We start from the raw sequence: 56,456 nt of genomic DNA on the forward strand, positions 1-56,456 counted from the left end.
CTATTATTTTAAAACAAACATCTCGACTTAAAAGAGCTCACAAATTAGCCTTCTACTAGTTCAAACATATTTCCACTTACACAACTAATGAATAGTTCATTATTAACTTTCTCTGCATAATGTTTCACATGAAACTATCAACATTCCGAATTACCTTTCTACTATTTTCGACTGGTTTCAAACGTGGGCATCTTATGAAAATTTAGTGGAAATAAATATACATTCCATTACTCCGGTACTAGCTGTCGTTCCAATATTAGAAGAAAAAGCGTTTCTACTTCTTACTTGTTTTTCTTTCTACAAATTAAAACAGTACGAACAAGCTAATCGCTATTTACAGCAATATTTACATTGCGCCGTGCATCTGAATACCGAGGAAAAAGAGCCCGTATTCTTTCATGAAATTGATATGTATATAAAAAAACTAGTAGAAAGTGCAATGTAATTTCACATTGTTCTTTCTACTAGTCCTTTATCACAATTTTATATCCTATCCTACAACTCCCAAGTAATATTCATTTCTGCAAATGACTCCTTGCTAGCTTCCAATCCTTCGCTATCTTCCGTTCCAATCATTTCTACTTCTTCTTTAGACAACTTAATTTCCTCATTTGGCCTTTGGATTTTTTTCTCATACACGAGTTGTAAAAGCTCTATTTGTTCCTCTGTCAGTTCATACTCTTCTTCCAGTCTTTCCATTGCTGATTCTGTATCAAGTAATGGAATTTCTAATAAGAATCCACCGTGCTCTTCCATCTCTTCAAATGAATCAATTGAATACGCACCACTATCCTCAATCCAAAATGCAGTTGTAATAAAAGGAACTGTTTCGCCTTCTACTTCTTCTAATACGTATTGAAGTGCTTCTTCTTTCGCAATATCTATTACTTCCGAAGGTGCCCCTTCAAAATAACTTTTCGCATCAATCCACTCATCCATTCTCTCACTATTCACATCTTGAAGACATACAATCGTGTAATTCGGATGAAACGTAATTACCCCTTGTCCGCCTTGGCTATCTTGCATACTATAGTTAAATCCATCCCATGAACTTTCATGTGAGAAATCTGGACAATGCGCTACATTAATTGCATGGGCAATCGAATTTAAAACGCATCCTTTCCATAATTGTTCTCCATCTATATGTAATTTATATTTACTCATCATCTTCCCCCATGCACATATTTTTTCTATTATCTTTCCTCTACACAATACTTGTAAATACTTTTCTATCTACTACAAAATAAAAAAGACAATACACCCCACTGTATTGTCCATTTTCTTCCCTACCATTTCTCTCTACACATCTCAATTAAATGTAGTAAGTACCTCTTCGTCATATCTGCCCTTCTCCACCTTGAGAGCATTCGCTTTTCTTTTGGATTCTGCCGTATTCTCGCTACTTCTTTTAATAAAAGCTCCCATTCTTCCGCTGAACGTTCTGACAAGTATTGCAAGCCTCTATCTTTTGAAACGATTGTTTTATGATCTAGTGTATATAAAATACGTCCCATCGTAACGACAGCTGATTCTACCCACTCTTCTATAAAAAATAAATATGGCTTCTTCGCCTTTTCACTCCAGTACTGTTCTACGTTGTATTTCATCGTATTTACTACATCATTCCATTGTATTTGCAGCGGAAGATCTTCTGCTTCTTTTCCTGTAACTGTAATGCCTTGATTTTTCAACGTCCACCATGTGACCGCATTAATGTCCCAATGACCAACATTAGCTTTACCATCTGCACAATACACGTACTCGTTCATTTCATCATTGTATTTCCCTAAGTCAGCAAGCGGAATATACATACCGTCCATTCTTTTACCTAGCATATTATCACTAAGTTTCTTATGTAGTTCCACAAGCTGCTGTTTTTCAGCTTCATTCACGGAATCATTTATCACTGTAACAAAATCAACATCGCTCGTTTCCTTATGAAATGCACCTAGTGCGATGGATCCGTAAATATATACCCCGACTATTTTTTCATCCAAAAAAATTTCTTTTAATTCTACTGTGTACCGCTCCATTAACTGCTCTACTTCCGTTGGTAACGCATGCTTCACTCCATTTTTCATATCTATCCCTCCAATAAAAAAAGCCTTTGCAAATTCGCAAAGACTTCTTGTTTTATAAATATTTCTCGATTTCTTCGTAAACATCCTTCAAACGAGGATTTCCTTCTCCAACAATTTCTCCATTTACAAGAACGACCGGATAAAATAAATCTTCTTCCACTACGCGCTCTGCGAATGCTTTTTTATCCGCATCTTCTTGTTCTTCTTGGAAATCAATATACTCGAAATTAAATTTATTTTCTTGTCCTTCATATTTACGACCAATTGCCGCTTGTAACCACTCAAACGTTTCTGTTGAAGATGGCATTCCAACGCAGCTCGCACAAATTACTTTCGTCCCATACACTTGAACATTAACCATTTCTTCTCCCCCACTTCTTGTCCCAACAGTATATTCAGATGTCTTATTACATAAGCACATCATTTTACAAACTTATTCCATACCCCTATACTGAAAAAACACGATACAAAATTTCGACAATAAAACAAGAAGAGAAAAAATAGATTTTCCCCTCTATCTTGATTATAATAAAACTGATGAAAGGAGTCGATAAAAATGGAAAACCCACATATGCAAGAACAAGTATTAGAAGTATTAGATAAATTACGTCCATTCTTACTTCGCGATGGCGGAGACGTTGAATTAGTAGACATTGAAGAAGGTATCGTAAAACTACGCCTTATGGGTGCATGCGGAAGCTGCCCAAGTTCTACAATTACACTAAAAGCTGGTATCGAGCGCGCGTTACTTGAAGAAGTACCAGGCGTTATCGAAGTAGAACAAGTATTTTAATTAAAAGCGGAAGCGGCTCGTTCAGAACAGGAGGTCATTGGAGCTCCTGACGAAGAGGCGCTTTTTGCCTCACAGGAAGAAGCGAAGCCACCGAACATTTTAGCCGCTGGAGCTGGATATTATCTAGCGGCTCGTTCAAAGTCACTTGCTAAAAGGAGACCAAATTTGGTCTCCTTTTTTATTCAAATCACATTTATCCGTTAACATCATAAAACAAAATTGGAAATCCCTCTCAAAAAATGCGATAATTAATACTATATAGTGAATCGTTCACACATATAAAGTAAAAAACATAGGGGGACGACAGATGCCAAAAATGGGGAACACTTTTTTAACAATTCAAGAACTAGAAAAGAAAAAAGAATATTTATTAGGCCTTTCATCCGTTATACCAACATGGAATACAAGCTATCAATTTTTATTTAAAGAAATTCAGCAAGAATTATTGGGTAAAGTAAATGAAAAACTCGAAGGGCATCAATTCGTTTTAAATATATGTGCAGATCAACAGGTAGGGGCATAATGTATTACATAAAATTGTGGTATATAAAAAAGAGACCTTACTCGGTCTCTTTTTTATATTTTTAAGATAACCAATCTAATTTTCTAATCCCGAGCTTATCTACTGGTAAACGAAGTGAACCATAAAAATGCTTCATAAATTGCTCTGAGCGGTTCACATCGTGTAAAATGGCTTCTAAGCGATCTCTATATATGCTTTTTTGTTCTTCGTTTCCAGTTTGGTAATATCGTTCGACCGTTTCAAAATAGTGCAGCGGGAACAGGAGCCTTGCAAATAATAAGCGCCAGCCAAATGAGGATAGCGAATAATTCCGTTCATAATCCGTAACAAATTGAACGATTGTTTGCTCCCAGTCTTTCTTTTTTTCTATCGTCATATGGCGGATCCATTCTGCAATATCTCGACTCGGGTGATCATACACCCAATCAAAAGGAAGTTTGAGACGCTTCGTTTGATGCCATAATAAAGGTGTGAATCGTTCTTGGCAAATTGTTGCTGCATCCGTTAGTTGCGGCGTATCATCCATTTCTGTATCGACAACATATTGAATGGCATTTTCTGCAACTCCTAAGTAATACGGGAAGGATTCAATAAACAATTGATCGAATACATCTGAAGGGTGGTTCATCACTTGTGATTGCCAAAACTTTTCTAATTGATCGAGCCTTTTTTCCCATAACGCTTTCCATTCACCAATTCGGCTTAATTGCTCAATTTCTTCTGGAAAGAATGCACCTCGTTTATGGAATATAGAAAGCTCACTTCCTAATGACATAGCATGTCGTTCTAACGTGCGCATACCTTTTAATAAGCAGTAATTTTGTTCTTCTATCTCACTTACATAGTAGCCGTGTATAGTCGGAACGAAAGTCGCTACAGTTATATCCCCTTGCTGGTTCATATAATCACTGAGCTTTTTCATCTCTACAAGTACTTCTTCCTCCATTTCTCCAATTGGAACAAGTACATAAATTTTGTTGCGAATCCAAAAGCTTTTATAGGGGCCAAGGGGGATTAATTCTTTAACATGCATGTGATAATGCTCATAAATATGCTGAATCATCGCAGTCGCCACCTATGGTTTTTCTTTATATATATGAGCTTGTGCTCGCCTTTCATTCCTATGCACATGATAAAGCAACGAAACGTATACAAATACTAAAAAGAAAAAAAGGTGATAAACATGAAAGAATCAAATCAACTACAAGAAAGAGCATTAAAACTATTACAAGAACGCGGTGTAACAATTGACGATATTGCTGAACTTGTTCATTTTCTTCAAAAAAAATATCATCCAAATTTAGAGATGTCAGAATGCCGTTACAATGTAGAACGTGTACTATCAAAACGTGAAGTACAAAACGCACTGATTACTGGTATCGAGCTTGATGTCCTTGCTGAAAAGGGAATGCTAAGTGAACCGTTACAAGATATTGTAAAACGTGACGAAGGCTTATACGGAATTGATGAAGTTATCGCACTTTCTATCGTGAATGTGTACGGCTCTATCGGTTTCACGAACTTTGGATATATTGATAAATTAAAACCTGGTATTTTAGAATACTTAAATGATAAATCAACTGGAAAGGTGCACACGTTCCTTGATGATATCGTTGGCGGAATCGCTGCCGCTGCTTCAAGCCGTTTAGCGCACCGAGCTGAGCACTCAGAATAATAGTGTTTTCTAGGCCGTCAGGTTCATGCTGACGGTCTTTCATATTCCATCAGCATAAATTCTCTTCCGCGACTCAAAAAAATAGGCCCTTGCTTAAATCCGATATTTTTATATAACGTAATCGCTCTTGTATTAAATGTCGCTACGCTTAATCGAAACATTTTTGCATTAAACTCTTTCGTGGCAAACGCTATTCCAGCTTGGAAGAATTCTTTCCCCATTCCTTTCCCGGTTAACGCCGGCTTCATGCCAAGTCCGGTATCAATCACATCTTCTCCACCATATAAATGAGCATCTCTTCCACCTGGTACTTGTGCATTTGCTCCAAAACAAAAATAACCGATGAAGTCTCCTTGATCATCACAACAGCCATAATACGTTCCATCTAATAGCTCTTCCATTACTTCTTTCTCGCCTGAAAAACTATATAAATTATATGGTTCCTCGTACGTCCAAGTATTTATCTCATTTGCTTCTTCCTCTGTTAATTTATGTATATCCACTTTCTCTTTCCCCCTATTATATTTCTATTAACAATATTCGATATTCATCTTATAATTCATCTTTCTCAATATATTTTTTTAATTTCTTGTTTCATTTTTATGGAAGATTTTTCTTATTATGTTACGATTAAACAGAATCATTATAAATAAGGTGGTGACAATTTGAATTACTTTTCTTATCTCCCCTCAGAAGAACGGCAAATTTTTTTCTATAAAGAACCTCTTAATTTTTCAAAAAATATAGGGAAAGAACAACTAGCTTACGCACTAGGCGCTACACTATATACTCCTGGCACGAAAGAAACGATTGCGGAAGATATAATTAGCAGGAAACATGTGGATGCTATCTCAATTATTCTTTGTCTAGAGGACGCTATCAGCGATGAGGAAGTAAAACTTGCAGAGCAAAACATCGTCGTTCAAATACAGCAAATCGCTAACTTAGTCAGTGCCAACATACTAAATCAAGCAGACATCCCACTTCTTTTTATTAGAGTTCGACAGCCAAGTCAAATGAAGAAAATTGTTACTGAATTAGGTAGTGCCGTTCATTGTTTATGTGGTTTTGTCTTTCCAAAATTCACACCGATTAACGGAAAGACTTATATCGATCAGCTTGCATATATAAACGAGTTATACTCATTATCGTTATATGGCATGCCGATTTTAGAATCACCCGAAATTATGTATAAGGAAACACGGGCAGAATCATTATTACAAATAAAGGATTTACTAGATTCTTATCACGATTACATCTTAAATGTACGTATTGGTGCTACTGATTTTTCAAGTATATTTAGTATTCGGCGTAATAAATACACACCTATCTATCATATTACTGTTGTCCGTGATTGTATTTCAGACATTATTAACGTTTTCTCAAGGGCAACAAATGAATATATTATTTCAGGATGTGTATGGGAATATTTTTCTAATGATTATGAAGAAGGGCTTATTCAAGAGGTATCACTTGACCATGCAAATGGCTTAATCGGAAAGACAGTTATTCACCCATCTCATATTAAAGTTGTACAGGCAATGCACATTGTCACAATGGAAGATTATTTAGATGCGAGATTAATTTTACAAAATGCAGATACGTATAATGGAGTGCTAAAAAGCAGTTTTTCTAACAAAATGAATGAAGTAAAACCTCATTATGGGTGGGCTCGCAAAACCATTTTAAAATCTAATATTTACGGGGTGCTACATGAAAACAAACAATTCACCGATCTCCTTATTACAAACGCAAAGCAACACGTATAACGTTTTAAATAATATACAAGTTCATGTAGAAGTACGTGATAATCCATATAATTTAGCGCTAGACAATCTTTTTCAAATGGCTGCGAGAATAAATAAGAAACGTAGTTTTTTATTTGTGAGTACAATCCTTGGAAAGCATCTTCCTATTAAACCTGCAGTCTCTCTATCAAGTGGAGTTGCTCTCGCTGCAAGATATATGGAAATACTACATAATATTTCTCATCCATTTCAAAAAGAAATTTTAAATCTCATTTCATTAGAAATTGATGAAATCCCAGAGGAAGTATTTCGTTATCAATATCCTCTGCAAGAAGAAGTTTTGTTCATCGGATTCGCTGAAACAGCGACATCACTTGGTCATTCTATGTTTCAATGCTTTCAAAATGCAAAGTATGTACATACAACTAGGGAATCGATACCCCACCTAGAATCTGTCATTACATTTGAGGAAGAACATTCTCATGCAACATCACACCGTTGTTATGTAGATGAAAGCTTTTTTCAAAACAACAATCCAATTGTTCTCGTAGATGATGAGATGACAACAGGAAAAACAGCATTAAATATTATTAGATCTATTCAAAATAAATTCCCACGAGAAGAATATATAATTGCTTCTTTGTTAGACTGGCGTTCTCATACTAATAGAAAACAATTTAAACAATTAGAAGAAGAACTTCAAATTAAGGTTCATGTTATTTCTTTATTAGAAGGCAGTATTCATACAACTGGCCAACCATTAAATATTGCAAAAAAAGAGATTCAAATTGAAGAAACAAAACCTAATTTCAAAAAACATACCCTTACCTGCCTAAAATCACCCTATACATCAAATTATATAAAATATACTGGGCGATTTGGCATTTCAGCATATGAACAAAAGCACATTCATTCTTTCGCCCAAGAAGCAGGAAAAACTTTAAAAAGAGAAAGAATGGGAAAACGAACACTCTGTCTCGGAACGGGTGAATTTATGTATATCCCAATGAAAATTGCTGCTGAAATGGGTGAAAATATTTTATATCAATCTACAACAAGAAGCCCTATCCATCCTGTTTCAAATGATGTGAACTACGCCATTCATAATCATTTCTCATATCCAAGTCCTGAAGATCCTACTATAACAAATTACTTTTATAATATTTCACCTCATGATTACGATGAAGCATTTGTTTTCATTGAGCGTGATTTAGGGGAAGAAGCCCTATCTCCTCTTCTACAGCAGTTACAAACAGTTATTCCTTTTATTCATATCGTCTCATTTTCAAATAGCATAGAAAAGGAAGGTTGATAATTATGGTAAAAGTAAATTCTCATATTAGTAGTTACAATCCAAATGATGCTATTTTTCTATTAAAAGATATTAGTGATTTAATGAAAGAAAGTTCCACGGAAACTAGAGAACAAGCAATTCAAGCTGGCACACATTATTCCGAAATGTTACCAATGGAATATAAACCCTCTAAAGCGTATATGGATTTATTCTTTTCTTCCCTGCAACAATACAAACACAAACTAGCCATCGCTGTTGGAGTTGTCGCCGAACAGATTATACAAACTAAAGGAACTAACCTTGTCCTCGTTTCATTAGCTCGTGCTGGTACACCTATTGGCATTCTTATCAAACGCTACATACGCTATCAATACAACCTTGATGTACCTCACTATTGTATTTCTATTGTTCGCGGACGCGGTATTGATGAAAATGCACTCCATTATATTTTGGAACATCACCCTAAAGAAACAATTCAATTCATTGATGGGTGGACTGGAAAAGGTGCAATAAAAAAAGAATTAGAATATGCAGTACACACATTTAACGAACGAAATAATACACACATTTCTCATTGTATGGCTGTGCTTGCTGATCCCGGTTACTGTACTTCAATTTACGGTACACGTGAAGATTTTCTTATTCCTAGCGCTTGCTTAAATGCAACAGTCTCTGGACTAATTAGCCGCACTATACTAAATGACACCTATATCGGTCCAAATGATTTTCATGGTGTTAAATATTATAAAGAGCTAGAGCAAGAAGACTTATCAAATTTCTTCGTTGATGAGGTAACAGATTTATTCCCTTCTGTTCATTCTCATATAGATAATCAATTACGTTATATTACTTCAACTTACACTGATCCCTCTTGGCAAGGATTAAAAGATATACAGTCTATCCAAAATCACTTTGAAATTGACGATATTAACTTAATTAAACCAGGAATCGGTGAAACAACTCGCGTATTACTCCGGAGAATACCGTGGAAAATTTTAATACGTAAGCAAAACAATCCCGATTTAAAGCATATTTTACTTCTTGCTAAAGAAAAGAATGTCCCTATTGAAATCTATGAGAATATGGCTTATTCATGTTGCGGGCTCATTAAGCCTCTTAAGAGGGAAACGATATGATTTTCGCCAGTGATCTTGATCAGACGCTTATTTATTCCCGGAAATCGTTTCGTGCCCCTATAGAAGATGAATCAATTCAACTCATTGAAACTTTAGATGGGAAAGAAATTTCTTTCATATCACATAAAACCATTTCACTACTAAAAAAATTGCAACTGCACTCACATTTCATCCCAGTTACAACAAGAACTATTGAGCAGTTTCAGCGTATTTCTTTATTCCAAGACGAAATCATTCCCGAATACGCCATTACAAGTAACGGCGGTAATATTCTTCATAACGGTAAACAAGATGGTACTTGGAACAGGATAGTAAAAGAAAGACTATCGTTTGAATGTATAGAGGGAAACGACATACTAAAGGAATTTGGACAAATAGCTCATAAAGATTGGGTTATATCACAAAAAACAGCTGATGATCTATTCCATTATTGCATTATTAAACGGGAGAACATTCCTTATGATGAATTATCATCTTTCACTTCCTGGTTAGACAAACAAGGCTGGAATCATTCACTTCAAGGTAGAAAGCTATACTTTGTACCAAAACCAATTAACAAATGGGACGCCGTGCAATATATAAAAGAAATTTTGCAAATAGATACGATTATTACAGCTGGGGATTCTTTACTTGATTTATGCATGCTTGAAAAGGCGAACCATGCCTTCGCACCACTTCATGGTGAGTTAGGGGCAATGCATGATAACTTACAACCTCATATTTTAAAAACAGACGCAATCGGCATATATGCCGCAGAAGAAATCGTAAATAAATCACTTCAAATTATTCACAGTTCATTACCTACCCCATGATCATAATATGCACAATTGCATACGCACCGCGATTAAACAAGTGGTACAATTTATTTGAATCGCTGTTGCTACACTTCTTGATTAAAGAAAAGGCGTTAACACGGAAATTAGCGTCTTATCAACCTCAAGCAATTGGCACATTTTGTCATCTTAAAAGACACTCCACGAGTGTCTTTTTTTCTATATCCAACAAGGACTTACTCATTTCAAAGTATAAATACATAAAATAATGTAAATCATTACACGCATGAATCACTTTCTAAAAGTTATAAAGTAGATTCAAAATAAAAAAGCACTCTTAACTAGAGTGCTTTTTACTTTCAAACAAGGAGGCTACATATATGGATAGTACTCTCGTATTTAACTTCGGCATTGGTATTGTCATTATTTTATTTGTTTTCTTTGTTCTTTGTATGAGCGGGGTGTAGTAATCTTTTATGCTGATAACTCCTTTAAAGTATCACTTAATTTGAACTTTCTTAATTGTAATGAAGCAATCATTGCTGCCCCTGCTCCAAGCATCACGCTAGCTAGGGCCAATATGACAACTTGATTATACGGAATGATAATCACTGTTAGCTCTAAGCTCGATAACACAATATAACTAAACAAAATCCCGCCAAAAATCCCTATACAACCAGCTATCGCTCCAAGTAAAGTTCCCTCTAATAAAACGATCCGTCTCATTTGCTTTGGGATAGCCCCTACCGCACGAATCATACTAATTTCAGCACGTCTTTCATGTAAACTTGCGACTATCGCATTCATTAATCCTATACCAGAAATAATGAAAACAATTACAACTAACAAGCGAATTAACATCATCATTTGCGATAATAACTGCTCTTGTTCTTTCAATAAATCATAACTGTTTATAACTTCTACATTCTCTTTATTATTTGTAATTTCTTTTACTTGCTTCTTAATCACTTCAAATGATTGATTAGAATTTGTCATAATTTGAATCGCTTCATATCCTTGTACGCGAAACTTATCCCGAGCCCATTGTTCATTTACGAAAATATCCAAACTCCTTAACCTTAATCCTTGCTCAATAATCGAAACGACTTTAATTGTTTGTTTTTCTTTCCCTTTTCCTTGTACGTCAACCGTATCATGCAACTGAAGCCCTAAATTTTTAGCAACTTCCTTCGTAACGACTCCCTCACCATCTTGTAATGGCTTATTTAAAGCTTGTCCTGCAATCACTTTCGCCTTTGTTACTTTCTGGTACGCTACAATATCGTTACCTACAACTTCCATTGAATCATAGTTCAAGTTATTTTTTTTCATAAATTCATACCATTCTTGATTCGCTTTTTTAAAGTCATAATTCACAAGCTTTGCAGTAAAGTCAGTAGCATTCCCAACACTCGATTCCACACCATCAATTTTTCTAACCTTCTCCATCCAACTAAACGGTAATGTTTCTATTCCTTGCGATTCTACTGGAATTCTTACTACTAAGTCCGCTGGTAAATGTTTTTGTAATCCTTTTTTCATACCTTCATACATAGAATTTACATACATCGTTCCAACAAGTGCTAACATAAAACCAAATGCTAATATAGCAACCGACACAGCTGCCTTGTTTCGATAACGAATGACATTCCGGCTACTAATCGTCGTTTCAATTCGTAATATCATTTGAAACGGTTTTGCAATCACTGGTGCTATCATACGAATAAATAACGGAATCGCTAATAACAAACCGACCGCAAATAAAAATGCTCCTATCGCACTTGGATTAAAACCGATATACTGCTCTAATACGCTACCCGTGAGTCCAATAACGGTACCAATGATTAAAATGCTAAGGCTAAAAGCACTCCATCTTTTTTCTTTTTTTTCATTACTAGGAAGACCAGGCCGAAGTGCTTGAACTGGTGGAATCTTTCTAACCATGAAAGCTGGTATAATGGCCCCTATGATAGACATAACAATCCCTAGTAAAAACGTAATGAGTAAAATCTCACCTGAAATCGAGAATGATGCTTTCCCTGCGCCCTCAATATTCACCCATTTATTAATGAATGATGCAGCGATTGTTTGCGTACCTGCTCCAAGAATAACTCCTGCTAGCGATCCGATTGCTCCGATGCATAAAGCCTCTAATAAAACGACGACTATAATTTGATTTGTGTTACTACCAAGCGCACGTAATAATGCCCACTGCTTAAATCGACTTCTAACAGATAAGAAGAAACTTCCCATTATTAACAGAGCTACAACAAATAAAGCAATACCACCTAAACTAAAAATTAAAGGCTTCATTACATTTAGTCGTTCAAACGCCTTATCAACATAAGTACGTTGATCCACCTTTATATTTTCTATCTTCTTATTTACATCAAGAGCAATTGCTCTTTTCACATTTACATCGACTGTTTTAACTTGAACGAGGTTAAATTGATTTGGTAGATTTAATTCTTTTTGAAGCCAATGAATTGGAAAATACGCACTATGCCCCATTGCTGCCATTAGCGGCGGATTTAAAATGCCGACGACTTTCACATTCTTTTCTCCATGTTGCGGGAATGGCAAAGGAATCGTATCTCCTACCCGTATATTTTCACGATCTGTATATCCTTTTGTCAGTGCTACTTCAGCCCCTTCTTTCGGATATCGACCTTCTAATATTTTATAAGAATGCATTTCTGGAGAATCTTGCTCCACACCCCAATAGGACGGTTTTCCCGATAACTCTTTATAATTTGGAAAAGGATATGGTATAAGTACTTTTGATATTTTTTCAGCATTTTCTAAGCCATCTATTCCTTTTAAACTTTCATTATTTAAATACATATCATTTTTTATATAACCAAATTGTAAATTATAATCCCCATACCGGCTTACTACTTGTTCTTTCACACTTTTCTCTACTGATTGATTGCCTAATAATAACATCGTCGCTAACATAACACCTAAAGCTGCACCGAGAGCAATCAACATATTTCGCAGCCAATTTTGTTTCATCGATTTTACTGCATACTTAATTACCCATCGCATCACCTTTACCCCCTACTTTAAAGTGACGATTCATAATCTCTTGAATGTGAGTAACTTGTTGCGGGATATTTCGAAACTTCCACCCTTTACTTTCAGCATGTTCATGTATCACTTCACCATCTAATAAAAAAACAACTTTATCCGCATGGGCCGCTACGAACGGGTCGTGCGTTACAATGACAGCTGTTTGCCCTAACTCATCACACGCATTGCGAAGTGCCGCAATTATGTTTTTACTATTTTCCGAATCTAGTGCCCCTGTTGGTTCATCTGCTAATATAATAGCCGGCTCATTTGCAAAAGCTCTTGCGATCGCAACCCTTTGCTGTTGCCCACCTGATAACTGTGCTGGTAAATGTTTTTCTTTTCCCTTCAATCCGACAAGTTCTAATAATCGCGTTGCTGTCACCGTTGCCTTCTTTTGCGAGACATTATCTAACAGTAAAGGTAATCCTACATTTTCCTCCGCACTAAACACTGGAATCAAATTAAACTGCTGAAAAATAAAACCGATTTTATGCCTTCTAAATAAAGCGAGCTCTTTTTCTTTTAATGTTGAAATCTCTGTACCATCAACTCGAATACTACCTACCGATGGAATATCTAATCCACCTAATAGCTGCAATAAAGTCGTTTTCCCTGAACCACTTGCCCCCATAATACAAACAAAATCTCCTTTTTGAATTTGAAGATTAATGCCTTTTAATATCCTGACTTTACTATCCCCAATATCAAATGATTTTTCTAACCTTTCAATTTCAATAATATTCATCCCCATATCCCCTTCTCTCTCTATTTACCAATTTATATATTCTATCCAGAATGCAAAATCCCTACTTTTTTGTATTTTTTTGTCACATACTAACATGTATCCCATGTTAGCCAATTACGTTTTCACTTTTTTCTCACGTCAGAAAAGTTGACTCTCACAACAGAAGTAACCATAATGGTTACATAAATAAAAAAACTATTCACATATCCACAAATAGGAGGAAGAAAAATGAAACATGTAATCGTTTATGCACACCCAAATACAGAAAGCTTCAACCATGCGATTTTAGAAACAGTAAAAAGTGAATTAGAAGGAAAAGATCACGAAGTTCGCGTTCGCGATCTATACGAATTAAACTTTAATCCAGTATTAGGCGCTTCCGATTTCATCTCATTTTCTCAAGGAAACACACCAGAAGATATTAAAGAAGAACAAGAGCATATCTCTTGGGCTGACAGCATTACATTTATTTATCCAGTTTGGTGGGCGGGACTTCCTGCTATTTTAAAAGGATACGTTGACCGTGTGTTTAGCCATGGATTTGCTTATGCTTACGGTGAAAACGGCATTGAAAAGTTATTAAGCGGTAAAAAAGGATTGTTATTATCTACAATGGGTAATACGAAAGAGGCATACACAGCAGGCGGCATGTTTGATGCAATGAAGAAAACAGCGGATGTTGGTATTTTTGAATTTACAGGCATTGAAACAATTGAGCATACATTCTATACAAGTGTTCCTTCTGTGGATAACAGTGTGCGTAAGCAATATCTTGAAGAGGTTAAAGACGTTGTGAATCGTGCGTTCTAATAAAATTATATCAGTGATTTTCTAAATATATCAGCGCAACTCAGATTATATCAGCGATTTTCTAAATATATCGGCGCAACTCAGATTATATCGGCGATTTTTCAAATATATCAACTTACCGACAAAAATCGACACTAGTCACAACCGAATGTTAGCCCACACCAATCGGGCTGCCCGCAAATATTAGAAAAAAAGCTGTTCCAAAGTTTGGAACAGCTTTCTTCATTACATCTTCTCAATCCACTCCGTCAAGTTATGCACAACTTGCGTTGGTTGTACTTCGTATTCTGTTAACTTCTCCACAGTTGTGACTCCAGTGTGGACAAGAAGGGTATGCATGCCAGCATTTATTCCTGCTAAAATGTCTGTATCGTAGTTATCCCCAACCATTAATGCTTCATTTTTTTCTATGCCAAGTACTTTTAAAGCTTGTTCCATAATAATTGATTCTGGTTTTCCGATAAAGATTGGATCCACACCTGTTGATACTGCTACAACTGATGTTAATGAGCCGTTACCTGGTAATAATCCGCGCTCAGTCGGAATGGCAATGTCTCCATTTGTGGAAATAAACGTTGCGCCGTTACGCACAGCAAGACACGCTTTTGCTAACTTTTCATATGTGATGTCACGATCTAAACCAACAACAACGAAATCAGGATTTTCATCCACAAGTTCAAATCCTTTTTCCACAAGTGCATCGTGTAAGCCTTCTTCACCAATCATATATACAGTTGCGTCTTGTTTACGTTCATAAATGAAGTTCGCAGTCGCCATACTCGTTGTGAATACTTGCTCTGCTTTCGCTGGAATATCGAAACGAACAAGTTTTTCTGCCACTTGTTCTGGTTTACGCGTTGAGTTATTCGTAACGAATAAATAAGGAATGCCGCGCTCTCCTAATGCTTTTACGAAGTCGCTTGCCTCTTCAATTTGTTCTTCCCCGCGATACATCGTACCGTCTAAGTCAATTAAGTAACCTTTATACATCGATTATGTCTCTCCTTCTATGCTAACGTTCTCACCTTATCATACCACTCTTATATTACCCGCTTTTTCCAAAGAAAAAAACGCTTTACCTAAAAGCGCCCCATAACGTTCATTTTTTCTCTTTTACTTGGTAAGAACAACTACAATCGCCCTCACACATATTTGCTAACGTCTTTACATCTGCTCCTGCAAATAAACGCTTATACATCTCTTTTTCATCTTTACATACTTGCGGGAATCTCTCTGCAATTTCCTTTAACGGACAGTTTTGTTTTTCAATTACGAAAGAATTCTCTCCATCTCTCTTTATTTGAACCATATAACCGTTTTTCTCTTGCATAGCTGCTATCTCTTGCACTTTATATGCTAAATTCTTTTGATTACTCACTCTCTTTTGTAACTGTTCTTCCATTCGCTTCGTTCTCTCTTTTAAAACGTAACGAAGTATTTTTTCATCACCCATTCGAGCTAAATCTTCTAGCATATCAATCGCAAATTGCTTATACTCTTTCGGGAATGTATCTTCTCCCTTTTCACTTAATCCATACAAATAAGTTGGTCTTCCGACATGTTGCCTTACCATCTTAGAATAAATAAGTCCGTCTTTCTCAAGATTACTTAAATGTCTTCGGATCGCCATTTCTGTAATCTCTAAAACGTCAGCTAGTTCCGCTACCGTGTGCTCTCCCTTTACTTTCAACAATTGTACAATTTCGTCTTTCGTAGTACGTGCTTCCCCCATACTTCACCCTTCTCCCTTTTCTTTCTCACATACAATATAAGATCCCCAAAAGGCATTCTCTGGGGATCTTATATTGTATAATTATTCTGGTACAAATGCAGATACAGGTCCTAATTCCTTTTCTAAATAACTGCGAACATTTGCTGGGTATTTCTCTACCACTGCAATATGTTTTTGAATCGTCTTATATAATTCATCATGATTCATTTGAATATAGTCTTGCGTAAGCATTTTTCGAAGAAGGATAATTTCTTTCATCCCTTGTCCATCTTCTTCACTTATCACTCGCTCGTCCATTAAAATATCAATAATATCTTCATAGCTTCCTGGATCGCGCATAATAAATCCATCAATCATCGCATTCCCGGCATCTAATACACAATCAATAATAAGATGGGCTATGCGCTCTAATGCGTAAAATTCAAACTCGGTTTCATATATCTTTTTCTCTTGAAATGTACTTGTTGCTCGTTCTAAACATACTAGCATTTGTTCTATTTTCTTTCTGTCTACAAAATACATGAATGTCACCTACCTGGAAATTAAAGCATTTACATTTTAATTGTAACGCTTTCTTCTGAAAAAATCGACAATTTTTCGAATTCACCTTTTCTCCGTTATTTGTTATAGTTATATTTGTATGATTTTTGAAATTGGAGGAATGAAATCTTGGAACGTGAACTCGCACTAGAAATTGTCCGTGTAACAGAAGCAGCAGCATTAGCATCCGCACAGTGGATGGGCCGCGGAAAGAAAAATGAAGCAGATGATGCAGCAACTACAGCAATGCGTGATATGTTCGATTCAGTAAACATGGCAGGTACAGTTGTAATTGGTGAAGGAGAACTTGATGAAGCACCGATGCTGTATATTGGTGAAGAACTAGGAACAGGTAACGGTCCAGAAGTAGACATCGCCGTTGACCCATTAGAAGGTACAAACATCGTTGCAAAAGGTCTTGCAAATGCAATGGCAGTTATTGCAATCGCAGACAAAGGGAACCTTCTTCATGCTCCTGATATGTACATGGAAAAAATCGCGGTTGGTCCAAAAGCAGCTGGTAAAATTAGCTTAGATGATCCAATTGAAAAAACAATTGAAATTGTAGCAGAAGCTAACAATAAAAAGATTCGCGATCTAACAGTTATCGTTCAAGAACGTGAACGTCATCAAGATATTATTGACCGTGTTCGTGCAAAAGGTGCACGCGTAAAATTATTTGGTGACGGTGATGTTGGTGCGTCAATCGCAACAGCACTACCTGGAACGGGTATCGACTTATTCGTAGGTATTGGCGGAGCTCCAGAAGGTGTTATTTCTGCAGCAGCATTAAAATGCCTTGAAGGTGAAATGCAAGCTCGTTTAGTTCCAATGAACGAAGAAGAAGAAGCTCGTTGTCGTGAAATGGGATTAGAAGATCCTCGTCAACTTCTTATGTTAGATGACTTAGTATCTGGGGATGATGCAATCTTCTCAGCAACTGGTGTATCTGCTGGTGAGTTATTAGACGGTGTTAAATTCCTTGGTGGAGATTTAGCTGAAACATATTCTATCGTAATGCGTTACAAAACAAGAACAGTACGATTCATTAAAACGCATCACCATTTAGATCATAAGCCACACTTAAACTTAGATATTTAATAAAGGAGCCATGTGTATGGAAGAACGTTTCTTTCTGTACGACGATACTGTCGCTACAAAAACGCGTTTCGTTAGCTTTATGGGAGAAAATGAGCGTCACGATTTAGCGCTTTTATACTCTGATCGTCATTACGGTAAAACAATTGTCCTTGATATGCAGCGCAATAAATTTGCAATCATCGGCGCTGACGATTTAAACGAACCAGGCTACTTAGAGCACGCATTTTCTATGACTGAAGAAATTGCAGAAGAACTACGCTCATTTTTATTTGAACTTATATAATTTATCTTAGGCACCAGCTGTTTTAGCTGGTGTTTTTTCATTGCGAGTATTTTTAATTTTCAAACTAATATGTTATAATTAAGAATAAATCTATTTGGATAGAAAGGACGTTATCTACGTATGCCAACATTTACTTTGTAATGGACCAGCAATTGGATAGCATTACTCTCAAAAAAGCACCACGCTTTTTCAAGGGAGTAGTCTGCCCATTCCCATTACAAAGGAACGTAACGCATCTGTAGTATGATGTTTACGGAGGTTCCTAAGGGAACTTCCTTTTATTTTTGTCTTTTTCTCATGTCTTCATACTACAAGACATCCAAATAGCTGTATTACGTTCCTTTGCCACTACTATAAGAGGTGAAGGAAAATGCAGAAAGTACAACTTTCTTGGAGTTTATATGAAAATGAACAAAACACAATCGAAAAGTATTGTAAAAATTGCAGACGCACTACCCTATTTACCGACACAAATATTCGTAGGCATAACGCCAACGGAAAAAACATATATCGCTTTGCCATTTATAAATGTCCGAAAGATCATACGTGGAATCAAAAACTTCGTATTTATAAATCATTTACTGATCATGTGGAAACAGTCGATATGCCTCAGCAAGATCAAACGGAAACAACTACTACCATTTCCATTACACAGCATAAAGAAAGTGGCGTAGCTGAAATTACAATTGTATTAGATATCGTTTTCGGTTCCCACCGAATGGATAAAGCCTTATCCACATATATTTCCGACTGGAGCCGTACACGCATTGTGGATAAAATTAAAAACGGAGATATTCAATTGAACGGACAACAAATGAAACCAAATACAATACTATCTGAAGGAGATTATATCTCGATTTGTTTATAATGCAAAAAATCCTCTTACAATCGTAAGAGGATTTTTTTATTTCTTCATTTTTCGTAATACGAAGTGTGCGCAACCGAAGTTACAGTACTCGTATAAATACTCCGTTAACGTACTAATTTTCGTATCATATGTCGCACGCTGGTTACTATCATCAAAGAATCCGCGCAGTCTAAGTTGCTCATATCCCCAGTCTCCAACGATATAATCATATTTATTTAAAATTTCTGCATAGCGCTCTTTAAATGCTTCTTCACTAAAACCGTCACGAAAGTTTTTAATTACTTCGTACTGCACATTATTAATGCTCACCGTAGCATGAATCTCTTGCTTTTGCTCCATCATTAACTTCCTCTCTAAGCATTCTTCTTTTTATCGTATCACAAAGCATAACAACCAACAATTTCAAATACAAAAAATTGCAAATTAGTACATGCTATGGAGAAGGAGGTGATACATCGTGAAAAAACAAATTTTACTTTCCCTTCTCACTATTTCCTTATTTGCAGGCTGCCAATCAGCGAACAAAGCTGAAATGGAACGTGAAGAAGGAAGCCGTGTTCTTGTTTCCAATAAAAACGACATGTATCATACGGAAAATACAAATACACGGCTCACAAGGGTCGGCTATTCATCTAAACAAAAGCATGAAGTATCTAACAAACAAGTAGGAGCCATTAACCGTGAGAAAGTTGCTGAAATGATTACAAGTATGACAGTCAAACTTCCTGACGTTACAAACGCCGCTACGCTCGTTACCGATGATGAAGTATTTGTTGTATACCGTGCAAACACAACGGATCCAAAACTCGTAGCAGATCAAGTATATAGAGCTGCTTTGTCCATCGTCCCTCGCTATTATAAAGGATATGTATCAACAGACCAAAAGTTGATTTCCCAAATTCAAGGTCTTCAATCTGGCGCATTAAATGATACAGAATATACGCAAAGCCTCGATATGCTAAAACGTGAAATGAGTAAAAATCCTCATTTGAACAATACGGGAGATCAGACTTTGAATGATATGATTAAAAAGTAAAACAGGTGGAGAAAATCTCCACCTGTTTTACTTTTTAATTTTTATTACGATTCGCATAAACCTCCATCGCATCACACATAAATTGCGCTAACCCCTCACCAAACTTATCGATATTTTTCGTGAAGCGCTCATCAGCGACGTACATTTGACCGAGTCCTTTAAAAGCATCTAATGAATATGCACCGAAGTTTTGCAAGTAATCGTACCACACTCCAATTGCTTCTTGCGCCTCTTTAGAATCTGGTGCTCCGTGTCTAAGCGCTGCTAAATTTCTATAAATAGCATTAAACTCCTCTTGGTTCTCTTTTGACATACCTTTTGCATATTCGTTCGCTTTATCTACAGCTGCGTCTCCCCATTTTTCACGTGCTTCTTCTTCATATGGGTTATGGCTGAAATCGAATCCTTCAAATTTCTCTTTGTTCGTCATTTCAATCTCTCCTTTTGTATGCTGAATTGTTTTATCAATCGTCGCAATCACTTTATCTAATCTAGCACGCTTTTCAAGAAGCATTTTCTTATGAAGCTCTAGTGCCTCTTCGCGATCAAATGATGGACTCATGATAATCTCTTTAATTTTTTTCAAAGGGAAGCCAAGCTCTTTAAAAAACAAAATTTGCTGCAATGTCTCTAAATTTTCATTGGAATACAGACGATATCCAGACTCTGTCGTCTCGTCTGGGGTTAACAACCCAATTTCATCGTAATGATGCAGTGTGCGCACACTAATTCCAACTAAATCAGCTACTTCTTTTACTCTCATTGTCATTTGTATCTCCCCCTTAGTACATACGATAAAGTATGACGCAACGTTAGAGTCAATAAGTAAATTCATTTTATCTTAAAAAGTTTCATCTCTCCTATATTTGATGCATAATAGTTATGTACATATATTAGAAAGCGGTGAAAGTATGGTTTCAAATACTGTAATTGCCAGCATCATCTTTCAACTCATTGTCTCGATTCTGGTCCCAATTATTGTACTCGTTTATTTCCGTAAAAAATATAATATGAATTGGAAAGTGGTCGGCATTGGTGTTCTTATCTTTATCGGATTTACCCAAATTCTTGAAACACCATTCCACCTATTTATGCGCGGTAATCCAACAATCGCTCCATTTTTAGAAAATCCGTTTGTCTTCGCAATTTATGGCGGATTGACTGCTGGTATTTTTGAAGAATTAGGACGCTTCGTTGCCTTCTTCTTCTTACTAAAAAAATATCTAGAATATAAAGATGGCTTCGCTTATGGAATTGGTCACGGCGGAATTGAATCTATTTTAATTGGCGGTTTTTCTGCATTACAAGCATTAATCTTTGCTAATTCTATTAACGATGGTAGCTTCGCTCGACTGATTGAACAAAAACCCGAGCTGAGCATTTTACAGGACATGTTAATTCAGCAACCTGCCTACTTATACTTCCTTGGTAGCTTAGAAAGAATTATGGCACTCGTGCTTCAAATTGCCTTTACAATGCTTGTTTTATACGCAGTAAAACAGAAGAAATATATCTTCCTAGTATACGCTATACTATTCCACGCATTTGTAGACTTTTTCGCGGCACTTTACCAAACAAAAACAATCAATATCTTCGTTGCAGAAGGAATTACACTTCTTTGTACAATTGGCGCTGTCGTTCTTATTCGCAAAATGAAAGCGAAATTAATGAGTGTACCGGAGTAAAAAATAAACCACCGATTGGTGGTTTATTTTTTATGGATTGTCGCAATGTTGATAGCTTTTTCCTTCTTGCAGCTCCCTCTTTGTTTCTGCATCTATAACGATATATTTATGAAACTCTTCTACTTCATTTTGAGAAAAGGAAGCAAAAAAATAAACTTGGCGATCAGGATGAACAAAAAAATCTTGAAGCATCACACTACTCCGACAACCCACGGCTGTTTTTTGTAGGAAAGAAAATTCTTCATCGGGCACTTCTTTAAATAAGATTTTTTTTCGAACACTATATGCTGCATTATTGTATTCTTTATAGATTTTCTTATCTAACTGTTTATAAAAAATATCCTCACTCACAAATGACTTATTTCGATTGCTTGGATAATTTACTTTTTGATTCGACTCTGCATAAGTTGTGGACAAGTGTATAAAAAAACAAAGACTAACTACAATACATATCATTTTATTCATGATTGCACCTCAAATGTTCATCATCCACATTACTTTTCCACATATTTAAATCCATATGCCGTTTTACAAGAAAAAGGAATTATTTCCACATTTGTCGAAGTATATAGCGTCAACTTGAAAGATGGGGATGAATTATGAAGAAAATTATTGTAATACGACATTGTTCAGCAACTGGGCAAAAACGTGATGCTGAATTAACGACCGATGGAAAAGACCAAGCAAATACCCTTGCTACATTCCTCTTAGAAAATCATCTACAAATCGATCATATTATTTCAAGCCCATTTGTCCGAGCTATCGATTCCATTCGGCCCTATGCGCTCCAAGCTAACTTATCTATCCAAGAAGATGAACGATTAACTGAACGCATATTGAGCAACGTTCCAATGGATGATTGGATGCAAAAACTAGAATCTACTTTTACAAATATAGATATTGCCTTTTCAGGCGGAGAGTCAACAAAACAAGCAACAGACCGTGCCATATCGCTTATTCAAGACGTTTTACAATTAAACCATACGACAACACTACTTGTTACACATGGCAATTTACTTACGCTCATTTTAAAGCATTTTAATCATACGATTGGCTTTAATGAATGGAGAACTTTAACGAATCCTGATATTTACGAAATTACAATCGACGAACAATGTATCATAAAACGCTTATGGGAAGCATCTTCTAAGTAATATCCCTTTCCAAAACATTCAGTTGACGCCACGAGAAGAAACTGTACTAATAATAGAAAGGGGTATCACTCCATATGTACGAAGATGTACTTGCTCTACTACATAAAACAAATGTTTCTTATGAAAAATTTGAACACGAACCAGTACTCGATTATGAGACAGATCGGATTGTACGTGAGAGACTCGGCTTACAAGGCACTCCAAGTAAAAGCTTATTTTTAAAATCAAAGTCTGGAGATTATTACGTATTTTTTACGTTAGAGGGCACAAGGCTCAACCGGGGAGAGATGAAAGAACTAACAGGAGAACGGTTATCTCTCTGTTCTCCTGATGAACTGCGAGACAAAACTGGTTGTACGCCGGGATGTGTGGCTCCTTTCGGATATTCACACGATGTAACAATTATTGTGGATAACGCTATTTATACGTACGATAAAATTTTAATTACACCTGGTGTACCTGAATTTACAATTGAATTATCCACAGAAGAATTAAAAAAGATTTTATTAACATGTCCAAATACCGTTTTAGAGTATAAACAAAAAGAGAGCTAATCGTTAGCTCTCTTTTTTCATTATTTAGCTTCTGCTGTTTTTTCTTTTGCAGAACGTACTTGCTCGTCCGCATGGTAAGAAGAACGCACAAGTGGGCCAGCTTCACAGTGGCTAAATCCTTTGCTAAGTGCAATTTCTTTAAGCTCTGCAAATTCTGCTGGTGGGTAATATTTAAGAACTGGTAAATGCTTCTTAGATGGTTGTAGGTATTGCCCAAGAGTTAAAATATCCACATTGTTTGCACGTAAGTCATCCATTGCTTCAATTAAATCTTCTCTCGTTTCACCTAAGCCCACCATAATGCTCGATTTAGTTGGAATATCAGGCTGCATTTCTTTCGCTCGACGTAAAAACTCTAATGAACGTTCATATTTTGCTCTAGCGCGAACTCGGTCAGATAATCGACGTACTGTTTCAATGTTATGGTTTAAAATATCTGGTTTTGCATCCATTAACATTTTTAAGTTTTCTTCTACTCCACCCATATCAGATGGTAATACTTCGATTGACGTAAATGGATTTTTACGACGTACAGCGCGTACTGTTTCAGCAAAAACAGCTGCTCCGCCGTCTTTTAAATCATCACGTGCAACCGCTGTTATAACAACGTGCTTTAAGCCCATTTGTACTACTGAATCTGCCACGCGTTCTGGTTCTTGTAAATCAAGCTCAGTTGGTAAGCCTGTTTTAACCGCACAAAAACGACAAGCACGTGTACAAACCGCACCTAAAATCATAAATGTTGCTGTTTTTCTTACAGCCCAGCATTCATGAATATTCGGACATTTTGCTTCCTCACAAACGGTATGAAGATTTTTAGAACGCATCATTTTCTTTAAGCCTGTATAGTTTTCATTCGTGTTTAACTTAATTTTCAACCATTCGGGCTTGCGCTTATATTCTGTTTGTTTTGTCATGGTTATCAACTCCGCACAATATGAAATAGTTTACCGTGTTCGCTTCTTTCAATGTAACATATCTATTCTAACGTATGAAAGCGATTTGCTCAAATGAAGATTCTAAGATTTTTTCCAATCGTTCCCTATAATGAAATACTCCGTATATCCCACACTAAAAAGAGTGATGTTGTGAAAGGAGTCTATTTCATGCTTCGAAAAATTTCTCTTTTGCTTTCTATTTGTTTTCTTCTCCACCAAAACATCGCTTACGGTGAAGATAATCAGCAAAGCATATACGAAAAGCGCATGGCACTATATAAAGAAACCGAGCAGTCTTCAGGCATTCCATGGTATTACTTAGCTGCAATGGATCAATATGAAAGAAATATACGGAGCGTAAGAAAAGATATTCCGAAAAAACCAGATGCCATCATTTCCCTTTATTTCAAACCAGAAATATGGGCTGGACCTATTAATAGTAACGATACTCTTCCCCATACAATTTCTCTATTTGGCGGAATAGGTTTAGATGGTGACAAAGATGGATTTGCAAATACAAATAGCGACCGTGATCTTCTGCATACCGCAGCGACTATTTTAAGGAAACAAGGAACGTCAGAAGACCGTATTAAAATTATGCTCTGGGAATATTATAGACGTGCCAAAACAGTTGATTTAATTAGCGAATACGCCCAAATTTATAAACATTATGGACGTATTAATTTAGAAGGAAATGCTTTTCCTCTTCCGATCCGTAGTGACCATAGCTACCGTAGTACTTTCGGCGCTGGAAGAAGTTTTGGCGGCAGAAGGATTCATGAAGGAACCGATATTTTTGCCGGATATGGCGTGCCAGTAAGATCGACTTGCTATGGCATTATTGAAACGAAAGGTTGGAACCGCCTTGGTGGATGGCGCATTGGTATTCGCGACCTTCATAACAATTACCATTATTACGCTCATTTAGGCGGGTTTTCAAAAGAAATACAGCTTGGACAAATTGTTGAGCCAGGAAAAGTACTGGGATTTGTTGGTAGCACTGGTTATGGACCTCCTGGTACAGCCGGAAAATTTCCGCCCCACTTACATTTTGGCATGTATAAAGACAATGGCTATACAGAATGGGCCTTCGATCCATACATGCATTTAAGCCTTTGGGAGCGCAAAGAACGAGCAAATACAAAACGATAACCGTAGCTGCATTGCTACGGTTATTTTTTATCCAGTAAAAGCCTGACTGAACCGAGTTTCACTTTATATGCGACTAACTATCTGTTTTCTTTTTATCAGGTACAGCAACACTTCCGCTTCCATAATACGTAGGCACTTCCCCTTGAACGATACGCGTCGCAATCGGAACATTTTGTTTCACCTTTATCTCTTTCGTATGAAATGGAATAATCACTTGCAATGTTACTTCCATTTCCATAACAATTTGAATCGCTGTAGTATTAATCCCATGCGGCTCAATTTTTTGTTTAATATCTGTATTCACATGTCCAACTGGCGTGAAATGAATCGGAATATCTGGTCCTATATTACCAAGAAGTGCATTATCAGTTACACGCCCAAAAGGAACTGCCATAGTCGCGCCGTTTTTTTCAGCAATACCTAGCTCCTTCAACTTCCCTTGTTCTACTTGCTGTAAATATTTTTCTATGTACGTGGTCGTTGATGTTACAATTTCATTTACTTGCTTTGTATTTAAATTAATTGTGGATACTTTTCCGTTTTTATCATTCTGTACTTTCATTAATGAATCTACATCGAATCCTTCATTAATTCGATCCTTTACTGCCTTCGTCATAATTGCCGTCGCCATTTTATGTGTCTCTACTTCCCCATATTTAATTAAGGTCGGCTGAATATTATTATTCACAATCCACAACCCTTGCGTAAGTAATATAACAAAAAGAATAAACGACATAAGCAGTATATACCGAAAGGCAATAGGTCCCCTTCGAAACCGCGAGTTTTTCGAGCGAAATATACTCATAAAAAAACCTCCTTCTTATATCATTTCTATGCAAGAAGGAGGGACGATATATGCTTATCTCATTTTTAATAATGCTTCTTTTCCAATCGTACCTGCTGGAATGCCTAATGCTTCAGCTCCAGTCGTTACCGATTCTAGTGGCGCTTCAAGAAGTTGTTCAATCGTTCTTACACCAACCGCACGGCCAGCAATAATTCCTCGATCACCTAATTTCTCATTTAAAAGACCTACATCTAATGCACCACACATAATATATCCTTTATCGCTCATTACAGCTAGCAAATTCGTCTTTGGAAGTTTCACGCTAACTGCAATAAACGTATAATTATCAATTATAATTGGCTCCACATTAACCATAGTTCACACTCCTCTCTTTCTTATCTGTATGACAAGAGAAAAATGAGTGTTACAAGTTAACTAGCCTATAGTTTAACGGAAGATGTATAAGTTATTAACATATCTGTTAACACATCTCTAAGTAGTTCTGGCATATAATATTGTTTGTCAGAAAGTGTGGATAGCTCTGGGTATAAGTAGCCAAATGTAAACATATCAATCGTTCCTACTGTATATATACGATCTAATTCCAGCGATTCCCCGTTAATTAATACATCTTCGAGTAAAATTTTATTCCCGGGAATCGTATCTGGAATGACTTCTACACCAGCGTAAATCATTTTCCCCATCACTTTTCCCCGAAATCCGAATCCTTTCACCTCAAGATTCTCCATATTCGGCTTACGTGCTTTCAAAATAACTTCTCTTAATATCTTTCCTGGAACTTTCAAAGCACACGGATTAATTGGATGTGGACAAATTCTGTGAATATCTCCGCGCGTTACAACACCCTCTTCTAACCCTTCAAGAAGTACACCAGCGTTCACCATGCCAATCTCTGCATTGCACCATGTTTTCAGCGCACTTGCTAACATGTGAGAAAACGGCGTCTCCTGAAACCAATCAACCGGTAATGACTCTTTTAAATGAACGACAGACTCTGCCATTATATGCTCACTTTCTTCCTGCAGTATTTCAATTGTGGATAACGGCTTGCTATAAGCACCTAACCGTTCCGTCTTAATCGCTCTACCGTCTTTTTTCAGCAATTTCTTCATCTCGATATCCACAGTAAGCTGCACGTGACCAACGTAACGTCCCCACTTTTCACAACAACAAAGTAAAGTATTATTCAGTAGAATACCACGCTCAAATAAATGATGCGTATGTGCTCCTAAAATAACATCTATATCATAATGCTCTGCCATATACTCATCCATACTTTTTCCAAGGTGAGAAAGGACAACCGTAATATGAGCCTCATCTTTCACTTCTTCTAAAATAGACTCTAAATGAATAATGGGATCTTCAATATGCCAATCGAGCATCTGATAAAACTCTGGATAAGCTACCGTTAATCCGATAAAAGCAATGGTAATCCCATCCGTCGTTGTATGCAATTTATAAGGCCTTGCCCATGACGGACGTACCCCTTCTTTTTCAAATAAATTTGCGACAAGTATTTCAAATCCAGCATCATCATAGAGCCGATTCAAATGCTCCTTCGCTAACGTAATTCCTTCATTATTTCCGATCGTTACATAATCATATAACGCCTCATTCAAAAGCTTCGTATTCCCAAGTCCATTCGTCGCTTCCGAAATACTATGAAAACGATCCACATGATCGCCGATATCAACCGTCAAAACAGTCTCTCCCGCTTCCTGTCTTCGCTTTTTCTCCCCTAGAACAAACCGAGAAATTTGCGGCCAATTTTCAAAATGACTATGTATATCGTTTGTATGATAAAGGTGGATGATTGTTTCTTTATTTGTATTCAGAGAAAAAACCTCCTCTCAGTTCCTTACTGCCATTTACGCTATGCGCACACAATAATCCTGTAAATACTTTTCGTCTTTTCTTGCTATTTTACATTGTACTCGCATTGTGAGAAAAAGCAAAAGATTGTCCTTTTTATACGAGAAACTTTATTTTTGCCAGTGTGGGGATTAGTTGGTAGAGCGGGGATTTGTCAGAAAGTTAGCCGTGGGGATTTTCCCATAAGTTCTTTGCTGCATTTGTCATTATTTTAATCTAAATTACTTCCAGTCGCCCTCTTTATATATAAATGCTCCTTTCCTGTTTGAAGGGTGCGGGGTATTCGTTCCTCTTGCTATGTCGTAATTTGTTGATAAGTCGATATCCCTTGTCGAATCGTCGATATATTGAAATAATCGCTGATATATTCCGAGTTATGGTCGATATATTTGAAAAATCGCTGATATATTTAACTGAACACCCACCCGGGTATCCCCTCCCAAGCCAAGACAAATCCGCAAAACAAAAAAGCGCCCTGCACAGCAGGGCGCTTTCTTCATGCATATATTATCCAGCTTTGCCTCCTAGACCCTCATGTCTAAGAACCTTCCGCACGAGAAGATAAAAAGCATCTTCTGTGCGAAAGAACCTTAGCCAACGGGTCTGAACAGTCGGCTCCGCATTTCTATTTAACCAATAGAACCTTCCATCTCAAACTTGATTAGGCGGTTCATTTCAACTGCGTATTCCATTGGAAGTTCGCGAGTGAATGGTTCAATGAAGCCCATTACGATCATTTCTGTAGCTTCTTGCTCAGAAATACCACGGCTCATTAGGTAGAATAATTGTTCTTCTGATACTTTAGATACTTTCGCTTCGTGCTCAAGTGAAACGTAATCGTTTTTGATTTCGTTGTAAGGAATTGTATCAGATGTAGATTGGTTATCCATGATTAACGTGTCACACTCGATGTTAGAGCGAGAGTTTTTCGCTTTTGGTCCGAAGTGTACGATACCACGGTAAGTTACTTTACCACCATGCTTCGCAATCGATTTAGAAACGATTGTTGAAGACGTGTTTGGTGCTAAGTGAATCATTTTCGCACCAGCATCTTGGTGTTGGCCTTTACCAGCAATCGCGATAGATAATGTTAAACCACGAGCGCCTTCGCCTTTTAAGATAACTGCTGGGTATTTCATCGTTAATTTAGATCCGATGTTACCGTCAATCCATTCCATCGTTGCGTTTTCTTCACAAACCGCACGTTTTGTAACTAGGTTGTATACGTTGTTCGCCCAGTTTTGGATTGTTGTATAACGGCAATAAGCATCTTTTTTAATGATGATTTCTACTACCGCACTGTGAAGTGAGTTAGTAGTGTAAACAGGTGCTGTACAACCTTCTACGTAGTGTACGTGTGCGCCTTCGTCTACGATGATAAGCGTACGCTCGAATTGTCCCATATTTTCAGAGTTAATACGGAAATACGCTTGAAGTGGTGTATCAACTTTAACACCTTTTGGAACGTAGATGAATGATCCACCAGACCAAACTGCAGAGTTTAATGCAGAGAATTTGTTGTCTGTTGGTGGGATTACTTTTCCGAAATGTTCACGGAAAATATCTTCGTTCTCTTTTAATGCGCTATCTGTATCTTTGAAGACGATTCCTAGAGCTTCTAGGTCTTCTTTCATGTTGTGGTATACAACTTCAGATTCGTACTGTGCAGATACACCAGCTAAATATTTTTGCTCAGCTTCTGGAATACCTAATTTATCAAATGTTGCTTTAATTTCATCAGGTACTTCATCCCAAGACTTCTCAGATTTCTCAGATGGTTTTACGTAGTACGTAATTTCATCGAAATCTAAGTCGTTTAAGTCGCCGCCCCATTGTGGCATTGGCATTTCGTAGAACTTATCCAGTGATTTTAAACGGAAGTCTAACATCCACTGTGGTTCTTCTTTCATACGTGAAATTTCTTCAACGATTTCTTTTGTTAAACCGCGTCCAGCACGGAAAATCGAAACGTCTTTGTCTTTGAAACCATATTTATAATCGCCGATATCTGGCAGTTGCTTCGCCATGTTGGTGTGTCCCTCCTTAGATAACCTCGTTTTTAGGAACCTTTAACATTACTTATCTTCGTTTAAGCCCTTTTCTAACGCTTTCCACGCTAATGTTGCACATTTAATACGTGCAGGGAACTTGCATACGCCTTGTAATGCTTCAATATCTCCTAAATCGATGCTGTCATCGTACTCTTTTCCTAGCATCATGTCAGAGAAAATTTTCGAAAGCTGAAGTGCTTCTTCAATTTTCTTACCTTTTACTGCTTGTGTCATCATTGAAGCTGAAGACATTGAGATTGAACATCCTTCGCCTTCAAACTTCGCCTCTTGCACAATACCTTCTTCTACTTTCATCGTAAGTTGAATACGATCGCCGCAAGTTGGATTGTTCAAGTTAACGGTAACACTATCTTCTAATACGCCATGGTTACGAGGATTTTTATAATGATCCATAATAACTTGACGATATAACGTATCTAAATTATTAAATGACATTTGTGAAATACTCCTTTGTCTTGATTAGCGAGTCAACAAATGTATCAATTTCTTCTTTTGTATTATATAAATAGAAGCTCGCACGTGCTGTTGAAGAAGCTTTTAGCCACTTCATAAGCGGTTGTGCACAGTGATGTCCTGCGCGAACTGCAATGCCTTCTACATCTAATACAGTCGCTACATCGTGAGGATGTACGTCTTCAATATTAAATGTAACAAGACCAGCGCGATGCTTTGGACCATAAATTGTAACGCCATCTACTTCTGATAGTCTTTCTAAAGCGTATTGCGCTAATTCATGCTCATGCTTTTCAATATTATGAAGACCGATTTCTTCTAGGAAATCAATTGCCGCACCAAGTCCGATTGCATTACCGATAATCGGTGTACCTGCTTCAAACTTCCACGGAAGCTCTTTCCAAGTAGATTCTTGTAAATCTACGAAATCAATCATTTCACCACCAAATTCAATTGGCTCCATATTGTTTAGCAATTCTTTCTTACCATATAATACGCCGATACCTGTAGGTCCGCACATCTTATGAGCAGATAATGCATAGAAATCACAGTTTAAATCTTGTACATCCACTTTCATGTGAGGTGTACTTTGTGCACCGTCAACGACCATAATTGCGCCGTTTTCGTGTGCGATTGCTCCAATTTCTTTTACAGGGTTAATCGTTCCAAGTACGTTTGATACTTGCATAATAGAAACGATTTTTGTATTCGGTGTAACAGTTTGACGAACATCTTCTAAAGAAATTGTACCGTCTGGTTGAAGCGGAAGGTATTTCAAAGTCGCGCCAGTTTTCTTCGCAACTTGTTGCCACGGAATGATGTTACTATGGTGCTCCATGTAAGAAATAACGATTTCATCGCCTTCTTTTACATTTTCAAGACCATAGCTAGCTGCTACTGTATTTAATGCAGTTGTCGTTCCGCGTGTGAAAATAATCTCTTCCATTGATTTCGCATTGATAAACTTGCGAACTTTCTCACGTGCACCTTCATACGCGTCGGTAGCTTTCGTACCGAGCGTATGAACACCGCGATGCACGTTAGAATTATATTCTTTATAGTAACGTTCTAACGTTTCAATGACTTGAATTGGTTTTTGAGAAGTTGCTGCACTATCGAAATAAACAAGTTGTTTGCCGTTCACTTTTTGATCAAGAATTGGAAACTGTTTGCGTATTTCATGAATATTCATTAGCGAACTTTCCTTTCAATTACCTCAACAAGCTGTGCCTTTACTCCTTCAATTGGAAGCTCATTAACTACAGGTGCTAAGAATCCATGGATGACTAAACGTTCTGCTTCGCGTTTTGGAATACCACGGCTCATCAAGTAGTATAGTTGGACTGGATCTACGCGACCTACTGAAGCTGCGTGACCTGCCATTACATCATCTTCGTCGATTAAAAGAATTGGGTTTGCATCACCGCGAGCTTTTTCATCTAACATAAGAACGCGAGAAGATTGTTGTGCATTTGACTTAGATGCACCGTGTTCAATTTTACCAATTCCGTTAAAGATAGATGTTGCACTATCTTTTTGTACACCGTGTTTTAAAATCCAACCTTCAGAATGTTTACCGAAGTGAACAACTTTAGTTGTAAAGTTTTGTGTTTGGTTACCACGGCCAATTGTTACTGTTTTCGTATCAGCATATGAACCGTCGCCCATTAAGTTCGTAACGTTCTCTGAAATTGTGTTTCCGTCATTCATAAGGCCTAGAGCCCAATCAATACGGCCGTCGCGTCCTACAACGCCGCGGCGGTTAACGTAAGTTGTTACGTCTTTTGCTAATAGATCAACCGCACCGAATTTCACTTGTGCGCCTTGTTCCACGATTACTTCTGCTACGATATTTGCAATACCTTTAGCATTTTCATTTGCAACATAATTTTCTACATAAGTTGCAGTACTGTTCGCATCAGCTACGAATAGTACGTGGTTATATACGTTAGCTTCTTCGCCGTCTACTAAGAATACAGCTTGAAGTGGAGTTTCAAGAACAACGTTTTTCGGAACATATACGAATGCACCACCGTTGATTAATGCAGCATGAAGTGCAGTTAGACGATGCTCGTCTACTTTCACGCCGTCTTTCATTAAGTACTTTTGTACTAGTTCAGCATGCTCAGTTGCTGCTGTTACAATGTCTGTAAAAATAACACCTTTTTCTTTTGCTTCGTCTGCTAAAGAAACGAATGCAGTTGTACCAGTACGTTGCACTAATACGCTGTTATTTTCATCGATTAAGTTTTTCACTGCTTCTGGAAGTTCAGTTAAAGAACTTACAGGCTCTTGCTTAGCAGCGTCGCCTTTTCCGATAAAGTCCCATTTGTCAATTTTCGTTTTATCAGGCGTTGGCATTGGAAGTTCAGTTGCTTGTGCAAGAGCTTGTAAGCGGAACTCAGTCAACCAAGCAGCTTCGTTTACTTCGCTTGCGCGTTGACGGATTGTTTCTTGATCGAAAGGTAATGTACCGATTGTCATGTTTATGCTCCTCTCTTACGCTTCTTGCTCTGTTGTTTCGTCTTCAATACCTAATTCTTTTTTAATCCAGTCGTAACCTTCAGCTTCTAGACGTTGTGCAAGCTCAGGGCCACCAGATTTAACGATACGACCGTTCATCATAACGTGAACGAAGTCTGGAGTGATGTAGTTTAATAAACGTTGGTAATGCGTAATCATTAGGCAACCGAACTCTTCGCCGCGCATTTCGTTAATACCTTTAGATACAACTTTTAATGCATCGATATCAAGACCTGAGTCGATTTCATCTAAGATTGCGATTTTTGGCTCAATCATCATTAATTGAAGAATTTCGTTACGTTTTTTCTCTCCACCAGAGAAACCTTCGTTTAAATAACGTTGTGCCATTTCTGGATCCATTTCTAGGAATTCCATGTTTTTATCTAATGTACGGATAAATTTCATAAGAGAAATTTCATCGCCTTCTTCACGACGTGCGTTAATTGCAGAACGTAAGAAGTCAGCGTTTGTTACTCCGCTAATTTCACTTGGATATTGCATTGCTAGGAATAGACCCGCTTGTGCGCGCTCATCTACTTCCATTTCTAATACATCTTCACCGTCGATGATGATGCTACCTTCTGTTACTTCATACTTTGGGTGACCCATAATTGCAGAAGATAAAGTTGATTTACCTGTTCCGTTAGGTCCCATAATTGCGTGGATTTCTCCACCTTTTACTTCAAGGTTTACACCCTTTAAAATTTCTTTGCCATCAATTGATACGTGTAAGTCTTTAACCGTTAATGTAGAACCAGCCATCTCAATACCTCCATTAATCCTATATATACATTTTAAAAATTCCTAAAACGTTCATATTCTCATTTTATTCTCATTCTAATCTTATATCAAATAAAATGATATCGCAAACGACGAAAAAAAGTAACAATTTTTTTACAAATGTATATAAGTATTTCATTTACATCTTTCTATGATACACCTTTCTTCTTATTTATATAAAGAAAAAAGAACTGGAAAATTACCAGTCCTTTCCTTATATTTATTCACTTATCGGAAGTACAGCACCTTTATATTCTTTAGTAATAAAGTCTTGAATTTCTTTTGAATGCAATACTTCTACTAGCTCTTTAATCGCCTTTTTATCTTTATCACCTTTACGCACCACTACTACGTTTGCATATGGAGAATCATCACCTTCAATTGCAATTGCATCTTTTTCTGGATTTAATTTTGCATCAATTGCATAGTTTGAGTTAATTAAAACAGCGTCGCCTTCTTTATTGTTATACACTTGTGGTAACAAACCTGGCTCAATATCCGTTTTGAACTTTAAGTTTTTCGGGTTATCTGCAATATCTTTTGGAGTTGCACTAACTGGATCTACTCCATCTTTAATTTTTAAAATGCCTTCTTTTTGTAAAATTGCTAAACCACGTCCATGGTCAGTAACGGAATTACTCATAATGATTGTCGCCCCGTCTGGAAGTTCTTTTAAGCTCTTATATTTTTGAGAATATACACCAATTGGTTCAATATGAATTTTCCCTGCTATTTCAAAATCATATTTTTTATCTTTAATTTCTTTTTCTAAATACGGAATGTGCTGGAAGTAGTTTGCATCTAAATCCTTATCCGCTAACGATTTATTTGGCAACACGTAATCTTGGAATTTTTTCACTTCTAATTCAATTCCTTTTTTCTCAAGTAACGGTTTTGCTTTTTCTAAAATTTCAGCATGCGGTACGTTAGAAGCACCAACAACAAGTTTCTTTTCATCTTTATCTTTCCCGCCACAAGCAGCTAACCCAAAAATTGAAGTTGAAATAAGTGCCGTAAGTAATAATTTTTTCATTTAAAATATCCTCCCGTTTTTATTATCGTTTATCTATTCGAGTCGTTAAACTATCACCAATCCACTGGATTAAAAATACAACTAGTAATACACAAATTGTCGCAACGATTGTTACATCGTTATTCCCTCTCTGGAATCCTTCTAAGTAAGCAAGTGTTCCAAGGCCACCAGCACCAACAACTCCCGCCATTGCTGTATAGCCTACTAAAGCAATTGTCGTAACCGTAATACCAGATACTAATGCTGGTAATGATTCTGGAATTAACACTTTCAAAATAATTGTGCTTGTTTTTGCTCCCATTGCTTTTGAAGCTTCAATTACACCTTTATCAATTTCGCGAAGTGCAATTTCAACCATTCTCGCATAGAATGGTGCCGCTCCAATAATTAAAGCCGGCAAAGCTGCACTTGCTCCAAGAATTGTTCCAAGAAGAATCTTTGTGAATGGGATTAATAAAATAATTAAAATGATGAACGGTATAGAGCGGAATATATTTACGAATGCTCCAATCACCGTATTAATTGATTTGTTTTCCCATAAATTATCTTTCGCTGTCATGAAGAGTAGCAATCCTAAAATTAGTCCTAAAACAAATGTCGCAAGAGCTGCGATTGCCGTCATATATAACGTTTCACCAGTTGCTTCTAACATTTGATTCCAATCAACATTTGCGAGTAACTTATCCATGTGCAATCACCTCCAGCTCTACTTGATCTTGATGAATTCCTTCTATTGCTTGCTGGATCGCTGTTTCCTCACCATTTAAATGAACAACTAAACTACCGTAAGAACCGTTATTCGTTTGTGCAATATTTCCTTGCAAAATGCTAACTTCTATATCACTGCGTTGCATTAATCGTTGAAGCACTGGTCTTTCTACAGCCTCACCGATAAACTGCAAACGAATTACTTTTCCATCTGGATATTTTTCAATTAAACTTTCAATTGTTTCATTTGTATCTTCAGAATCTGTTAACTGCTGTACAAATCGTTTCGTAATATCTTGCTTCGGATTACGGAATACATCAAGTACTGGACCCGTTTCTACAATCTTTCCTCTCTCCATTACCGCTACTCGGTTACATATCTTTCGAATCACGTGCATCTCATGTGTAATGAGTACAATTGTTAAACCAAGGCGCTTATTAATGTCTAATAGTAAATCCAAAATTTGATCTGTCGTTTCTGGATCAAGAGCTGACGTTGCTTCATCACATAAAAGCACTTGTGGATTGTTAGCTAAAGCTCTTGCAATCCCGACGCGTTGCTTTTGTCCTCCGCTCAGCTGAGATGGGTACGCGTCTCCTCTCCCTTCTAATCCAACGAGATGAATTAATTCATCAACACGTTTTCTTCTCTGCGCTTTATCAACACCTGCAATTTCAAGTGGAAACTCTATATTTTCACGTACAGTTCGTGACCAAAGTAAGTTGAAGTGCTGAAAAATCATTCCGATTTCTTGCCTTGCCTTACGAAGTTCACTTCCTGTAATTGCTGATATAACACGATTCGCAATTGTAATTTGACCAGAAGTCGGTTTCTCTAACTGATTAAACAATCTGATTAAAGAACTTTTCCCAGCGCCGCTATATCCAATAACACCAAATATTTCACCTTTTTCTATTTTTAAATTGGCGTTATCTACAGCAGTGACATCACCGCTTTTCGCCTTATATATTTTCTTTACGTTCTCTAATAAAATCATGATGTTCACCCCTTTTTGTTTAGATCGACTCCGCAATTTTTTATGTTTAATGCGTGTAGTCCACCGTTATCACTACTTTTATTATTTGAATGTCCTCCACATTCAAACAATAAAAAAACCTTTCCGCTTTAGAGAAGCAGAAAGGTTTATATGCGTATATAACAACATTATCCCTCTCTCTCATCTCTCAAAGCATTTGCTTTGCAGGAATTGGCACCATTTCAACATAAGTTGACGGTTGCCGGGCTTCACAGGGCACAGTCCCTCCACCTCTCTTGATAAGAGAAATCAGATTACATTTTCGTCTGATTTGTAATTTATGAAATTGTCTATATTTTATGACTTGAATTGTATCAATATATACAAACCATGTCAACAGAAATTTTCGCAAAAAATGAAACTTCAGAATTTTAAGCACCTACTGACATCGGTTTACATATATGAAACATCGATTCCACTAATAACATCGTTCGGTACGTTCCTGAATATTGTACACGTCCATCGTTCATTAACATTTGCAATCGTACATTTCCATTCACCAATTGTTCTATATCCTTTTCATCTAAGCAAATGATTTGTTCCGTTCCTCTTTCCTCATGTACCAGCTCTATATAATCTCTTGAAATTTGTAACGAACAACTTTCATCTCCAAAGCGAAAATTAACAGTTTTTTCTTCCTGTCTTAAAAGCGGTTCTAAATGATATTGACCATTAGCGTAATTTACAAATGATTGAAGCAAAGAATATAATCTCACCCTAAATCACATCCTTCATATCACTTTCTATTACATACCATTCCCTCTCACTAAAGAGCAATCCTGTTATTTTCGCTCGACAAATACTGTATCCACCCTGCATCTCGACATATTTCCCAAGAAATATGTCGAGGCGGCAAAAATTTTGCCGCCTACTTTAATTCCGTATATAAATATTCAACCGAATGAAATGCGTATATCTTCTTCATCAGTGTCCCATTTTCAAAAACAAGTAAACAAGGTACACTTTCAATCCCATACTCTTTCGCTAAATACGGAGCATAATTTAAATCTAACATCCCAATTTTGAGGCCTTCAATTGTCATCTCAACGACTGTTAACATCTTTTTTGCTAATTGGCATGTTCCACACATTGGAGTATATACATATAATACTGTTTTTTCTTCGTTCTCTATTAGGGCTGTAGCTTCGGCTCCTGTCCAATCAATCACTTCTATCATTCCTTACCGTAAATATTCTGTATAAACGTCAATGTCGGCTCCCCATAATACATTTGCTAAGTGTGTAGATGGCGCAGTTGCCACTTCTCGGTACGAGCGATCAATATAGATATGCTCGGCTTGCGGAAATTCTTTTCGAAATTGTTTCCTTAACTTTTCTCCAGCATCATCAGCATCCACTAGCACATACACTTCCTTATCAAAAAACTGATCAACGAGCTCATCCATTTTCGACAAACCAATTGTACCATTTGTACAAACAATTTCCACCGGTTCACGAATAATAGATTCAATCTTTCTTCTATCTGATGTACCTTCTACAATAATGACTTTTTCTACATAAATCATATGTCATCACCCGATCACCATATACTATATAACCTTGAACTTAGTATATAGTATATTCGTTATTTTCATGTTGTTTCCTGTTTATTTTTGCAAAAGAAAAGCGCAAGCGGCTCATTCAGATTGTGAGGGGGATGGAGCTTCTGACGTAAAGGCGCTTTTGGCCTTGCAGGAAGAAGCGAAGCCACCGAACAATTTAGCCGCTGGAGCTAGACAATGAAAAGCGCAAGCGGCTCGTTCAGATTGTGAAGACTTATGAAACCTTACCACAAAACAGTTTTTCTCATAATAACTTATTTATTTACATATAACTTGAATTTCATTATTTCACACAAAATAAAAAAGGACAGCACAAAGGCTGTCCTTTAGTCGACTATAATTAGTCTTGGTTTGTCATTTCTGCATATTTTTCTGCAGTTAATAACTTCTCAACTTGGCTTGCATCAGAAAGTTCAACTTTAACCATCCATGCACCCTCGTATGGAGATTCGTTAACAAGTTCTGGTTGGTCACTTAATTCTTCGTTTACTGCTACAACTTTACCGCTTACAGGTGCGTATAACTCAGAAACTGTTTTAACAGATTCTACGCTTCCGAATGGCTCGTCAGCTTCGATTGTTGCACCTACTTCAGGAAGTTCAACGAATACGATATCGCCTAGCTCACCTTGTGCAAAGTGAGTGATACCGATAACAACTTCATTACCTTCAGTTTTTACCCATTCGTGTTCTTCAGAGTAACGTAAATTATTTGGAATGCTCATGACTGTACCTCCAGTGAATGTATTAATTATGTAAAAATACCTTATTGGTACTTTTTCCACACACTTTCAAACTGCTCTTCGTTAAAACCAAGTGTTACATTCGTTCCATCTGTTACAATTGGACGTTTAATCAACATGCCATCCGATGCTAAAAGCTCATACATTTCGTCTTCGCTTGCATCTTTCAACTTATCTTTTAGACCAAGTTCACGGTAACGCATTCCACTTGTATTAAAGAATTTTTTTAATGGTAATTCACTTTTTTTATGTAAATTACGTAAATCTTCTTTTGATGGTGGATTTTCAACAATATGAATCATCTCATATGCTACATCGTTTGCCTCAAACCATTTCTTTGCCTTTTGACATGTGCCACACTTTGGATATGAATAAAATGTTACTGTCATAAATTCACCTACTTTTTTACTAACCTTTACCTTTATCATATAGAAAACGTTTTATTATTTCAAACCATTATTCGCTAAACTTTTACTTATTTCGTGATAATTTTTAATAATCCTGCGAATTTTTCTTATTTTTCCGCCATTTGTTAAGAAAAAAATAAATATATAAATTTTTTAGATTCTGCACCAAACATATATCTTAAACAAGCGTTTGATTAATTCTCCATTTTTCTTTCTTAACCTTTGAACTACAGGAGTTTCTTCCTACCGAACATACAGCTTAAACAAACGTTTGATTAATTCTCCATTTCTCTTTGTTAACCCTTGAGTTACATCGGTTTCTTTCCTACCGAACATACAGCTTAAACAAACGTTTATTTAAAAAAATAAGAAGCCTCTTTTACAGGCTCCTTCATCATCTATTCAAATAATCTGCAATTGTTTGAAATACTACGATATACATATTATGAATACTTTCTTCTGTGTTTCCACCATTTGATAAACCAATTGCCCATTGTTGCCCTTCACCACTTCCGATATTCGCAAAACCTTGCGTATACATCGCATTTACATCTTTTCGTGCACTGTTATACTCTATCCCTTTTGTAATAAAAATTGAATATAATTTATCTTGTAAACCGATAAAAAACACTGGTTTCTTTAGCGATGAAAATACATTTTTATACTGCTCTGTTGAGGCTTCTTGAAAGTGATCTTTCATTATTAGAAAACCATCCACTTCCTTAGATTTCTTTTCCAGTGCCTCTAACTTCATTTCCTCAAACTTTACATTCCTAAACGTATCTTTCGGCTTTTCTCCAACAACTCCAATTACGAGTGCTCTTCCGTTATATTCTAATTTCTCTCCTTCTTTATCCTTTGCACACCCAGCACCGACTAGGCATATCAATATAAAAAATAAGAAATACGATAAACGCTTCATTTAGCACCCTTCCCTTCTTTTTAGTCAAGTGACAAAAACGTAAGGTTAATTCAAGAAAATGTAAGTAAAATCGATAGCCCAATTCACGTTTCTATATTATAATCAATTGAATTTACTTACATTACTAAACATAGGAGATCAACATGAAGAAATTTAAACTTTCATCTTTTCTTCCGTTAAGTTATATACTTCTACTCGTACTCGTAAGTCCCCTTTACGACGTATTAAATAAATCGACTGTTCACGCAGTAGACGTTACAACTGTAGTAGATGATTGGATTCCATTTGTAAAAGCATTTATTATTCCTTATTTACTTTGGTTTCCATACTTATACGGCGCACTTATTTATTACTGCTTTGCAGACCGAAAGCAATATTATGTCACTTTAAGTAGTATTATTTTTGGAAAGCTTGCTTGTTTTTCTATTTATTATTTTTGGCAAACAACTGTACCGCGTCCGACTGTCGTTGGGACAGATGTATTTTCTGAACTAGTTCGCTATATTTATAGTATCGATCAACCTGTAAACTGTTTTCCTAGCATTCACGTTCTTACTACATTTGTAATTATGTTAGCTGCCTTTAAGCGTAGAGAACAGCATGCTTTTGAATATTACATCCTTACTTTCTTCGGTACACTTATTATTTTATCAACGCTATTTACGAAGCAGCATGCCTTTGTAGATGCCGTTTCTGGAATGACGCTTGCAAGCATACTTTACTTCGGCGTTCAGCTCTTATTGGCCAAAGAACCGATAAGAGTTCCAGTAAAACAAAATCATAGAATGTAGCATGACAAAAAAGCAGACTGTGGCTTCTCAGTCTGCTTTTATCTATTAGTAAGGAGATTTTCAACTTAAGATTGCGGTACAGTCATATCACCAGAGTGAATACGACCTGCTTTTTTAAGAGCAATGTAAAGTATATAAGAAACAGCTACTGGAATGACGATATAAGTAATTACCATCGCCGGGAGAACTTCCCACCCTTGGCTGGAAATTAAATTAATTGGTGCGATAAGAGAACTTAATCCAAGACCTGCAATTTCCTTTCCTGCTTCCAGTTGGAAAATTAATGCTGATACTGGACCGACTATAGCACTGGCGACGACAGTTGGAACGAGAATCATTGGGTTTTTAGTGATATTTGGCAACTGTACTTTCGGAGTACAAAGTGCTTGAGCCAATATGCCACCTAAATTGTTTTCTTTCGCTGAGATGACAGAGAATCCGATAAACTGAGCGACGCATCCGGCAAGAGCAGCACCACCTGCAACACCGTCTAAGCTAAGTGCAATTGCTAACGCAGCTGATGAAGCTGGAGAGATAAGTAATAGCCCCCAAACTACTGCAATGACGATAGAAGCGATAAACGGGCTACCAGCCGAGCTATCTTTAATAAACGCTCCAACTGCATTTAAAACAGGAGTAATATTATGAGATAACCAAATACCAACTAAACCAGAACCTAATATTGCTGCAAATGGAACGAGCATCATATCTAACGCAGTTTTTCCGCTTAAACGTTTACCAATATATACAGCTAAAGTTGCTGTTAATAATGCACCGATTGGCTCACCTGTTTTAATAATTAGACCAGCTTCAGTAATTGAGATGGATCCGGCACCAATTGCTCCGGCTACCATCGCCGAGAAGATTACAAGACCGTTTGCACCGAGCATAAAAGCAATGCCGGCACCAATCGCCGGTGCCATAAGGGATTTTGCAACAACTCCGATTGTAATAAGTAATGGTATATCAACAATTCTTCCTATATTTTCGATCAGTAAACCAATTCCGAGGGATACGAAAATACCTTGTGCGATTCCAGCAGATGCTTTAAATACACGAGACATTATATATTCCTTCATTTGTTTCACCTTCTCCTATAAGTTAGTAACCAATTGTTTTCATATAATCACGTAAAATATCGTTTGATTTTGCGAATCGAGATTCTTCATCCTCTGTTAAATTGAGTTCTACAACTTCTCTTATACCGTCTCTAGTAATAATAGCTGGTACTCCTGTACAAATATCATATTCACCGTACTCACCATCTAAAATGGCTGATACAGCAATGACACGGTGATCATCATTAAAGATTGAACTCGCAATATATGCTAGAGAATTTCCAATCCCGTAATAAGTAGTTCCTTTACGTTTATAAATTTCCCAGCCAGCTTTTGCAGTCTTCTCAACAATTTCATCTAAATCTATTTCACCAAATCGTTCTTTTTGTTCTTCTAAAATTTGCAGAACTGGCTTTCCACCAACAGTTACATGAGACCAAGCAACCATTTGAGAATCACCATGTTCTCCTAATGAATACCCATGGATACTACGAGGGTCTACATGTAGCATTTCAGATAAAATTGTTCTTAAGCGAGAAGAATCTAGTGATGTACCAGTACCGATTACGCGATTTCTAGGTAATCCAGATAATTTCCACACTTCATATGTAATAATATCAACTGGGTTCGATGCAAGTAAGAAAATACCATCAAATCCACTTTCCATTACGCCGCCAACAACACTTTCCATAATCTTCGCACTCGCTCCTAAAGTATCTAAGCGACTTTGTCCAGGTTTTGGTGCTGGCCCTGCTGTAATAATAACAATGTCCATATCTTTGCAGTCTTCATAGCTTCCTGCATATACTTTTGTTCTTGTATTTGTAAAGTTAATGCAATGTGATAAATCCATTGCTTCCCCAACTGCACGTTCATGATTTATATCAATTAATAATAGCTCTTCGCAAATCCCTTGATTTACAATGGAATACGCACAACTTGATCCAACTAATCCAGTACCGATAATTGCAATTTTTCTTGTATGTCTTTTCATAGCAATCTCTCCTAATTGATCATATAATCTATTTCTTTTGCTCTTTACACTCCTAATTATAGAGGTTCCCACGATAGAAACCATGGATACTTTGTGAAATATTGAACAAAGTATTTGTCCTTTTTGTGAATTGTTATATTCCATTTTCGTCATATTTGTTACAACTGGAAAAATATTTATTTTATATTTATTGACATGCTCAAAACAAAAAACGAGCGACTTCATTCGCCCGTTTTTTGTCATCCCGTTATTCCGCACTTAATTGACTTTTTAATTGCTGCACAATCATTGGATTCGCAGGTGCTGCCGGTTTGTAATAACTTTTTTGCTTTGCGTACTCATACATATTACGTTGGCGCATCTCATCTTGATTACGAATTTGAATTAACGTTTGATGTAACTGCTCATTATCAGACTGAGCAATATAATTTGCATAGCTTGTTAAACTTGCATTTAATCCTGCTAAATAATCATTTACCATATCTTTTTCATTCATGTTCCGCTTCCTCCTATCCTAAAAAAGTCATTAATTGTTGCTTCGTATTTCGTGCATCTTGCGCATCCTTTTGTAACATTTGTTTCAATTGTGGATCTGTACACGTTTGTGCATACTGCTCCAACTTGTTAATAATTGTTGCATGTCCACCAATTAAATGACGTAAGTTTTCTACTTCAAGCTCTGTTAAATTTTGCATGGAATACTCCTACCTTTCTTTATTCGTTCACTGTTAGTATTTAGCTATTTTTTGATTGTATACATGAATTAACTTTTTCACGTGCATACAAAATATATGCAATTTTACATATTATGAAAACTTTATATTTTATAGTTTTAGGAATAGGATTACTATGCAATAATTATTATATGAAATTTCAAAAAACACTTCCTATCCACCATAATCCTCGCATCATATAAAACTTATTAGTTAAAGGAGCAATGAACATGAAAACACATGACTTCCTTACAGAAATCCAGAAGGGCTCTGAGCCTAGTCCCTATCAAGACCCCATCGTATTCAGTTTCGTTTGCTTTTTCTTAGCGATATATACATTTTTCAAACCTGCAAAATAATATCATTTCATAAGAAAAAGCCTACCATTCTTTTCGAATCATATGCACTAAAAAACCTTAGAATCACTTCTAAGGTTTTTGTTTACCTTGCTTCTTATTCACGTAACCCTTTAATAAACGTTTCCAACAATACATGTAAACTTATATCTAGATCTAACGGCAAACCAAATCCGCCTTGCTGTTCAATCGAAGCAAATCCATGACAAATACTTCTGAATCCGCGTGTCGCATGAAGTGCATTCTCTCCTTCTAAGCCATACTGTTGTAATACTTGAAGACAAAGCTTTACAATTCCGTCACCTGCTTTTCTTACTTCTTCATCTCGTAAAAAAGTTGCTTCATATAGTCCAGGATGTTTTCGGACAAATGCTACATACGCTTCTCCTAATGCATGAATTGCTTCATCCATACGTTTATCCTCGGCCGCTTCTTCCAGTTTGTTATGCAGCTGTTTTATTCCGTAAATACCAAGATTTTTCCGTACATCTTGTAACCCTTTTACATGATTATATAGTGAGGGCGAACGTATCCCTAACCTTTGTGCTAATGAAGCTAACGTTACTTCTTGTATTCCATTTGTATCTGCAATTTCTGCAGCTGTTTCTACAATTTTCTGTAATGTAAGTCCGATTCTCGGTGACATAAATTAACCCTCTTTCTTACTTTCTATATTCCGTTTCGCTTCCTTAATAGCAAGCTCTATGACAGTCCCTGGATCCTTTATCATTTCCCCATGCCCTGCCGCAAGTAAGGAAGGCTCATATTCGCTTAACTTCTCTGCACTTTGTAATGATATTTCTTTACTCCACGTTGCCATCGCAGGAAACGGAAACCAAAATTTCATTTGTCCCGAAACAGCCATACCTCCTCTTGTTTGAAATGCATCCCCAACAATAAGAGCTTTATTTCGTACATCAAGAAACGACATGGATCCTGGCGTATGTCCCGGTGTCATAATCGCAAGAAGCGATCCAACTCGGTCGCCATCTTCTAATAAAACATCAGGTACCGTTTTTACCTTTTTAGGTACACCGCCTTTTATCGGTATATTTGGTTCATCCTTTTGTAACGTCGTATCTCCTTCTAACAGCTTTGCGTCCCGCTTAGAAATATAGACTGGAACATGAGGGAGTACTTCCTTTAATGCGTCTAATGCACCTATGTGATCATCATGCGCATGTGTTAATACAATCTTAGTAATTGGTTTTCCTATTTTCTCAGCCGCCTGTAAAATACTTTTTGCGCTATATGGCAAAGCCGCATCAATTAAAGTTAAACCATCTTCTTCCTCCACAAAGTAACAATTCACAGGAAACACTCTTGGCAAAAATGACAATTGATATACCGTTTGTTCATGTATCATTCTCATATTTCCATCTCCCTTTTCACGAAAACTAATACCATTAGTTTCATTATACTAATGGTATTAGTTTCGTGTCACTAAAAAATTTCTTTTTTTCAAAAAAAAAGAACAGTAGCCGTATAAACGACTACTGTTCTTTAAAGATATTAAACTGTGTAACGCTCATCTTCTAAAATTTTCGCAGCGATTTCACGTTTCTTCGGAATTACGTTAAGTGGTGTGTGGCGAGTTAATTTACGTAATGATGATAACATCATGCGCAGCATGTCGCCGTTTTCAACTGCGATAAGTGTTTCTTTCGCATCTGCTTCAATTTCGTTGAATGCTTCTTGGCAGAATACTTCAGTGTATAACACTTTTTGTTTATTCTTTTCAAGACCAGTTGTTTTGATCGCTTTTTCTGTACGAAGAACAGCTGATTCCATTGCGTATAGGTTGCTTACGATGTCAGCGATATTCACAAGAATTTCTTGCTCTTTATCTAATGCTTTACCATATTTTTGAGCTGCTAATCCAGCTACCATTAAGCCGATTTTCTTCGCGTTACTTACTAAATATTTTTGAAGTGCCAATGGCTCATCGCCTACTTCTTCTGGCATCATCATCATTAACTCTTCTTGTAATTTTTGTGCTTTTTGAAGAAGTGGTAATTCACCCTTCATCGCTTTACGTAAGAACGTACCTGGTACGATTAGGCGGTTAATTTCGTTCGTCCCTTCGAAAATACGGTTAATACGAGAATCGCGGTACATTCTTTCAATCTCGTATTCTGCCATAAATCCGTAACCACCGTGAATTTGAACACCTTCATCTACTGTATAGTCTAATACTTCAGAACCGAATACTTTGTTTAAAGAGCACTCGATTGCATATTCAGCGATAGAAGCTGCTACTGCTTTACCGTCTTTTACTTCTTCTTCAGATAATGTGCTCATGCGGCTTTCGAATAAACCTACTGTACGATATACAGAGCTTTCAGCTGCATATGTTTTTGCTGCCATATTCGCAAGTTTCTCTTGAATTAATGGGAAGCGAGCGATTGGTTGTTTGAACTGTTGACGTTGGTTTGCATATTGTGCTGAAATTTCTACTGCACGTTTCGCAGATCCAACTGTACCAACACCTAATTTATAACGACCGATATTTAAAATGTTGAATGCGATAATATGACCTTTACCGATTTCGCCAAGTAAGTTTTCTTTCGGTACTAACGCATCTTCTAAAATTAACGTACGAGTTGAAGAACATTTAATACCCATTTTCTTTTCTTCTGGGCTTGTAGATACGCCAGCGTAGTCTTTCTCTACGATAAATGCTGAGAAGTGCTCGCCATCAATTTTTGCATATACAACGAATACGTCAGCGAATGCAGAGTTTGTAATCCATTGTTTTTCACCGTTTAATACATAATGTGTACCTTCTGCATTTAAACGTGCAGTTGTTTTTGCGCCTAATGCATCAGATCCTGAACCTGGCTCTGTTAATGCGTATGCAGCTAATTTTTCACCAGTTGCAAGCAATGGTAAATATTTTTTCTTTTGCTCTTCGTTACCGAATAATACGATTGGTAAAGAGCCGATACCTACGTGAGCACCGTGAGTAATTGCAAAGCCACCAGCGCGAGAGAACTTCTCTGCGATTAACGCTGAGCTTACTTTATCAAGACCAATTCCGCCGTACTCTTCTGGTACGTCAGCGCCTAATAAACCAAGTTCTCCAGCTTCTTTTAAAAGACGAACTGAGCGATCAAACTCATGTTGCTCTAAATATTCAAGCTCTGGAAGAACTTCATTTACGATAAAGTCCTCTGTCGTTTTAGCAATCATTTTATGCTCAGATGAAAAATCTTCTGGCGTAAACACTTGATCAATCGTAATCTCATCTACTAAAAAGCTACCGCCTTTAACCGCATTTCCTACTGTTTTTTCCATGAAAATTTCCTCCTTCATATTTTCATGAGCCGCTTCTCTCTTTTTGAAAGAAGCTGGCTCTCCCTTTTGTTTTTATAAACCTTTGTTGCTTCCATTTTTTTATAATCCAGTTCCAGCGGCTAAAACAGTCGGTCGTTTCACCCCTTCCTGTGAGGCAAAAAGCGCCTCTACGTCAGGGCTTCCAACGCCCTCCTGTTCTGAGCAAGCCACCTGCACTTTTTATCTAATCCAGTTCCAGCGGCTAGAATGTTCGGTGGCTTCGCTTCTTCCTGCGAGGCAAAGAACGCCTCTACGTCTGAAGCTCCATCCCCCTCTCATTCTGAGCGAGCCGCTTCCACTTTTTTTAAAGTAATTCAAATACTCCCGCTGCTCCCATTCCGCCGCCGATACACATTGTTACAATACCGAATTGTTCGTTGCGACGTTTCATTTCGTGAATAAGAGATAGTGTTAGTTTTGCTCCTGTACAGCCAAGTGGATGTCCAAGTGCGATTGCACCACCGTTTACGTTTACTTTTTCTTCATCTAAACCAAGTTCACGAATAACTTGGATCGATTGAGAAGCAAATGCTTCATTTAGTTCGAATAAGCCAATATCAGATAGCTCTAAGCCAGCTAGTTTTAACGCTTTTGGAATTGCAGCGATTGGGCCGATTCCCATTACTTCTGGTGGTACGCCAGCTACTGCAAATGAACGGAATTTCGCAAGTGGCTTCATGCCATCGCTCACTGCTTTTTCGCGATCCATTAATAGTACAGATGCTGCACCATCACTCATTTGTGAAGAGTTACCAGCTGTTACAGAACCGCGAACGTTAAATGCTGGACGTAATTTCCCTAAAATGTCTAGCGTTGTCTCTGCTCTTACACCTTCGTCTTGTGCGAAAGTGATTGTTTCTTCTTGAAGTTTATTGTTTGATCCAACCGAGCGTAACGTCACATCTACAGGTACTGTTTCATCAACAAAGTTTCCTGCCGCTAATGCTTTCGCAGCACGTTGATGACTTCTTACTGCAAATGCATCTTGCTCTTCACGAGAAATTCCATATTTCACAGCAACTTGCTCTGCTGTATGTCCCATACCCATATAATATTCTGGAGCCGCTTCTACAAGGCGACTATTCGGACGAACAACGTGTCCCATCATTGGAACTAAACTCATTGATTCTGCTCCGCCTGATAATACAGCTTCAGAGTGACCAAGCATAATACGCTCAGCTCCGTAAGCGATACTTTGTAAACCTGAAGAACAGTAACGGTTAATCGTAATAGCTGGAACATCGTAAGAAAGTCCTGCTAATCCGCCGATATTACGAGCCATATTTAAACCTTGTTCTGCTTCTGGCATCGCACAACCGAAAATTAAATCATCGATTGGTCCTTCATAATTTGCACGCTTTAACGTTTCCTTTACTACTAACGCCCCTAGATCGTCAGGACGAACTGTTTTTAATGAACCCCTCTTTGCTTTTCCAATTGGTGTTCTTGCTCCCGCAACAATGACAGCTTCTCTCATGAACGATATCTCCCCTCGTTATTAGTTACGTAATGGCTTTCCTTTTACAAGCATGTGCTGCATTCTTGCTTGTGATTTCATCTCACTTACTAAGCTAATAAATGCTTCACGTTCTACATCTAATAAATACTGCTCATCAACTTCTGTTCCGTACGGCACTTTTCCGCCCGCAATGACATATGCAAGTTTCTTCGCAATGTGAAGATCATGTTCAGAAATGTAACCTGATAAATGCATTGCTTCTGCACCAAGTACAAGAGTTGCATATCCTGTTTCACCAACAACTGGTATCTTTTTACGAATCGGTGCTTTATAGCCCGCTTCATATAAAGCAAGTGCTTTCTGTTTCGCATCATATAGTAAGTGATCACCATTCACACTAATACCGTCTTTATCGCCTAAGAAGTTGTTCGATACAGCTTCTTGTGCTGATGTAGAAACTTTCGCCATCGCTACAGATTCGAACACTTTATTCGCAACTTTTTGCAGATCAAACTCTACACCGTTTGGCATTTTATTTAAGTGTTTAATGTATAGCTCTTTATTACCGCCTCCGCCAGGGATTAAGCCAACACCAACTTCTACTAAGCCCATATACGTTTCACTAGAAGCTTGAATGCTCGCTGCTGGTAAGCAAACTTCTGTACCTCCGCCAAGCGTCATACCGTATGGTGCTGCTACAACTGGCTTAGAAGAGTACTTAATTTTCGTCATTGCATCTTGGAAGTTTTTCACAACCAACTCAATTTCAAAGTAATTGTCGTCTTGTGCTTCCATTAAGATCATTGCTAGGTTCGCACCAACGCAGAAGTTCTTCGATTGGTTACCGATAACAAGACCTTTATAATTCTTTTCTACTTCATCAACAGCGTAGTTAATCATTTGCGTAATATCCATACCAATTGCATTGCTCTTCGAATGGAACTCTAAGCAAAGGATGCCGTCGCCTAAATCAATTAAGCTCGCTCCGCTATTTTTCTTTAATACACCATTTTTCGCTTTTAATTGCTTAAGAGAAATTGCTTTTTTATTACGCTCGATTAGCTTATATTCGCCATTATCGTAATAGTAGCTATCGCCGTTATCATGTTTATAGAAAGTAGTGAAACCTTTCTCTAACATTTCTTTCACCCAAGTAGGAACAACTACGCCGTTTTCTTCCATCTTTTGAACAGATTTTTCAACGCCGATTGCATCCCAAACTTCAAACGGCCCTTGCTCCCAGCCGAAGCCCCACTTCATCGCTTGGTCAATTGCAACGATATCGTCAGCAATTTCTTTATGAAGTTTTGCAGAGTATAAAAGAGTTGGTGTAATGATGTTCCATAATAACTCTCCTGCGCGGTCTTTTGCGTATACAAGCGCTTTCAATTTATTCGCTAATCCTTTTTCTTGTTTACTTAACTCTACGGATGCAGCTTTTAATTTTTTACGCGCTTCATATTCCATCGTTTCAGGATTTAGTTCTAAAATTTCTTTTCCTTGTTTTAAGAAGAAGCCTTGACCTGTTTTGCTTCCAAGCCATTTTTTATCAAGCATGTCATGCATGAAAGCTGGTACTTTAAATACATCACGCTCTTCTTCTTGTACGTTTTCATATACGTTATTTGCAACGTGTACGAATGTATCTAAACCGACAACATCTAATGTACGGAACGTTGCGCTCTTCGGACGACCAATAAGTGGGCCTGTTACAGAATCAACTTCCCCAATGCTATAGCCGCGTTTTACCATCTCTTGAAGAGTAACAAGTAAACCGTACGTACCGATGCGGTTTCCAATAAAGTTTGGTGTATCTTTTGCGATAACAACGCCTTTTCCAAGAACGTCTTCGCCAAATAGTTTCATGAAGCTTAATACTTGTGGATCTGTTTCTTTCGTCGGTATTACCTCTAGAAGTTTTAAATATCGTGGTGGGTTAAAAAAGTGTGTGCCTAAGAAGTGTTTCTGGAAGTCGTCTGAACGACCTTCTGCCATTTTTTCAACTGAAATGCCTGACGTATTCGAGCTTACAATTGAGCCCGGTTTACGAACAGCGTCTACTTTTTCAAATAATTTCTTTTTAATATCTAAGTTTTCAACTACTACTTCAATAATCCAATCTACATCAGCTAGACGCTCAAGATCATCTTCTAAGTTACCTGCTTCAATCAGTGCTAGATTTCCTTTCACTGTCAGAGGAGCTGGTTTTTGCTTTAATAGTTTTTGCACAGCCGTATTACTAAAACGATTTCTCACACTTTTATGTTCTAATGTAAGTCCCTTCGCTTCTTCTTCTTTCGTAAGCGCAGGTGGTACAATATCAAGCAATAATGTCGGAATACCAATATTAGCTAAGTGTGCCGCAATTCCCGAACCCATTACGCCTGAACCTAGAACAGCAGCCTTTTTAATTTGGAACATCCAATTCTCCCCCTATTCTTGAATGAATGCTCATTCAATTTTTCGACATAAGTCGCAATCAATGAGTGAGCCTCTACTAATAAATATATGATACTGTTTAAATTTTCGCAATATATTTATTGATAAAATTTTCTGAAATAAATATTTTTCTTTCATTTGGCCATGCTATATATGTATTTTCTTCACTAAAATACACTTTCCCTTTTTATAATCTGACGAAACTGGAGGAATATATATGGCAAAACTTAAGAAGAACCCTTCAAAGGCTGGAATTAGTGCAGCTAGTGTAACTGGAAACGCAGGTCCGCATAACCACGGCGTGGAAAAAGGACGTCAAGGTAATAACCAACAATATAAAAAGCATAATATGGGCGAAAAATAACGCTATATTTTTGGGCAGAGAACGTGGCATAATGATTAATGGCTGCTTTTTCTGCCCAATTTATTTGTAACAAATGAGGGAATTATAATGAAACGAACAATAGTTATGATTGTAATGATTGCTACACTATTTACAGGGATGATTTTCTTCTCTTATGCACAAAGGCAACAATCTGTAAGAGCTGATCAACCTAATATTACTGGGCAATACGGAGTTACAATCGATGCAAACACAGGTGAAATTTTGTATGGGAAACGTGAAGACGAACGCTCTTATCCGGCTAGTATAGCCAAAATGATGACAACCCTTCTTTTACTAGAGAATGTAAAAGAAGATGAAGAAATTACAGTTACAGAAAACGCAATTAAAACAGAAAGTCAAAGCAAGAAAATTAAACTTCGTGCTGGAGAAAAATTAAAGCGTGATGAGGCATTAAAACTTATGCTTATCATTAGTGCAGATCCAATAGCTGAATCAATTGCAGAACATATTGCAGGATCAAAAAATGAATTTGTGAAAATGATGAATGCTAGAGCGAAGGAACTTGGTACAAAGCATGCGACTTTCAAAAACGCAAGTGGTGCTGATGCAATTGGGAATAAAGTATCACCATATGACATTGCTATTATTACGAAAGAAGCATTAAAGTATCCAGTTGTTTTAGAATATATGAATTCAACGCGTACAACTCTACATACTTCAGAACGCTCTCCAAACATCGCAAACTACGGACGAGAAGAACTATATGACGATCCATATGCGATTGGAAGTAAAAGCGGTCTATCAGCACTTGGCAAATATACAGTCGTAACAGTGGATGAAAAAGACGGTAAACGTGTCATTAATGTTGTATTATCTTCTACCCGCAAGCAACTGTATCCTGATACGAAGAAAATGGCACATTATGCATTTCAGCAATTAAAATAACCAAGGAGTATTTTCTCCTTGGTTATTTTTTAACCATACCTTTTAATACGAACGCAACGTTTGCTGGACGCTCTGCTAGACGACGCATGAAATATCCATACCAGTCGTTTCCATAAGGTACGTAAACACGCATTTTGTAGCCTTCTTTTACTAGCTCAAGTTGACGCTCATTACGAATACCATATAACATTTGGAATTCAAATTGATCCCTTGGAATGTTGTGTTCTTCAGCAAGTTTTTTTGTATATTCAATAATCGCTTCGTCATGTGAAGCAATTGCAGTATAATTTCCATTTAATAAGTGCATTTTAATAATTTTTTTATAATTGTCATCTACATCTTTCTTGTCTGGGAATGCCACTTCTTCAGGTTCTTTATAAGCACCTTTTACAAGACGTAAATTAGGATTATAAGCATTTAAATCTTCAATATCTTTTTCTGTACGATATAGGTAAGCTTGAATAACAGTACCAATATTATCGTATTCAGATTTTAATTGTTTAAAGATATCAATTGTTTTACCACAGCGTGTATAGTCTTCCATATCAATGGTAACGAACACACCATTTTCTTTCGCCGCTTCTAAAATACGGCGCATATTGTTCATTACGATTTCATCAGAGATATCTAATCCCATAGAAGTCATCTTTAAAGAAAGCTGCGAATCAAGACCTTCTCTTCCAATTGCACGGATCGCTTCAATCGATTGGTTAGCCATTTCATTTGCTTCCGCTTCATTATCAACGAATTCCCCTAAATAATCGATTGTTACACAAAGTCCTTGCTTGTTCAATTGTTTAATAGCTGCTGTCGCTAATTCAATTGTCTCCCCTGCGACAAAGCGACCTGCACCAAAGCGTAAACCGTACTTTTTAGCCAGTTTTGTTAGCGCTTTATTTTTTGACAAGAAAAGAAACGAATTTCGCATTAATTGTTCCATGTAATTCACCCCTATGACTGTAATTTATCTGTTTTTTACCCCTCTTCAAAATTATATCATTGTTTAAAATTATTGGATACAAATAATTATTTAGATAATTTATAAAATACTATAAAAACATTTAAAACCCTATATTTTCGCTTATAAATATAACTGAAATATTTTTCGACATTTAGAAAAATGGAGTTTAATAGGCATAAAATAGGCATGTCGAAAATATTCGACATGCCTATAAAACCCTTTATATTCCATGTAAATTATATAAGGATATTAATACAGAAAACTTACGATTATATTTCCCTCAAGTTTTTTTATTGCTCATTTCGCTTCTCTTCATTCAGCCTTTTAATATCTGTAATTAACTGCACCATCTCTTCTTTCGCATCGGGATACGTCTCATTCCAATGCTTCACTAAAGCTGGCATCGTCTTCGCTATGTAAGAATAAAGTGCCCACTTCTGTACCTGTTCTTTTCTCTCTTCATTGCTCTCTCCAAGTAACAGTTCCGTGTATTTCTCTAACAACCCGTCAAATTGTTCGTTAAACTTTTCACTCATCTTATTTACCTCCTATATGAAAAAAGCAGCGAAAATCGCTGCTTTTCTTTATAATTTTGATCGAACAGAGTTTAATTTTTTCTCCATTGTGCTTACTTTATCACGACGATCATCAATACGAATTGTTGTTGCAACACGCTGTGCACCTTTCGTATATGGAACTTCATGCATTTGTTGAATTACTTCTAGAATGACAGGAAGATCTCCTTCAATAATTGTATTCATCGGTGTTAATTGATACTTCACGCGATCCGCATTTTTCTCTAGCACCTTTTGTACTTCTGCTACATATTCACTAACACTTGGATTACCTGTTCCTACTGGAATAATCGATACATCAACAATTGCCATAGTAGTCTTCCTCCTATAATCGTTTCTTATATATCCATTGTCTATTTTACCGAAATCCTCATCATTTTACTAATATGTTACTCTTCCACTTTAAACTGCTCGACTAATCTTTCTAAATCTCTCATATGTTCTGTCAAACTTTCCATCGTGTGAGCTACCTTTTCTAAATGATTCACCTGTGATTCCGTTGCAGCATGTACCTCTTCAGAAACAGCTGCACTTTCTTGACTCGTACCAGCAATTGTATGCATTACCGCTGTAATTTCCCCTTGCTCGTAACCTATGTTATGTACCTCTTCTACAATTTTTTCAACTGAAGTACTAATCGTATTTACGACTGACATAATTGTGCGGAACTCCATTTCCGCCTCTGTCGTCACTTTATTTTGCACATCTGCAATGTCTTTCAATTTACTTACAACTTCTACAACCCTTTTTACTTCTAATTGTACATCACCAATCATCGTTGTGATTTCTCCGGTTGCCTCTTTTGATTGTTCCGCTAATTTCCGAACCTCTTCAGCAACAACCGCAAATCCCTTACCTTGCTCACCTGCACGGGCAGCTTCAATCGATGCATTTAAAGCAAGTAAATTTGTTTGATCCGAAATGCCTTTTATAAGCTCAACAACATTTTGAATCGATCCAACTCTTTGTTCTAACTTATCCGATGCTTCTTCTGTATGAACAACAATCGACGATGATTGTCCCCTCGTACGGATTAAATTCCTCATTGTATTTAATCCTTGCTTAGATGCCTCTTCCGCTTTGCCAGCCACTCCTTTTATTTCACCAACGGAGCTATTCATTTGTTCCACTGACTCCGCCATATTCTCGAGCTGAGCTGAAACTTCATCCACACTATTCGCAAGAGTAGAAGCTCCTCCACTCACATCATCCATTGCTCCTGAAACTTCTCTACTAGCCGCTACTGTTTCATTCGTTAAATAGTGTAAACTATTCGTTGATTGTTGCACCGTTGATACGCTGTTTTTAATTTTACTTACCATTTCATTCATTTGTTCAACCATATCATTAAAGTGCTTAGTCAACTCTCCAACTTCATCTTTACTTGTCACTTTCATTCGCAGCGTTAAATCGCCTTCTGCTACTTTTTGCACGTGATTCTTTAATAGTTGCAGTGGTCTTGCTAATCTTCTTGAGAACAAGTAGGAAGCTACGATTCCAACTAATAAACTAATACATGCCATTATAATAACTGTATTTCTCGTACTATTTAATAGCCCATCGATCGTTTCTTTCGGATAAAAGATTCCTATCGTCCATTTCATCGTGTCAAATGATTGACTATAAACAACTACATCTTCACCTTTTATTGTAGTGACCGCATATTTTGTTCCCTCTTTATTTAAGCTCTTTATAAGTGGCTCTTTAGAAACATCTTTCCCTATCTTTTCTGGATAAACAAGAGCCATATTTTTATCATTTATAATAAACATTTCTCCGTCATTATTGTATTGAATATTGTGAAGCAACTTCTGAATCGTACCAAGCGATACATCCATCGCAACAACGCCTAATACAGACCCATCTTGA

The 56,456-nt window shown here is 37.0% G+C and carries 64 protein-coding genes, 1 pseudogene and 1 riboswitch (1 of these 66 running past the window's edge); of the genes and pseudogenes, 21 read left to right on the top strand and 44 right to left on the bottom strand.

Going from position 1 to position 56,456, the window contains the following annotated elements; all coding sequences use genetic code 11:
- Positions 1-112: 112 nt before the first annotated feature.
- Positions 113-445 (top strand): annotated as a pseudogene (locus tag ACQGS6_RS00530) (DUF4304 domain-containing protein); the annotation flags it as partial.
- A gap of 50 nt (positions 446-495) precedes the next feature.
- On the opposite strand, the gene ACQGS6_RS00535 reads toward ACQGS6_RS00530, so the two are convergent.
- The 3 genes from ACQGS6_RS00535 to ACQGS6_RS00545 all read right to left on the bottom strand — a co-directional run bounded on the left by ACQGS6_RS00535 (position 496) and on the right by ACQGS6_RS00545 (position 2,442).
- Positions 496-1,164 carry a hypothetical protein gene (locus tag ACQGS6_RS00535; protein WP_242785181.1) on the bottom strand — a complete coding sequence of 223 codons (669 nt, stop codon included), beginning with the start codon at positions 1,162-1,164 and terminating at the stop codon, positions 496-498.
- A gap of 122 nt (positions 1,165-1,286) precedes the next feature.
- Positions 1,287-2,081, bottom strand: a complete 795-nt coding sequence (locus ACQGS6_RS00540; RefSeq protein WP_001986998.1) for a nucleotidyltransferase domain-containing protein — start codon at positions 2,079-2,081, stop codon at positions 1,287-1,289.
- Positions 2,082-2,133: 52 nt separating this feature from the next.
- Complete coding sequence (locus tag ACQGS6_RS00545) at positions 2,134-2,442, bottom strand: YuzD family protein (RefSeq protein ID WP_000248588.1); 309 nt, start codon at positions 2,440-2,442, stop codon at positions 2,134-2,136.
- A 195-nt stretch (positions 2,443-2,637) separates the two neighbouring features.
- Here ACQGS6_RS00545 and ACQGS6_RS00550 point away from each other — a divergent pair, with 195 nt between their 5' ends.
- Positions 2,638-2,874 (top strand): NifU family protein, encoded by a 237-nt coding sequence (locus ACQGS6_RS00550; protein WP_000431159.1) that lies wholly within the window; start codon positions 2,638-2,640, stop codon positions 2,872-2,874.
- Between the two features lie 307 nt (positions 2,875-3,181).
- The gene (locus tag ACQGS6_RS00555; RefSeq protein ID WP_016118827.1) at positions 3,182-3,397 is read left to right on the top strand and encodes a hypothetical protein; all 216 of its coding nucleotides are present in this window, start codon (positions 3,182-3,184) and stop codon (positions 3,395-3,397) included.
- Positions 3,398-3,458: 61 nt separating this feature from the next.
- On the opposite strand, the gene yutH is transcribed toward ACQGS6_RS00555, so the two are convergent.
- A complete protein-coding gene (gene yutH / locus ACQGS6_RS00560) occupies positions 3,459-4,460 on the bottom strand; it encodes a spore coat putative kinase YutH (RefSeq protein ID WP_000614218.1) in 1,002 nt (333 codons plus the stop codon).
- A gap of 120 nt (positions 4,461-4,580) precedes the next feature.
- Between yutH and ACQGS6_RS00565 the strand changes: the two genes are divergently transcribed.
- Positions 4,581-5,072: a phosphatidylglycerophosphatase A family protein gene (locus tag ACQGS6_RS00565; RefSeq protein ID WP_000665094.1), complete on the top strand. Its 492-nt coding sequence runs from the start codon at positions 4,581-4,583 to the stop codon at positions 5,070-5,072.
- Positions 5,073-5,095: 23 nt separating this feature from the next.
- Here ACQGS6_RS00565 and ACQGS6_RS00570 read toward each other — a convergent pair whose 3' ends face one another.
- Positions 5,096-5,575, bottom strand: coding sequence for a GNAT family N-acetyltransferase (locus ACQGS6_RS00570; RefSeq protein WP_016110886.1), 480 nt, complete (start codon positions 5,573-5,575; stop codon positions 5,096-5,098).
- Between the two features lie 162 nt (positions 5,576-5,737).
- Here ACQGS6_RS00570 and ACQGS6_RS00575 point away from each other — a divergent pair, with 162 nt between their 5' ends.
- The 4 genes from ACQGS6_RS00575 to ACQGS6_RS00590 are packed head-to-tail and all read left to right on the top strand — an operon-like array spanning position 5,738 to position 10,062.
- On the top strand, positions 5,738-6,841 hold the full coding sequence (locus ACQGS6_RS00575; RefSeq protein ID WP_426964817.1) for an HpcH/HpaI aldolase/citrate lyase family protein: 1,104 nt from the start codon (positions 5,738-5,740) through the stop codon (positions 6,839-6,841).
- Positions 6,786-8,132: a phosphoribosyltransferase family protein gene (locus ACQGS6_RS00580; protein WP_426964818.1), complete on the top strand. Its 1,347-nt coding sequence runs from the start codon at positions 6,786-6,788 to the stop codon at positions 8,130-8,132. The genes ACQGS6_RS00575 and ACQGS6_RS00580 overlap by 56 nt, the downstream gene beginning before the upstream one ends.
- A 5-nt stretch (positions 8,133-8,137) precedes the next feature.
- Positions 8,138-9,250 carry a cysteine protease StiP family protein gene (locus ACQGS6_RS00585; RefSeq protein WP_003314597.1) on the top strand — a complete coding sequence of 371 codons (1,113 nt, stop codon included), beginning with the start codon at positions 8,138-8,140 and terminating at the stop codon, positions 9,248-9,250.
- Entirely contained in the window at positions 9,247-10,062 is an 816-nt protein-coding gene (locus tag ACQGS6_RS00590; RefSeq protein WP_000575382.1) for an HAD family hydrolase, read from the top strand. Before ACQGS6_RS00585 ends, ACQGS6_RS00590 begins: the two co-directional genes overlap by 4 nt.
- A 435-nt stretch (positions 10,063-10,497) precedes the next feature.
- On the opposite strand, the gene ACQGS6_RS00595 is transcribed toward ACQGS6_RS00590, so the two are convergent.
- Positions 10,498-13,071: an FtsX-like permease family protein gene (locus ACQGS6_RS00595; RefSeq protein WP_001267750.1), complete on the bottom strand. Its 2,574-nt coding sequence runs from the start codon at positions 13,069-13,071 to the stop codon at positions 10,498-10,500.
- Entirely contained in the window at positions 13,055-13,843 is a 789-nt protein-coding gene (locus tag ACQGS6_RS00600) for an ABC transporter ATP-binding protein (protein ID WP_001021176.1), read from the bottom strand. Before ACQGS6_RS00600 ends, ACQGS6_RS00595 begins: the two co-directional genes overlap by 17 nt.
- Positions 13,844-14,071: 228 nt before the next feature.
- Here ACQGS6_RS00600 and ACQGS6_RS00605 point away from each other — a divergent pair, with 228 nt between their 5' ends.
- Positions 14,072-14,653 carry an NAD(P)H-dependent oxidoreductase gene (locus ACQGS6_RS00605; protein WP_426964819.1) on the top strand — a complete coding sequence of 194 codons (582 nt, stop codon included), beginning with the start codon at positions 14,072-14,074 and terminating at the stop codon, positions 14,651-14,653.
- A gap of 225 nt (positions 14,654-14,878) precedes the next feature.
- Here the strand turns inward: ACQGS6_RS00605 and ACQGS6_RS00610 are convergent, their stop codons facing one another.
- From ACQGS6_RS00610 to ACQGS6_RS00620, 3 genes are all read right to left on the bottom strand, one after another.
- Positions 14,879-15,643 carry a TIGR01457 family HAD-type hydrolase gene (locus ACQGS6_RS00610; RefSeq protein ID WP_000276467.1) on the bottom strand — a complete coding sequence of 255 codons (765 nt, stop codon included), beginning with the start codon at positions 15,641-15,643 and terminating at the stop codon, positions 14,879-14,881.
- A 109-nt stretch (positions 15,644-15,752) separates the two neighbouring features.
- The gene (locus ACQGS6_RS00615; RefSeq protein WP_000503350.1) at positions 15,753-16,385 is read right to left on the bottom strand and encodes a helix-turn-helix transcriptional regulator; all 633 of its coding nucleotides are present in this window, start codon (positions 16,383-16,385) and stop codon (positions 15,753-15,755) included.
- Between the two features lie 81 nt (positions 16,386-16,466).
- On the bottom strand, positions 16,467-16,907 hold the full coding sequence (locus ACQGS6_RS00620; RefSeq protein WP_000274000.1) for a DUF86 domain-containing protein: 441 nt from the start codon (positions 16,905-16,907) through the stop codon (positions 16,467-16,469).
- Between the two features lie 147 nt (positions 16,908-17,054).
- On the opposite strand from ACQGS6_RS00620, the gene glpX reads away from it, so the two are divergent.
- The 3 genes from glpX (at position 17,055) to ACQGS6_RS00635 (ending at position 19,177) form a co-directional block, all read left to right on the top strand.
- Positions 17,055-18,026 carry a class II fructose-bisphosphatase gene (gene glpX, locus ACQGS6_RS00625; protein WP_000439090.1) on the top strand — a complete coding sequence of 324 codons (972 nt, stop codon included), beginning with the start codon at positions 17,055-17,057 and terminating at the stop codon, positions 18,024-18,026.
- Between the two features lie 16 nt (positions 18,027-18,042).
- On the top strand, positions 18,043-18,309 hold the full coding sequence (locus tag ACQGS6_RS00630) for a DUF3055 domain-containing protein (RefSeq protein ID WP_000392606.1): 267 nt from the start codon (positions 18,043-18,045) through the stop codon (positions 18,307-18,309).
- 370 nt (positions 18,310-18,679) lie between these two features.
- The gene (locus ACQGS6_RS00635) at positions 18,680-19,177 is read left to right on the top strand and encodes a hypothetical protein (RefSeq protein WP_001174572.1); all 498 of its coding nucleotides are present in this window, start codon (positions 18,680-18,682) and stop codon (positions 19,175-19,177) included.
- A 36-nt stretch (positions 19,178-19,213) separates the two neighbouring features.
- Here the strand turns inward: ACQGS6_RS00635 and ACQGS6_RS00640 are convergent, their stop codons facing one another.
- Positions 19,214-19,516: a YutD family protein gene (locus tag ACQGS6_RS00640; RefSeq protein WP_000435942.1), complete on the bottom strand. Its 303-nt coding sequence runs from the start codon at positions 19,514-19,516 to the stop codon at positions 19,214-19,216.
- A gap of 118 nt (positions 19,517-19,634) precedes the next feature.
- On the opposite strand from ACQGS6_RS00640, the gene ACQGS6_RS00645 reads away from it, so the two are divergent.
- A complete protein-coding gene (locus ACQGS6_RS00645) occupies positions 19,635-20,213 on the top strand; it encodes a YhcN/YlaJ family sporulation lipoprotein (RefSeq protein ID WP_000744129.1) in 579 nt (192 codons plus the stop codon).
- A 34-nt stretch (positions 20,214-20,247) separates the two neighbouring features.
- Here the strand turns inward: ACQGS6_RS00645 and ACQGS6_RS00650 are convergent, their stop codons facing one another.
- Complete coding sequence (locus ACQGS6_RS00650; protein ID WP_326318537.1) at positions 20,248-20,982, bottom strand: MerR family transcriptional regulator; 735 nt, start codon at positions 20,980-20,982, stop codon at positions 20,248-20,250.
- Between the two features lie 100 nt (positions 20,983-21,082).
- Here ACQGS6_RS00650 and ACQGS6_RS00655 point away from each other — a divergent pair, with 100 nt between their 5' ends.
- Positions 21,083-21,898, top strand: a complete 816-nt coding sequence (locus tag ACQGS6_RS00655) for a YhfC family intramembrane metalloprotease (protein WP_002101508.1) — start codon at positions 21,083-21,085, stop codon at positions 21,896-21,898.
- A gap of 30 nt (positions 21,899-21,928) precedes the next feature.
- Here the strand turns inward: ACQGS6_RS00655 and ACQGS6_RS00660 are convergent, their stop codons facing one another.
- On the bottom strand, positions 21,929-22,363 hold the full coding sequence (locus ACQGS6_RS00660) for a hypothetical protein (protein WP_001038439.1): 435 nt from the start codon (positions 22,361-22,363) through the stop codon (positions 21,929-21,931).
- 134 nt (positions 22,364-22,497) lie between these two features.
- Between ACQGS6_RS00660 and ACQGS6_RS00665 the strand changes: the two genes are divergently transcribed.
- Both ACQGS6_RS00665 and ACQGS6_RS00670 read left to right on the top strand, forming a co-directional pair.
- Positions 22,498-23,052: a histidine phosphatase family protein gene (locus ACQGS6_RS00665; RefSeq protein WP_000721050.1), complete on the top strand. Its 555-nt coding sequence runs from the start codon at positions 22,498-22,500 to the stop codon at positions 23,050-23,052.
- 74 nt (positions 23,053-23,126) lie between these two features.
- Positions 23,127-23,606 carry a YbaK/EbsC family protein gene (locus ACQGS6_RS00670; protein ID WP_000272747.1) on the top strand — a complete coding sequence of 160 codons (480 nt, stop codon included), beginning with the start codon at positions 23,127-23,129 and terminating at the stop codon, positions 23,604-23,606.
- Positions 23,607-23,626: 20 nt separating this feature from the next.
- Here ACQGS6_RS00670 and lipA read toward each other — a convergent pair whose 3' ends face one another.
- Positions 23,627-24,523: a lipoyl synthase gene (lipA, locus tag ACQGS6_RS00675; protein WP_000166372.1), complete on the bottom strand. Its 897-nt coding sequence runs from the start codon at positions 24,521-24,523 to the stop codon at positions 23,627-23,629.
- 189 nt (positions 24,524-24,712) lie between these two features.
- Here lipA and ACQGS6_RS00680 point away from each other — a divergent pair, with 189 nt between their 5' ends.
- Positions 24,713-25,696, top strand: coding sequence for a M23 family metallopeptidase (locus ACQGS6_RS00680; RefSeq protein WP_326318536.1), 984 nt, complete (start codon positions 24,713-24,715; stop codon positions 25,694-25,696).
- Between the two features lie 73 nt (positions 25,697-25,769).
- On the opposite strand, the gene yunB is transcribed toward ACQGS6_RS00680, so the two are convergent.
- The 14 genes from yunB to ACQGS6_RS00750 form a co-directional block, all read right to left on the bottom strand.
- Complete coding sequence (yunB, locus tag ACQGS6_RS00685; protein WP_000021802.1) at positions 25,770-26,501, bottom strand: sporulation protein YunB; 732 nt, start codon at positions 26,499-26,501, stop codon at positions 25,770-25,772.
- A 54-nt stretch (positions 26,502-26,555) separates the two neighbouring features.
- The gene (locus ACQGS6_RS00690; RefSeq protein ID WP_000248466.1) at positions 26,556-26,858 is read right to left on the bottom strand and encodes a YunC family protein; all 303 of its coding nucleotides are present in this window, start codon (positions 26,856-26,858) and stop codon (positions 26,556-26,558) included.
- A gap of 65 nt (positions 26,859-26,923) precedes the next feature.
- Positions 26,924-28,339, bottom strand: coding sequence for a bifunctional metallophosphatase/5'-nucleotidase (locus ACQGS6_RS00695; RefSeq protein WP_153597976.1), 1,416 nt, complete (start codon positions 28,337-28,339; stop codon positions 26,924-26,926).
- Between the two features lie 666 nt (positions 28,340-29,005).
- Positions 29,006-30,403, bottom strand: coding sequence for a Fe-S cluster assembly protein SufB (sufB, locus tag ACQGS6_RS00700; protein ID WP_001118827.1), 1,398 nt, complete (start codon positions 30,401-30,403; stop codon positions 29,006-29,008).
- Between the two features lie 48 nt (positions 30,404-30,451).
- On the bottom strand, positions 30,452-30,883 hold the full coding sequence (gene sufU, locus ACQGS6_RS00705; RefSeq protein ID WP_000009523.1) for a Fe-S cluster assembly sulfur transfer protein SufU: 432 nt from the start codon (positions 30,881-30,883) through the stop codon (positions 30,452-30,454).
- Positions 30,873-32,093 carry a cysteine desulfurase SufS gene (sufS, locus tag ACQGS6_RS00710; protein WP_001020768.1) on the bottom strand — a complete coding sequence of 407 codons (1,221 nt, stop codon included), beginning with the start codon at positions 32,091-32,093 and terminating at the stop codon, positions 30,873-30,875. Before sufS ends, sufU begins: the two co-directional genes overlap by 11 nt.
- Positions 32,093-33,385, bottom strand: coding sequence for a Fe-S cluster assembly protein SufD (gene sufD / locus ACQGS6_RS00715; RefSeq protein ID WP_000152167.1), 1,293 nt, complete (start codon positions 33,383-33,385; stop codon positions 32,093-32,095). Before sufD ends, sufS begins: the two co-directional genes overlap by 1 nt.
- 15 nt (positions 33,386-33,400) lie before the next feature.
- Positions 33,401-34,186: a Fe-S cluster assembly ATPase SufC gene (gene sufC / locus ACQGS6_RS00720; RefSeq protein ID WP_000929160.1), complete on the bottom strand. Its 786-nt coding sequence runs from the start codon at positions 34,184-34,186 to the stop codon at positions 33,401-33,403.
- Positions 34,187-34,424: 238 nt separating this feature from the next.
- Entirely contained in the window at positions 34,425-35,237 is an 813-nt protein-coding gene (gene metQ, locus ACQGS6_RS00725; RefSeq protein WP_000735086.1) for a methionine ABC transporter substrate-binding lipoprotein MetQ, read from the bottom strand.
- Between the two features lie 22 nt (positions 35,238-35,259).
- Positions 35,260-35,925, bottom strand: coding sequence for a methionine ABC transporter permease (locus ACQGS6_RS00730; protein WP_000359401.1), 666 nt, complete (start codon positions 35,923-35,925; stop codon positions 35,260-35,262).
- Positions 35,918-36,943, bottom strand: a complete 1,026-nt coding sequence (locus ACQGS6_RS00735) for a methionine ABC transporter ATP-binding protein (protein WP_000601781.1) — start codon at positions 36,941-36,943, stop codon at positions 35,918-35,920. The genes ACQGS6_RS00730 and ACQGS6_RS00735 overlap by 8 nt, the downstream gene beginning before the upstream one ends.
- Before the next feature lie 177 nt (positions 36,944-37,120).
- Positions 37,121-37,228: riboswitch (SAM riboswitch) on the bottom strand.
- A 125-nt stretch (positions 37,229-37,353) separates the two neighbouring features.
- Complete coding sequence (locus ACQGS6_RS00740; RefSeq protein WP_001242139.1) at positions 37,354-37,698, bottom strand: hypothetical protein; 345 nt, start codon at positions 37,696-37,698, stop codon at positions 37,354-37,356.
- Positions 37,699-37,850: 152 nt separating this feature from the next.
- Entirely contained in the window at positions 37,851-38,159 is a 309-nt protein-coding gene (locus tag ACQGS6_RS00745; protein ID WP_002062684.1) for a thioredoxin family protein, read from the bottom strand.
- Positions 38,160-38,162: 3 nt separating this feature from the next.
- Entirely contained in the window at positions 38,163-38,507 is a 345-nt protein-coding gene (locus ACQGS6_RS00750; RefSeq protein WP_000640870.1) for a toprim domain-containing protein, read from the bottom strand.
- Between the two features lie 67 nt (positions 38,508-38,574).
- On the opposite strand from ACQGS6_RS00750, the gene ACQGS6_RS00755 reads away from it, so the two are divergent.
- On the top strand, positions 38,575-38,724 hold the full coding sequence (locus tag ACQGS6_RS00755) for a hypothetical protein (RefSeq protein ID WP_175425286.1): 150 nt from the start codon (positions 38,575-38,577) through the stop codon (positions 38,722-38,724).
- Between the two features lie 159 nt (positions 38,725-38,883).
- Here the strand turns inward: ACQGS6_RS00755 and gcvH are convergent, their stop codons facing one another.
- The 3 genes from gcvH to ACQGS6_RS00770 form a co-directional block, all read right to left on the bottom strand.
- Positions 38,884-39,267: a glycine cleavage system protein GcvH gene (gcvH, locus tag ACQGS6_RS00760; RefSeq protein ID WP_000026896.1), complete on the bottom strand. Its 384-nt coding sequence runs from the start codon at positions 39,265-39,267 to the stop codon at positions 38,884-38,886.
- A gap of 41 nt (positions 39,268-39,308) precedes the next feature.
- Positions 39,309-39,674, bottom strand: a complete 366-nt coding sequence (locus tag ACQGS6_RS00765) for an arsenate reductase family protein (protein ID WP_113304171.1) — start codon at positions 39,672-39,674, stop codon at positions 39,309-39,311.
- A 412-nt stretch (positions 39,675-40,086) separates the two neighbouring features.
- Positions 40,087-40,614, bottom strand: a complete 528-nt coding sequence (locus ACQGS6_RS00770; protein ID WP_000826875.1) for a hypothetical protein — start codon at positions 40,612-40,614, stop codon at positions 40,087-40,089.
- Positions 40,615-40,757: 143 nt separating this feature from the next.
- On the opposite strand from ACQGS6_RS00770, the gene ACQGS6_RS00775 reads away from it, so the two are divergent.
- The gene (locus ACQGS6_RS00775; RefSeq protein WP_000713763.1) at positions 40,758-41,405 is read left to right on the top strand and encodes a phosphatase PAP2 family protein; all 648 of its coding nucleotides are present in this window, start codon (positions 40,758-40,760) and stop codon (positions 41,403-41,405) included.
- Between the two features lie 65 nt (positions 41,406-41,470).
- Here ACQGS6_RS00775 and ACQGS6_RS00780 read toward each other — a convergent pair whose 3' ends face one another.
- From ACQGS6_RS00780 to ACQGS6_RS00820, 9 genes are all read right to left on the bottom strand, one after another.
- Positions 41,471-42,484: a PTS transporter subunit IIC gene (locus tag ACQGS6_RS00780; protein ID WP_000666172.1), complete on the bottom strand. Its 1,014-nt coding sequence runs from the start codon at positions 42,482-42,484 to the stop codon at positions 41,471-41,473.
- 22 nt (positions 42,485-42,506) lie between these two features.
- On the bottom strand, positions 42,507-43,457 hold the full coding sequence (locus ACQGS6_RS00785; protein WP_000820652.1) for an L-lactate dehydrogenase: 951 nt from the start codon (positions 43,455-43,457) through the stop codon (positions 42,507-42,509).
- Between the two features lie 247 nt (positions 43,458-43,704).
- Positions 43,705-43,953: a spore coat protein gene (locus ACQGS6_RS00790; RefSeq protein WP_001002987.1), complete on the bottom strand. Its 249-nt coding sequence runs from the start codon at positions 43,951-43,953 to the stop codon at positions 43,705-43,707.
- 13 nt (positions 43,954-43,966) lie between these two features.
- On the bottom strand, positions 43,967-44,152 hold the full coding sequence (locus ACQGS6_RS00795) for a hypothetical protein (protein WP_001180555.1): 186 nt from the start codon (positions 44,150-44,152) through the stop codon (positions 43,967-43,969).
- A 471-nt stretch (positions 44,153-44,623) separates the two neighbouring features.
- On the bottom strand, positions 44,624-45,172 hold the full coding sequence (locus ACQGS6_RS00800; protein ID WP_000074937.1) for a TetR/AcrR family transcriptional regulator: 549 nt from the start codon (positions 45,170-45,172) through the stop codon (positions 44,624-44,626).
- A 3-nt stretch (positions 45,173-45,175) separates the two neighbouring features.
- Positions 45,176-45,898 carry an MBL fold metallo-hydrolase gene (locus ACQGS6_RS00805; RefSeq protein ID WP_326318534.1) on the bottom strand — a complete coding sequence of 241 codons (723 nt, stop codon included), beginning with the start codon at positions 45,896-45,898 and terminating at the stop codon, positions 45,176-45,178.
- 140 nt (positions 45,899-46,038) lie between these two features.
- On the bottom strand, positions 46,039-47,823 hold the full coding sequence (locus ACQGS6_RS00810; RefSeq protein ID WP_000416290.1) for an acyl-CoA dehydrogenase family protein: 1,785 nt from the start codon (positions 47,821-47,823) through the stop codon (positions 46,039-46,041).
- A 343-nt stretch (positions 47,824-48,166) separates the two neighbouring features.
- Positions 48,167-49,339: an acetyl-CoA C-acetyltransferase gene (locus tag ACQGS6_RS00815; protein WP_001206346.1), complete on the bottom strand. Its 1,173-nt coding sequence runs from the start codon at positions 49,337-49,339 to the stop codon at positions 48,167-48,169.
- A gap of 21 nt (positions 49,340-49,360) precedes the next feature.
- Complete coding sequence (locus ACQGS6_RS00820) at positions 49,361-51,742, bottom strand: 3-hydroxyacyl-CoA dehydrogenase/enoyl-CoA hydratase family protein (protein WP_044584960.1); 2,382 nt, start codon at positions 51,740-51,742, stop codon at positions 49,361-49,363.
- Positions 51,743-51,977: 235 nt separating this feature from the next.
- Here ACQGS6_RS00820 and ACQGS6_RS00825 point away from each other — a divergent pair, with 235 nt between their 5' ends.
- Positions 51,978-52,124 (top strand): YuzL family protein, encoded by a 147-nt coding sequence (locus tag ACQGS6_RS00825; protein ID WP_001096344.1) that lies wholly within the window; start codon positions 51,978-51,980, stop codon positions 52,122-52,124.
- Positions 52,125-52,211: 87 nt separating this feature from the next.
- Entirely contained in the window at positions 52,212-53,051 is an 840-nt protein-coding gene (locus tag ACQGS6_RS00830; protein ID WP_025966871.1) for a D-alanyl-D-alanine carboxypeptidase family protein, read from the top strand.
- Between the two features lie 22 nt (positions 53,052-53,073).
- Here the strand turns inward: ACQGS6_RS00830 and ACQGS6_RS00835 are convergent, their stop codons facing one another.
- The 4 genes from ACQGS6_RS00835 to ACQGS6_RS00850 form a co-directional block, all read right to left on the bottom strand.
- A complete protein-coding gene (locus tag ACQGS6_RS00835) occupies positions 53,074-53,991 on the bottom strand; it encodes a proline dehydrogenase family protein (protein ID WP_000436772.1) in 918 nt (305 codons plus the stop codon).
- A 311-nt stretch (positions 53,992-54,302) separates the two neighbouring features.
- On the bottom strand, positions 54,303-54,548 hold the full coding sequence (locus ACQGS6_RS00840) for a YusU family protein (RefSeq protein ID WP_001290594.1): 246 nt from the start codon (positions 54,546-54,548) through the stop codon (positions 54,303-54,305).
- A 48-nt stretch (positions 54,549-54,596) separates the two neighbouring features.
- Positions 54,597-54,899, bottom strand: coding sequence for an MTH1187 family thiamine-binding protein (locus ACQGS6_RS00845; protein WP_001018860.1), 303 nt, complete (start codon positions 54,897-54,899; stop codon positions 54,597-54,599).
- Positions 54,900-54,976: 77 nt separating this feature from the next.
- On the bottom strand, positions 54,977-56,456 hold the 3' portion of the coding sequence (locus ACQGS6_RS00850) for a methyl-accepting chemotaxis protein (RefSeq protein ID WP_000946352.1). Its footprint extends 521 nt past the window's final position; only the last 1,480 of its 2,001 coding nucleotides appear in the window; its start codon lies beyond the right edge, outside the window — the gene reads right to left on this strand; the stop codon is at positions 54,977-54,979.

This window comes from Bacillus sp. GMs2/2, assembly GCF_050172095.1.
GTDB lineage: Bacteria > Bacillota > Bacilli > Bacillales > Bacillaceae_G > Bacillus_A > Bacillus_A cereus.

What these genes read in the sequence shown, in the direction of transcription:
- ACQGS6_RS00535 (WP_242785181.1), bottom strand. Translation starts at nt 1,164, where the DNA reads ATGAGTAAATATAAATTACATATAGATGGAGAACAATTATGGAAAGGA.
- ACQGS6_RS00540 (WP_001986998.1), bottom strand. Translation starts at nt 2,081, where the DNA reads ATGAAAAATGGAGTGAAGCATGCGTTACCAACGGAAGTAGAGCAGTTA.
- ACQGS6_RS00545 (WP_000248588.1), bottom strand. Translation starts at nt 2,442, where the DNA reads ATGGTTAATGTTCAAGTGTATGGGACGAAAGTAATTTGTGCGAGCTGC.
- ACQGS6_RS00550 (WP_000431159.1), top strand. Translation starts at nt 2,638, where the DNA reads ATGGAAAACCCACATATGCAAGAACAAGTATTAGAAGTATTAGATAAA.
- ACQGS6_RS00555 (WP_016118827.1), top strand. Translation starts at nt 3,182, where the DNA reads ATGCCAAAAATGGGGAACACTTTTTTAACAATTCAAGAACTAGAAAAG.
- yutH (WP_000614218.1), bottom strand. Translation starts at nt 4,460, where the DNA reads ATGATTCAGCATATTTATGAGCATTATCACATGCATGTTAAAGAATTA.
- ACQGS6_RS00565 (WP_000665094.1), top strand. Translation starts at nt 4,581, where the DNA reads ATGAAAGAATCAAATCAACTACAAGAAAGAGCATTAAAACTATTACAA.
- ACQGS6_RS00580 (WP_426964818.1), top strand. Translation starts at nt 6,786, where the DNA reads ATGAAAACAAACAATTCACCGATCTCCTTATTACAAACGCAAAGCAAC.
- ACQGS6_RS00585 (WP_003314597.1), top strand. Translation starts at nt 8,138, where the DNA reads ATGGTAAAAGTAAATTCTCATATTAGTAGTTACAATCCAAATGATGCT.
- ACQGS6_RS00590 (WP_000575382.1), top strand. Translation starts at nt 9,247, where the DNA reads ATGATTTTCGCCAGTGATCTTGATCAGACGCTTATTTATTCCCGGAAA.
- ACQGS6_RS00595 (WP_001267750.1), bottom strand. Translation starts at nt 13,071, where the DNA reads ATGCGATGGGTAATTAAGTATGCAGTAAAATCGATGAAACAAAATTGG.
- ACQGS6_RS00600 (WP_001021176.1), bottom strand. Translation starts at nt 13,843, where the DNA reads ATGAATATTATTGAAATTGAAAGGTTAGAAAAATCATTTGATATTGGG.
- ACQGS6_RS00605 (WP_426964819.1), top strand. Translation starts at nt 14,072, where the DNA reads ATGAAACATGTAATCGTTTATGCACACCCAAATACAGAAAGCTTCAAC.
- ACQGS6_RS00610 (WP_000276467.1), bottom strand. Translation starts at nt 15,643, where the DNA reads ATGTATAAAGGTTACTTAATTGACTTAGACGGTACGATGTATCGCGGG.
- ACQGS6_RS00615 (WP_000503350.1), bottom strand. Translation starts at nt 16,385, where the DNA reads ATGGGGGAAGCACGTACTACGAAAGACGAAATTGTACAATTGTTGAAA.
- ACQGS6_RS00620 (WP_000274000.1), bottom strand. Translation starts at nt 16,907, where the DNA reads ATGTATTTTGTAGACAGAAAGAAAATAGAACAAATGCTAGTATGTTTA.
- ACQGS6_RS00630 (WP_000392606.1), top strand. Translation starts at nt 18,043, where the DNA reads ATGGAAGAACGTTTCTTTCTGTACGACGATACTGTCGCTACAAAAACG.
- ACQGS6_RS00635 (WP_001174572.1), top strand. Translation starts at nt 18,680, where the DNA reads ATGCAGAAAGTACAACTTTCTTGGAGTTTATATGAAAATGAACAAAAC.
- ACQGS6_RS00640 (WP_000435942.1), bottom strand. Translation starts at nt 19,516, where the DNA reads ATGGAGCAAAAGCAAGAGATTCATGCTACGGTGAGCATTAATAATGTG.
- ACQGS6_RS00650 (WP_326318537.1), bottom strand. Translation starts at nt 20,982, where the DNA reads ATGACAATGAGAGTAAAAGAAGTAGCTGATTTAGTTGGAATTAGTGTG.
- ACQGS6_RS00655 (WP_002101508.1), top strand. Translation starts at nt 21,083, where the DNA reads ATGCATAATAGTTATGTACATATATTAGAAAGCGGTGAAAGTATGGTT.
- ACQGS6_RS00660 (WP_001038439.1), bottom strand. Translation starts at nt 22,363, where the DNA reads ATGAATAAAATGATATGTATTGTAGTTAGTCTTTGTTTTTTTATACAC.
- ACQGS6_RS00665 (WP_000721050.1), top strand. Translation starts at nt 22,498, where the DNA reads ATGAAGAAAATTATTGTAATACGACATTGTTCAGCAACTGGGCAAAAA.
- ACQGS6_RS00670 (WP_000272747.1), top strand. Translation starts at nt 23,127, where the DNA reads ATGTACGAAGATGTACTTGCTCTACTACATAAAACAAATGTTTCTTAT.
- lipA (WP_000166372.1), bottom strand. Translation starts at nt 24,523, where the DNA reads ATGACAAAACAAACAGAATATAAGCGCAAGCCCGAATGGTTGAAAATT.
- ACQGS6_RS00680 (WP_326318536.1), top strand. Translation starts at nt 24,713, where the DNA reads ATGCTTCGAAAAATTTCTCTTTTGCTTTCTATTTGTTTTCTTCTCCAC.
- yunB (WP_000021802.1), bottom strand. Translation starts at nt 26,501, where the DNA reads ATGAGTATATTTCGCTCGAAAAACTCGCGGTTTCGAAGGGGACCTATT.
- ACQGS6_RS00690 (WP_000248466.1), bottom strand. Translation starts at nt 26,858, where the DNA reads ATGGTTAATGTGGAGCCAATTATAATTGATAATTATACGTTTATTGCA.
- sufB (WP_001118827.1), bottom strand. Translation starts at nt 30,403, where the DNA reads ATGGCGAAGCAACTGCCAGATATCGGCGATTATAAATATGGTTTCAAA.
- sufU (WP_000009523.1), bottom strand. Translation starts at nt 30,883, where the DNA reads ATGTCATTTAATAATTTAGATACGTTATATCGTCAAGTTATTATGGAT.
- sufS (WP_001020768.1), bottom strand. Translation starts at nt 32,093, where the DNA reads ATGAATATTCATGAAATACGCAAACAGTTTCCAATTCTTGATCAAAAA.
- sufD (WP_000152167.1), bottom strand. Translation starts at nt 33,385, where the DNA reads ATGACAATCGGTACATTACCTTTCGATCAAGAAACAATCCGTCAACGC.
- sufC (WP_000929160.1), bottom strand. Translation starts at nt 34,186, where the DNA reads ATGGCTGGTTCTACATTAACGGTTAAAGACTTACACGTATCAATTGAT.
- metQ (WP_000735086.1), bottom strand. Translation starts at nt 35,237, where the DNA reads ATGAAAAAATTATTACTTACGGCACTTATTTCAACTTCAATTTTTGGG.
- ACQGS6_RS00730 (WP_000359401.1), bottom strand. Translation starts at nt 35,925, where the DNA reads ATGGATAAGTTACTCGCAAATGTTGATTGGAATCAAATGTTAGAAGCA.
- ACQGS6_RS00735 (WP_000601781.1), bottom strand. Translation starts at nt 36,943, where the DNA reads ATGATTTTATTAGAGAACGTAAAGAAAATATATAAGGCGAAAAGCGGT.
- ACQGS6_RS00745 (WP_002062684.1), bottom strand. Translation starts at nt 38,159, where the DNA reads ATGATAGAAGTGATTGATTGGACAGGAGCCGAAGCTACAGCCCTAATA.
- ACQGS6_RS00750 (WP_000640870.1), bottom strand. Translation starts at nt 38,507, where the DNA reads ATGATTTATGTAGAAAAAGTCATTATTGTAGAAGGTACATCAGATAGA.
- ACQGS6_RS00755 (WP_175425286.1), top strand. Translation starts at nt 38,575, where the DNA reads ATGTTGTTTCCTGTTTATTTTTGCAAAAGAAAAGCGCAAGCGGCTCAT.
- gcvH (WP_000026896.1), bottom strand. Translation starts at nt 39,267, where the DNA reads ATGAGCATTCCAAATAATTTACGTTACTCTGAAGAACACGAATGGGTA.
- ACQGS6_RS00765 (WP_113304171.1), bottom strand. Translation starts at nt 39,674, where the DNA reads ATGACAGTAACATTTTATTCATATCCAAAGTGTGGCACATGTCAAAAG.
- ACQGS6_RS00770 (WP_000826875.1), bottom strand. Translation starts at nt 40,614, where the DNA reads ATGAAGCGTTTATCGTATTTCTTATTTTTTATATTGATATGCCTAGTC.
- ACQGS6_RS00775 (WP_000713763.1), top strand. Translation starts at nt 40,758, where the DNA reads ATGAAGAAATTTAAACTTTCATCTTTTCTTCCGTTAAGTTATATACTT.
- ACQGS6_RS00780 (WP_000666172.1), bottom strand. Translation starts at nt 42,484, where the DNA reads ATGAAGGAATATATAATGTCTCGTGTATTTAAAGCATCTGCTGGAATC.
- ACQGS6_RS00785 (WP_000820652.1), bottom strand. Translation starts at nt 43,457, where the DNA reads ATGAAAAGACATACAAGAAAAATTGCAATTATCGGTACTGGATTAGTT.
- ACQGS6_RS00790 (WP_001002987.1), bottom strand. Translation starts at nt 43,953, where the DNA reads ATGAATGAAAAAGATATGGTAAATGATTATTTAGCAGGATTAAATGCA.
- ACQGS6_RS00795 (WP_001180555.1), bottom strand. Translation starts at nt 44,152, where the DNA reads ATGCAAAATTTAACAGAGCTTGAAGTAGAAAACTTACGTCATTTAATT.
- ACQGS6_RS00800 (WP_000074937.1), bottom strand. Translation starts at nt 45,172, where the DNA reads ATGTCACCGAGAATCGGACTTACATTACAGAAAATTGTAGAAACAGCT.
- ACQGS6_RS00805 (WP_326318534.1), bottom strand. Translation starts at nt 45,898, where the DNA reads ATGAGAATGATACATGAACAAACGGTATATCAATTGTCATTTTTGCCA.
- ACQGS6_RS00810 (WP_000416290.1), bottom strand. Translation starts at nt 47,823, where the DNA reads ATGGAAAAAACAGTAGGAAATGCGGTTAAAGGCGGTAGCTTTTTAGTA.
- ACQGS6_RS00815 (WP_001206346.1), bottom strand. Translation starts at nt 49,339, where the DNA reads ATGAGAGAAGCTGTCATTGTTGCGGGAGCAAGAACACCAATTGGAAAA.
- ACQGS6_RS00820 (WP_044584960.1), bottom strand. Translation starts at nt 51,742, where the DNA reads ATGTTCCAAATTAAAAAGGCTGCTGTTCTAGGTTCAGGCGTAATGGGT.
- ACQGS6_RS00825 (WP_001096344.1), top strand. Translation starts at nt 51,978, where the DNA reads ATGGCAAAACTTAAGAAGAACCCTTCAAAGGCTGGAATTAGTGCAGCT.
- ACQGS6_RS00830 (WP_025966871.1), top strand. Translation starts at nt 52,212, where the DNA reads ATGAAACGAACAATAGTTATGATTGTAATGATTGCTACACTATTTACA.
- ACQGS6_RS00835 (WP_000436772.1), bottom strand. Translation starts at nt 53,991, where the DNA reads ATGGAACAATTAATGCGAAATTCGTTTCTTTTCTTGTCAAAAAATAAA.
- ACQGS6_RS00840 (WP_001290594.1), bottom strand. Translation starts at nt 54,548, where the DNA reads ATGAGTGAAAAGTTTAACGAACAATTTGACGGGTTGTTAGAGAAATAC.
- ACQGS6_RS00845 (WP_001018860.1), bottom strand. Translation starts at nt 54,899, where the DNA reads ATGGCAATTGTTGATGTATCGATTATTCCAGTAGGAACAGGTAATCCA.